We start from the raw sequence: 55,754 nt of genomic DNA, 5'->3' as shown, positions 1-55,754 counted from the left end.
TTCCAGTAGCGCGAGTAGCCGACGATGGTCTGGCCGGGGCTGCACGGGGTCAGGAAGTTGTTGCCGCAGAAGGCGATGGTCTGGTAGTTCGCCGTGGACGGCAGCGTCACGCCGTTGATCTTCGCGATGCGGACGGTGCCGTAGCCGACTTCCACCGTGAGCACGCGCAGCTGGGCGCCGCCATGATCCAGCGTGGTCGAGAACTGGCTGTCGGCGATCGGCTCCCAGCCCTGGTTCGACGAACCGACGTAGCGGATCTGGACGTACGACAGCGGCGGCGCGGGCGCGGCCGCGACGGTGGCGGCGGTCATCATCGCGAGACCGGCCAGGGCCAGCATTGCGTGCTTCTTGATGGCGTGCTTCTTCATGGAAACCCTCCTTGAGTCGTGTGGATACTGCACGGGCAGACGCGTCGAACGAATCGCTCGCACCGCCGGGTCCGGGGGACCAGCGCGCAGCGTCGCAGTCCGCGCCTGCGGAGGTCATCCCGCAGATGGGGGATGCCGCGCCGCTTGCGCGCTCAGCAGATCCAGATGCCGCCCGGCAGCAGGAAAAGCGCGGTCAGCGCGGGCACGTCGAGCAGGCAGGACCACACGTAACCGATCGATGCCCAGCCGAGCGCGCGCTTCCATCGCCATTCGGGCCGTTCGTGGAACCGTTCCAGCAGCAGCAACCACTCGCCGAGCCGGACCGGCAGCAGCAGCACATAGAACCCGATCGACGCGGGGATCACCTGCAACGGCTCCGCCAGCAGCATCACGCCCATGCCCGCCACCAGACCGATGAGGGTCCTGACCAGCCCGACGCGCCAGGACGCGGCCGTCGATCCGGGATAGTGGCGCCGCAGCACGGCCGCCATCGCGGTGTAACCCGCGAACTTGATGACGCCGAAGTACAGCAGGCCCAATGCATCGCCGCCCATCGCCATGGCATGTCTCCTCCGATCGGATCGATGCGCGGAGCGTGCGCACCGGCGATCCTGCGCGACAAGCGCGGATCGCCCCGGTCGCGCGGCAGTGCCTCGCGGGTATCGCCATGGACACCCGCGATGGACGCGGCCCCGGGAATCCGTATACTCCCCCCCACTATGCCCCACAGCCCCGCCGAGAAGAAGAAAGCCCTCGCCCGCCTGCGCCGCATCCAGGGGCAGGCGGAGGCGCTGTCGCGCGCGATCGAGGCCGGCAGCGACTGCGGCGCGGTGCTGCAGCAGCTGGCGGCGATCCGCGGCGCGGTGAACGGGCTGATGGCCGAAGTCCTCGAAGGCCACCTGCGCGAGGAGTTCGGCGACGTCGCCGCCCGCAGCGCGGCGAAAGAACGCAGCGTCCAGCAGACCATCGCGCTGGTCCGTTCCTATCTGAAATGACCCAACCCCAGGAGCCCGCCATGAAATCCCGCGCCGCCGTCGCCTTCGGTCCCGGACAACCGCTCAAGATCGTCGAGATCGACGTCGCCCCGCCGCAGAAGGGCGAAGTGCTGGTGAAGATCACCCATACCGGCGTCTGCCACACCGACGCCTTCACGCTGAGCGGCGACGATCCGGAAGGCTTGTTCCCCTGCGTGCTGGGCCACGAAGGCGCGGGCGTGGTGGTCGAGGTCGGCGAAGGCGTCACCAGCGTGAAGCCCGGCGACCACGTGATCCCGCTGTACACCGCCGAGTGCGGCGAATGCCTGTTCTGCAAGAGCGGCAAGACCAACCTGTGCGTGTCGGTGCGCGCCACGCAAGGCAAGGGCGTGATGCCCGACGGCACCTCGCGCTTCTCGTACGAGGGCCAGCCGGTGTACCACTACATGGGCTGCTCGACCTTCAGCGAGTACACGGTCGTCGCCGAGGTGTCGCTCGCGAAAATCAATCCCGAAGCGAACCACGAGCACGTCTGCCTGCTCGGCTGCGGCGTGACCACCGGCATCGGTGCGGTGCACAACACCGCGAAGGTGCAGGCCGGCGACAGCGTGGCGGTGTTCGGTCTCGGCGGCATCGGGCTGGCGGTGATCCAGGGCGCGCGCCAGGCGCAGGCCGGCCGCATCATCGCCATCGACACCAATCCGTCGAAGTTCCCATTGGCGCAGCAGATGGGCGCCACCGACTGCGTCAACCCGAAGGACCACGACAAGCCGATCCAGCAGGTGATCGTCGAGATGACCGGCTGGGGCGTGGACCACAGCTTCGAGTGCATCGGCAACGTCAACGTGATGCGCGCGGCGCTGGAATGCGCCCATCGCGGCTGGGGCCAGTCGGTGATCATCGGCGTGGCCGGCGCCGGGCAGGAGATCTCGACCCGCCCGTTCCAGCTGGTGACTGGCCGGACCTGGAAGGGAACTGCGTTCGGGGGTGTGAAGGGGCGTTCGCAGTTGCCGGGGATGGTGGAACAGGCGATGCGGGGCGAGATTGACCTCGACCCGTTCGTGACCCACACCCTGCCGCTCGACCGGATCAACGAGGCTTTCGACCTGATGCACGAAGGCAAGTCGATCCGCACGGTGATCCATTACTGACCTTTCGCGGCGGGGGGCCGCGCGGCGCGCGTCCCTCCGTCGCTCCGCACGGCACCACCGGAGAGTCCGCTTGAGTCTGGAACGCATCGAACATCGCGCCTGTTTCAGCGGCTGGCAGGACGTCTACCGCCACCATTCCGACGCGCTGGAGTGCGCGATGCAGGTGGCGGTGTACCTGCCGCCGCAGGCCGAGCAGCGACGCTGCCCGGTGCTGTACTGGCTGTCGGGCCTGACCTGCACGGAACAGAACTTCATCACCAAGGCCGGCGCGCAGCGTTACGCGGCCGACCACGGCGTGATCGTGGTCGCGCCGGACACCAGCCCGCGCGGCGACGACGTGCCCGATGCCGACGGCTACGACCTCGGCAAGGGCGCGGGCTTCTACGTCGACGCCACGCAGTCGCCATGGTCGTCGCACTACCGCATGCAGCACTACATCGCGAACGAGCTGCCGGCATGGGTGGACGCGCATTTCCCGAACAACGGGGCCCGTGCCATCAGTGGGCACTCGATGGGCGGCCATGGCGCGCTGGTCACGGCGCTGCGCAATCCCGGGCGCTACCAGAGCGTGTCGGCGTTCTCGCCGATCGTGGCGCCATCGCAGGTGCCGTGGGGACAGAAGGCCTTCGCTGCGTACCTCGGCGAAGATCGCGAGGCGTGGAAGGCGTGGGATGCGTGCGAACTCGTCGCCACCGCGCAGGAACGCCTGCCGCTGCTGATCGACCAGGGCGGCGACGACGAATTCCTCGACACGCAGTTGCAGCCGCACCGGCTGCTGGAAGCCTGCGACGCGGTCGACCATCCGCTGGACCTGCGCCTGCGCCCGGGCTACGACCACAGCTACTACTTCATCGCCAGCTTCATCGGCGAGCACTTCATCTTCCACATGCGCCAGCTCAGCCGCACGCGCTGAGCTTCGCCCGCATTCGATGCCTCGGTAGAGCGGCCTTCAGGCCGCTGCTTTCCGATCGTCCGTCAAAGGCAAAAGCAGCGGCCTGAAGGCCGCTCTACCGGGCCGTGTCGGCCGGCAGGAAATCGGTGTAGGCGAAGCGGTCCTCGCGCACGATGCTTTCGCCGCGCACGACGTCGATCGGTGCGGCGAACATCGGCCCGGCATGGACCAGCGTGTGGAATTCGCCGCGCTCGCCGCAGGGATCGCAGGTCGCCGGCAGCGCGCGCAGCAGCGCGGCATCGAAATCGCGACCGCTGAACTCGCCGTCGAGCTGCGTGGTGTCGACGCAGGTCAGCGACGCGCGCAGGCCGGCGTCGAGCATCGCCTGCGCCACGCGCGCGGTGTGCCCGGGCGCGGCGTCGAAGATCGGGAAATGCGGCGTCCAGCCCAGCTCGCTGCACAGCGCTTCGCGATAGCCGCGAATGTCGGCGAGGAACAGATCGCCGAACGCGATGTCGCGCACTCCGGGCCAGCGCACCTGCGCGCGCACGAGCGCATCGGCGAACGTGGCACGGTAGATCTCGTTGCTCGCGCGCTGCGGCATCCACGCTTCGATCACCGGCAGGCCGCAGGCCTCGGCCTGCGCCTGCAGCAGCGCGCGGCGGATGCCCTGCATCGCGATGCGGTCGTAGCCTTCGGTGAGCGTGGTGACGAGACCGACCACGGTCACGTCGTCGCGCTGCCGCAGCACGTGCAGCGCCCACGCCGCGTCCTTGCCTCCGCTCCAGGACAGCAGCAGCGGGCGGGTCATGCCGAAGTGACGTCCCGCAGCTGCCAGCCGAATCCGGCGAGCAGGCGCAACCGGTGCTTCAGCACGCTGCCGGGCAGATCGGTGGTCGCGACCAGATCGAGATGCAGATCCTTCTGCGCGCCAGTGACGACGGCGTCGGGATCGGTGACGCCGAGCCCGGCATCGACATCATCCGGATCGCCCAACGTCGCGGCCCAGCGCCGGAACAGATCGTCGCCGCGCAGCGCGGCCTGCAACTCGGCGGCGATGCCCTCGGCGCCACGCGCGCGGAACGCGAACTCACCGGCGGACGCGAGCGCGCCGACATCGGGAATGCTCAGGTAGTAACGATTGCGCATGCGGGCCCGCTCCCGTGAGAGAGGGCCAGCATAACGCAGCGATCGCGACGACCGCCGTGAGGATCGCCGCGACCGTGCATCACGCAGTGAAGACGTGCGGCTCCGATGCGAAACCCACGACCAGCGAACCCTTGCCGACGTTCACCATGCCGGTGAGGCTCATCACGCTCTCGTAGACTTCCACGCCCGCATCGCGGCAGGCGTCGATCAGCGAGGCGTAACCGGGCAGCACGCGCATCTCCTCGAGATCGCCGCCGTAGCTCAGGCAGACCGTCGGCGCCATCAGCCCCGCGCGCACGCGCTCGACCGTGAACCCGAACAGCCGCCGCACCGCCGCGTCCCAACTGCGGATCTTCGCGACCGGTTCGGTCTCGCCACGGTTGCAATGCAGCACCGGCTTGATGTCGAGCGCGGACCCCAGCGTGGCACTGAACAGGCTGACGCTCTTGTCGCCCTTGGCGCGGGTGCGCGAGCGCAGGTACATCAGGTCGCGCGGCACCATGTACGCGTGCGTGTGGATGGCGAGATGATCCAGGCGCGCGCGGATCTTCGCCACGCCCTCGCCTTCGCGGATCATCCGCATCGCCTCCACCGCGGTCACGCCCTGGCCGGCGAACAGCGACTGCGTGTCGATCACGCGCAGCGCGAACGGCGACGTGTGCCCGGCGGCGGTCCGCATCGGCTTGTAGTCGTTGAGGATGACGAAACTCGCCTGCACCGCGTTGTCGTGGATCGGACTGCGGTTGCGGGTGACGGTGAGGCAGAAGACGTAGTCGTAATCGATGACCAGTTTCTGCAGGAACACGTCGCGGATCTGCTCCACCGAGAACGGCATGGTCTCGGCTTCCGCGCCGCGCTCGGCGACGTGGGAATGCAGGAACTCGAGCGTGGCTTGCTCATTGCGGTGGTCGGCGAGCACCGCGTCCCCGATCTTGACCGTGATCGGGAGGATTTCGACGTGATTCCGTTCGATGAAGCTCCGTGGCAGGTCACATGCCGAATCAACGACAAGACCGATGCGCATGATGGCGGCTTCCGGAGGGGGCGCGACGATAACAGCGAGGCAGGCAGGCATCGTGCGATCCCCGTCATGGAACGGAATCGCGACGACGCTCTTCCCCACAACGCACTCGGCGATGCCGAGCGGCCGCCCCTGTTCAGCCGCGCTGCACCCCGACGGGCAGTCCGGCGACCCTGCGCATTTCGGCCTCGTCCAGCAGGGCCGGCTCATGCAGGACCGCGACTGCGAACGCATGGGCATCATTGCCCCAGAACAGGGCGTTGCCAAGTGCCAGCGTGGGCACACCGAAGACGCCGGACGTGACGGCGATCTCGGTACAGTGGCGCAGCATCGCCTTGACCTCCGCCGCGTCGGCGATGCCGGCGGGCAGGCCCAGCGCCTCGCGCACGGGCTCCAGCGCTTCGGCGCTGTCGGCCGCGTTGCCCTGCACCCAGATCCAGTCGAACAGCGCATCGATCGATGCCGTCGATGCGCCTGCTGCGATGCACAACCGCAGCGCGGGCAGCGGGTTGAACGGATGCCGCGGCGGGAAGCGCAGCGGCACGCCGGCCTCGCGCGCCTGCCACAGCACGTGGCGATAGGTGAATTCGCGCTTGGTCGGGATCTCCGCGGGTCCCTTCTGACCGCGCGCGTCGAGCACCGCCGCCAGCAGGATCGGCACCGGCACAATCGCATGCTCGGCCATCAGTGCGCGCACCTTCGGCCACTGCAGGTACGCGAACGGCGAGATGAAATCGAAGTACCAGCGATTGGCGTCGGTCATGGCGTTTTCCGAATTGGGAGGCAAGCCGGCTCAGCAGCCGGTGGTGCGCTGCGCGGCGACGGCATGCACCAGTTCGCCGTCACCGGCGGCGCCGGAGAGGAACAGCGTCGGCGCCGAGACGTTGTAATGATCGATGACGTCGTACAGCAGGTCGAGCGCGCCGTCGCCGTCGAGATCGCCGGCGAACAGCAGCGACGGCGAGGCCTCGTCGCCGAGCAGGAGGCTGCCGTCCTGCTCGCGCGTGCCGGCCATCCCGGCGAGCGTCTGGCGGCGGTCACCTTGCGCAAGCTCGATCGTGCAGCGATAGCCGTCGGTGATCGCCGCGGCGGGCGTGCACCGGGTCGTCAGCGTGTACTCGCGGTCGCCGAGCCGCAGCCGCGACCCGCCCAGGCCGTCCACGACGGGCAGTTCGGTCGCGATCGCCCGGGCCACCGCGCGCGCGCGCAGGCCCGGGCCGCGGACGTAGGCGACGACCGCACCCGGCCCCGCGACGCTCTCGACGATCCGACCGGTGGCTGGACCGTCGTCGGCGTCGAGCACGGCATCGTGCGTCGGCTTCACCCGAACGCGCACGGCGCGCAGGTGGGCGCCGCCGCCGTCCGCGACCAGCGCCAGCCAGCGCTCGCCGTCGCGGGCGACGGTTTCGTCGCCGTGGAACTGCCCCGGCAATTGCAGCGCAGGGGCGGCGGCGAGCGCGGCGGCGAGCGCGAGGCCCAGCACGGTCGTCACTCCGCGCCGGCCGGATAGGCGCGCGGCAGGTCGCCGGGCGCGTGCAGGTAGCGGTCGCGCAGTTCGGTCTGGCGGCTGGTCATCGGGATGGCGCGGCCGTCGAACCACGTCTGCACCGCGGTGGTGCTGACTTCCAGCGGATCGCCGGTCCACAGCACCAAGTCGGCGCGCTTGCCGACCGCGATCGTGCCCAGGCGGTCGCCCACGCCGAAGGTCTCGGCCGGGATGCGGGTCAGGCCTTCCAGCGCGGCTTCCCACGGCAGGCCGTTGGCGACGGCGTTGCCGGCTGCCTGGCGGATCTTGCGGGCGTAGTGCGACGGGTCGTCGAAGCGGCTGAAGCTCACCGGCACGCCGGCAGCCTGCAGGCGCGCGGCGTTCTCCAGCGTGGCGCCGATCTGGTCGAAGTCGGCCGGCAGGTCCGCCAGCGGATCGAGGAACACCGGCACCTTCGCCGACGCCAGCAGCGGCGCGACCTTCCACGCCTCGACGCCGCCGAGCACGGCGATGCGCACGTTCTGGCGCTGCGACCAGCGCACCAGCTGGCGGATGTCGGCGGCGCGATGCACCGCCACCACCACGCGGCCGCCGCCGTCGAGATAGCGCGCCAGCGTGCGCCGGCCGGCCGGCGTGAGCAGCGCACTGTTGGCATCGGGCCCGATGCGGCCGCGGGCCTCGTCGACCAGCTGGTCGAGGATCATCCACTGCGCCGCGCGCGAGTTGCCGGTCAGTCCGGCGCCCTCGCTGCCCAATTGCAGGAACAGCGCACGCGGACCGATCGGGTCCGGGCTGCCATCCAGGCGGACCATGCCGCCCTGGCCACCGACGATCGACCCGCCGCGCACGCTGTCGGCGCGCAGCATCGTGAAGCCGATGCCTTCCACCCGCGCGACCGGGACGAGGATCGAGTCCGGGTTGTAGGCCAGGGTCACGTCGAACTCCGGCCGCACCGTCATGTCCTTGCCACCCAGCGCGAGCGCGTGGTCGTTGGTGTCGTCGCCGAGCGAGATTTCCTCCAGCCCCATCGCGGAGATGCCGCCGAACAGCGCCGGCGTCAGCGGACGGCCGCCGGCTTCGACCACCGGCACGCCGGGCGCGGACAGGTCCTTGCCGATCGCGGCGATGTTGCCATTGCGCACCAGTACGTCGGCGTGGTCGAGCGTGCCTTGCGCGCCGGCGGTGTAGACCTTGGCGTCGTGGATCAGGAAAGCCTGCCCCGGACTTGATCCGGGGTTTTGCGCGAACGTCGGCGCCACCAGCAGCGACAGGCCCAGCGCCAGCAGAGAGCGGCGCAGCGAAGAGTGCGTGGCGTGACGGCGGCTCATCGCACACCTCCCTGCACGCTCTGGCCCAGCATGAAGTCGGACTTCGGCTGCCGCGACGGGTCGTGGCGGTCGTACACGCGGGCGCCGTCGACATAGACCTGCTCGGCCTTGGCATACACGCTGAACGGCGTGCCGTTCCACACCACCACGTCGGCCATCTTGCCCGGCTCCAGCGTGCCGGTCCGGTCGAGGATGCCCAGCGCCTTCGCCGGGTTCGCGGTGATCCAGCGCACTGCGCGTTCGGGTGGAATCGGGATGCCGATGCGCGCGCCCTGCGCCATCACCTTCGCGGCTTCCTGATTGAGGCGCTGGATACCTTCCTCCGAATCCGAATGCACGATCGCGCAGCCGTTCTTCACCCGGTCGACCATGAGGATGTTCTCCTGGATGCCGTCGAACGATTCCATCTTGAAGCCCCACCAGTCGGCCCACAGCGCGCCGCAGATGTTCTCGGCGGCGAGGCGGTCGGCGATCTTGTAGGCCTCGGCGCCGTGGTGGAACGCGCTGATCCTGAAGCCGAATTCCTTCGCGAGGTCGATCATCGTCGCCATTTCGTCGGCGCGGTAGCAGTGGATGTGCACCAGGATGTCGCCGTTGATCGCGCCGGCCAGCGTGTCCATCTTCAGGTCGCGCTTGCCGCCGCTGTCATTGCTGCTGTCGCGGCCGTCGGTCGACGCCGTGCGGCCCTGCCACCAGTGCCGCTTCTGCGGCTGCGGTGCCGGCGCGGATTTCGGCCGGTTCTTGCGCAGGTATTCGCTGGCGTCGATGAACGCCGCACGGTAGCCGGCCACGTTGGCCATGCGCGTGGACGGACCGCCGCGCTCGCCGTAGACGCGCTTGGGGTTCTCGCCGCAGGCCATCTTCAGGCCCCACGGCGCGCCGGGGAACTTCATGCCCTGGTAGGTCGTGGACGGCACGTTCTTGAGCGTGACGCCGCGGCCGCCGATCAGGTTCGCCGAGCCCGGCAGGACCTGCATCGCGGTCACGCCGCCGGCCATCGCGGTGAGGAAGCCCGGGTCCTGCGGCCAGATCGAATGCTCGGCCCACACGTTCGGCGTGGTCGGCGACGTCGCCTCGTTGCCGTCGGAATGCGCCTTCACCCCGGGGCTGGGATACACGCCCAGGTGCGAGTGGACGTCGATCAGGCCCGGCGTCACCCACTTGCCGCGACCGTCGACGCGGATGGCGTCGGCCGGGGCCTCCAGCTGCGGCCCGACGGCGACGATCCTGCCGTCCTGCATCAGCACGTCGGCGCCGTCCAGGCGCGTGCCCGTGCCGGTGAGCACGGTCGCGCCCTGGATCAGCACCGGCGGCGACGGCAGCCGATGGTAGGTACTCGGATACGGGTCCTGCACGAAGCGGGACACCGGCCTGACGGCAGCACCGTCGGCGGCATGAGCCGGCGCCAGCGCGAGCGCCGGCAGCACGGTCGCCGCGAGCGCGGCGAGGAAGGTTCGGAACTGCATGCGGAAGCGCCCCCGGGCGTGCGGACTGACGGACCGGCCCACCCTAGCCGGCACGCCCCGGGCTGCCAACCATGACCAAGGTCATGGTGCGTGACACAATGGGGTCCGCCCTTCCCGACCGACGCCCGTGCCCGCCTCCCGCGGTGCGCGCGGATGGCGGGCAGGCGCATTCGCACGACGCATCGCATCACCGGAGAAGAACAAGAATGAAGACCAAGCAAGACATCGTCGAGAACTGGCTGCCACGCTACACCGGCGTTCCGCTGGACGGCTTCGGCCAGCACATCCTGCTCACCAATTTCGGCGGCTACCTCGACCTGTTCGCACGCATGACCGGCGCCGAAGTCGTCGGCCGCGACCGCCCGATGCCCAGCGCCACCGCCGACGGCATCACCATGATCAACTTCGGCATGGGCAGCCCCAACGCCGCCACCCTGATGGACCTCCTGTCCGCCGTGTCGCCCGACGCCGTGCTGTTCCTCGGCAAGTGCGGCGGCCTCAAGCGCAAGAACCAGCTGGGCGACCTGATCCTGCCCATCGCCGCGATCCGCGGCGACGGCACCAGCAACGACTACCTGCCGCCGGAAGTGCCCGCGCTGCCCGCGTTCGCCCTGCAGCGCGCGGTGTCGACCATGATCCGCGACCTCGACCACGACTACTGGACCGGCACCGTCTACACCACCAACCGCCGCGTCTGGGAACACGACGACGCCTTCAAGGACCGCCTGCGCGCGATGCGCTGCATGGCGATCGACATGGAGACCGCCACCGTCTTCGCCGCCGGCTTCGCCAACCGCATCCCCTGCGGCGCGCTGCTGCTGGTCAGCGACCAGCCGATGATCCCCGAAGGCGTGAAGACCGAAGCCAGCGACGCCAAGGTCAGCGCCGAATACGTCGAACGCCACATCACCATCGGCATCGAAGCGCTGAAGCTGATCCGCCGGCACGGCAAGTCGGTGCGGCATCTGCGGTTCGACGAGTGAGTAGGGCGGGCCCTGGCCCGCCATTGCGACGCGACCGTCCCGTCGCACAATGATCGAAGCCGCTTCGATCATCGTTCCGGTATCGGAAAGGTCGAAATGGTGGGCCAGGGCCCACCCTACGACGTCATCTCGGGAGGCACGGCATGATCGACATCGTGGAATTCTGGCGAAACGCCGGCCCGTCGAAATGGTTCGCGAAGGACGCCTCGTTCGACGACGCATTGCGCGACCGGTTCCTCGACGCGCATTTCGCCGCCGCGCGTCGCGAGCACGAGGCGCTGCTCGACGACGCCGACGGCGCACTTGTGCTGGTGCTGCTGCTCGACCAGGTGCCGCGCAACGTGTTCCGCGACAGCGGACACGCGTTCGCCACCGACCCGCTGGCTCGCGCGTACGCGACGCATGCGATCGACGCGGGCCACGACCATCGCGTCGATCCCGCGCTGCGCGTGTTCTTCTACCTGCCGTTCGAGCATGCCGAAGACCTCGCCGACCAGGATCGCTGCGTCGCGCTGTGCGAAGCGATGGGCGACGCGAACTACCTCAAGTACGCCGAAGCCCACCGCGACGTGATCCGCCGCTTCGGCCGCTTCCCGCACCGCAACCGCGCGCTGGGCCGCATCAGCACACTGGAGGAACAGGCGTGGCTGGACGCGGGCGGCGGGTTCTGAGCGTTTCTGTCATCCCGGGCGCAGCGAGGGATGACCGCGGAACGACGTCGATCAGCGGGCAGAACGCAGGAGCACCGAGGGCAGCCGATGGCTGCCCTCGGTGCTCCTGATCGATGCACGTCGCGATGCAATACGGCACGACTTCGATCTTCTTCAGCGATCGCGCGGACGCGCCGCGATCAGAACTGGTGCGGATGATGCGGTGTCTGGCCCTGGGTCTGCCCTTGCGTCTGGCCCTGCGACATCGTCGGCGACGGCTGCAGCGCCATCGCGAGCGACTGGGTGTTGCGCTCGACGGTCTGCGACACGCCTTCGCCGTTGCCCAGCCACGCGAACTTGCCGTGGATCGGATCGCCGCTGCCGACGAAGACCGACGTGCCGTCCTTGCTCCAGCTCACGGTGTCGACCGCGGGCAGTTTGTGATGCGCCGCCATGACCATGAGCGCGGACGCCATGCGCTCGCGTTCGTCCGGCGTCTTGAAGATCTGGTTGTTCGGGTCGAGCTTGCCGATCTCGCCGACCATCCACTTGAAGGCCTGGTTGTGCGGGTGGCCCGATTCGTTGAGCAGCGGCGCGCGGGTGGACGGGTCCTGCGGCGGCGGCGTGCTGGTCTGCGGCTGCGGATTGCGCTCCTTCAGCCAGTACTGCTCCATCTGGAAGCGCTGGATGTCGCGCAGTTCGCCCATCACCTCGCTGACCCGCTGCTTGGTGTTCTTGTCCAGCCCGCCGTCCTCGACGATGAACTTCTTGAATTCGCCGGGGATCTCCTTGTCGACCTTGTCGCGGTAGAAGCCGTCCGGCATCAGCTCCCATTCGTGCGAACTGTTGGCGCTGCGGCTGACCAGGCGCAGGTTGCTGGTGTCGTTGTAGGCATCAAGCGCATCGGCCTTGCTGAACCCGTTCGGCGAGATCTCGTGCATCTTCTTGAGGACCTGCTCGAACGGGATGGCATGGTCGATGTCGAGCGCGTCGCGGGTCACCAGCTGGCCGGTGGCCGCACACTTGAAGAGCGGCACGGTGGACACGCCACTGCCATCCGGGTTCTTCAGCTGCACCGTGGTGGCGAAGTTCTTTTCCAGTTCGGAGTTGTACCACTTCTCCATCACGCGCTTGTCGAAGGACAGGTCGGAGCGGGTGTGCTCATCCGTCCACGACTGTCCGGTCGTGGTCTTGGTACGTCGCGCGTTGTCCTTTTCCGGATCGAACGACTCGTGCTGCACGGTGTGGTCGAAGTTGAAACGACTGTTGACCCACTGCTGCCATTTCTCCGACTGCGGCCCGTCCGTCGAGAGGATCTTGTCGGCGCTGTCGCGCGACCGGTTGTAGACCGACGGCAGCATGCGCAGGTTGGACACGTCGTTGTAGCCCTTCATCGCATCGGCCATGTTGTCGACGCCGAGCGATTGCAGGTGCGGCTTCCACTGCGTGGCGTGGTCGATGTCCAGCGCGTCGTTGGTGTGCCAGGTCTTGGTGACGCCGCTGTAGTACAGCATGCCGTGCCAGCCCTTGCCGTCGCTGACATGCTCCGGGGACATGTGCTTCGCCGCCCAGTCGTTGCGCATGTACTGGATGGTCGATTCGTAGAAGCTCAGGTCGCCGCGTCCCTTGTGCTGGTTCCACGACGTGTCCTGCAGGCGGCTGCCGTGTTCGGTCGGCCGCTCGTGCTCCCAGTAGGCGAGCTTGACCTTCTTGCCGCTGCCGAGCTCTTCCTCGACGAGGCGGTTGCCGGACTGCGTGCTCTGGCTGGTGTCCTGTTTCATGGGGTTCCCTCCTTCCGTCGGTGGCGGTCATGGCCCGGCAGCGTCCCGGCCATGCGGCGCAATCCTCCGCGCCGGGTCGTTCATGCCTGGCGCGGGGCGGCCCGTGGCCGCCCCGGCGTTGTCGTTCGATGTACATCGCAACGTGAAATGCGGCGACGTCGGGCCAGGACGGGCCCGGGCGCCCGCCTTACTTCTTCAACTGCTGCCAGAGGAAGGTGTAGGCCAGCGCGCGCATGTGCGCTTCCTGGGCATTGTTCGCCGCGCCGCCATGGCCGCCTTCGATGTTCTCGTAGTAGCGGACGTTGGCGCCCATCGCTTCCATCTTCGCCATCATCTTGCGGGCGTGGCCGGGGTGGACGCGGTCGTCGCGGGTGGAGGTGGTGAACAGCACCGGCGGGTACTTCACGCCATCCTTCAGCAGGTGGTACGGCGAGAAGGTCTGGATGAACGTCCAGTCCTTGGTGTCGGGATCGCCGTACTCGGCCATCCACGAAGCGCCGGCCAGCAGGTGGCTGTAACGCTTCATGTCGAGCAGCGGCACCTGGCAGACCACCGCACCGAACAGCTGCGGGTACTGGGTGATCATGTTGCCCATCAGCAGGCCGCCGTTGCTGCCGCCCTGCGCGCCGAGGTGCTCGGGCGAGGTGATCTTGCGGTCGAACAGATCCTGCGCGACCGCGGCGAAGTCTTCATAGGCCTTGTGGCGATCGGCCTTCATCGCGGCCTGGTGCCAGCGCGGGCCGTATTCGCCGCCACCGCGGATGTTGGCGAGCACGTACACGCCGCCCTGCTGCAGCCAGCCGCGGCCGGCCATCGGGTTGTACGACGCGGTGTACGACACCTCGAAGCCGCCGTAGCCCCACAGCAGCGTCGGCGTGGTGCCGTTCATTGGCATGTCCTTCGGACGCACGATGAAGTACGGGACCTTGGTGCCGTCCTTCGAGGTCGCGAAGTGCTGCTCGGTCATCAGGCCGTCGGACTCGAAGAAACGCGGCATCGCCTTCAGCTTCTCCGGCGCCTGGCCGATCTCCACCAGCGACAGCGTGGTCGGGGTGAGGAAGTCGCTGCTGGTCATCCACAGCGCGTCGCTTTCATCGGGATCGACCGCGCTCACGCTGACCGTGCCCACCGACGGCGCACCGCTCAGCACGGCCTGGCGCCAGCCGCCTTCGCCGAGCGGGGTCATGACGCGGATCTTGCTCTTCACGTCGTCGAGCAGGGTCAGCACGAGATGGCGCTTGGTCCAGGTGAAGCCCGACAGCGAGGTGTGGTCGTCCGGGGTGAAGGCGACGTCGAAGTCGCGGTTGCCGGCCATGAACTTGTCGAAGTCGATGACCAGCAGCGAGCCGGCCTCGTAGGTGCGGCCGTTGAGCGTCCACGGCTCGCGCAGCTCGACGCTCAGCCACTGGTTGCTCACCGCCTTGCTGGCGGAGTTCGGCAGGTCGATCTTGACCAGCTTGCCGTCCTTGCCGCGCAGGTACAGCTCGTCGTTGTAGAAGGCGATGGTGCGCGAGACGAAATCGCGCTGGAAGCCGGGCGTCTGGTCGTGGAAGGCGGCGATGTACATGTCCTCGGGCTTGCCCTCGTACACGACCTTCGCGGATTCCATCGGTGTGCCGCGCTTCCACTCCTTGACCACGCGCGGGTAACCGGATTTCGTCATCGAGCCGTCGCCGAAATCGGTGTAGACGTAGACGGTGTCCTGGTCGATCCACTGCAGGCCGCCCTTGGCCTCGGGGCGCATGAAGCCACCTTCGACCCAGGTCTTGGTGGTGAGGTCGAACTCGCGGGTGACGTCGGCGTCGGCGCCGCCGCGCGAGAGCGAGATCAGGCAGCGCTCGAACTGCGGCCGCAGGCATTCGACGCCGTGCCAGACCCAGCTTTCCTTCTCGGCCGCGCCCAGTGCGTCGAGATCGAGCACGGTCTCCCACTGTGGCGCTTCCTTGCGGTATTCGATCAGCGTGGTGCGCCGCCACAGGCCGCGCGGGTGGTCCTTGTCGCGCCAGAAGTTGTAGTAGTACGTGCCGTGCTTCTCGACCGTCGGGATGCGCGCGTTCGAGTCGAGGATGGCGCGCAGGTCGTTCTCCAGCGGCTGGAACGCGGCCGCCGCGGTGATCTCCACCTCGGCCTTCGCGTTGTGCTCGCGCACCCAGTCCAGCGCCTTGGCGTCCTCGACGCCTTCGAGCCAGAGGTAGGGATCGGCGGGAGCGGGTTCGGACATGGCGGCGGACCTGGCGGTGGCGGACCTGGCGGTGGCGGGCTTGGCGGCGGCGGGCCTGGCGGACGCCGGTTTCGGGGAGGCGGGCTTGGCGGACGGCAGCTTGGCGGCGGCAGGTGTCGCGGCGGCGGCGCGGGCATCGATGGCCGGCGCGGCAGCGATCAGGACGGCGGCGCAGCCCAGCGCGAGGCCGGCGGCGAAACGGACGGGCGGAGACGAGGACATGGGGAAAGTCCGTGGCAACGTGCGGCGGGGCCGTCACGCTAGCACAGAGCACCGCCGCCTCCGCCGTGCCGGACGTCCGGTTTGCGGAACGCCCGGAAACGGGCATCGAAGGTGTCGTCGATCGACGTTCCGGTCGATGGCGCCGACCGGACCCTGCGACCGCCCGGGCGTGGCAGCTCAGGCCGCGCGACGCAGCGCCGTTGCCGTGCGGGGCGGCACTCGCCGCGCCGCGAACGCATGCACGGAGGCCAGCGGACGCGCCGCCCATACGATCGCCTCGCGGCGGCGCAGCCAGCGCGCGGTGAACCAGCCGCTGGCCGGCAGCGCGACCAGCCAGAACGGCAGCCAGCCGACGGTGCCGTCGGCCGAGCGGGCAGCCGGGAAGGACAGCATCGCCACCAGCCCCAGCGCCAGCGCGCCGGCCAGGGTCTGTTCGAGCGAGGACAACGTCCGGGCAGGGGCGGGTTCGTGGCGATGCGACATGACGGCGCTCCGGGGCTGCGGGAAAGGTCCGGAACCAGTCTTGGCCGCAGGGGTCTCAGGGGCTGCGACGGCCCGCCCGCCGCTTCGTGCGATCATCGCCCCGCCCCGCCCCGCGTCCGAACGGAGATCCCGCATGTTGCTCGCCCTGCTGCTGGCCGCCCAGGTGTCGGCGCTGGACCTGTCCTTCGACGAAGCCAAGGCCGCGGCCGACCGCTACGAGGACGTGCTCGCCCCGCGCGACGCGAGCGCGCTCGTCGACGCGCAGCGGCAGGCACTTGAAACCGCGATGGCGACCTGCGGCCCCGCCCGCCGCGAGTACCCGGCGTTCATCGTGGTGGTTCACGTCGCCGCCGACGGCACCACCGATCGCACCTGGCGCAACAACGAAACGCCCTACGCCGTGTGCATGGACCGCGAACTGTCCGTCGCCCGCCTCCCGGTCGCGACCGGCAAGCCGTTCCATGCGTCGTACGAGCTGAGTTTCGCGCCTTGAGCGAAGCCGCAGGCGCGCCGTGGACGTTCCGCGAGAGCGCGCTGCCGAACGGTCGCGGACTGCATGTCACGCTGTCGACACCCGCGGGACCGCTACGCAATTCCGATGTGCTGTCGCTGCTCGCCAGCGACGGCGGTTTCCGCATTTGGCTGACACAACGGCTCGCAGCCGCGCCATTCCAGGCCTTCCGCTGGGAAACGCCGGCACTGTCGACCGCCACGATCGATCGCCCGTTCGAGTACGTGCTGATCGATGACCCGCCTCTCGTGCGCAACCCCGATCCGCGCGCGTTCGCCGCGCATTTCGCTGCGGCCGATCCCGACACGCGCGTCGCCGAAATCCCGAACCTGACCGGCACGTCGACGCTGATCGTGCCGCGCGGCATTACCGACGACACGGTGTACCCGCATTTCGCGGCCTTCCTTCGCGGCGCACCGGCGAAGCAGATCGATGCACTGTGGCGTTGCGTCGCGGACGCCGTCACGCAACGGCTGTCATCGCGGCCGCTCTGGCTGAGCACCGCCGGCGCCGGCGTGCCCTGGCTGCACGTGCGGATCGATCCGACGCCGAAATACTATCGCCACCGCGCCTACGCGACCGTGTCGCCGCAGTCGCCCTGACCCTTCGAGGAACCCCGCCCATGTCCTTCGCCTGGCTCACGATGTTCGCGATCGCCGTCGGCAGCTGGATCCAGGTGCCCGGCGGCGACTGGCAGCCGTCGCCCGAGGTCATGCGCGAGGTGGGCGGCGGGCTGCGCGCCGCGGCGGAAGCCGAATCCGCGCGCACGCAGCACCCGATGCAGCCCTGGGCCCAATACAGCTTCCAGTTCCAGGGCGTGGTCGAGCAGGGGCGCAGGCAGGTACTCGTCGCGGCGTCCTGCCACCCGCTGCCGGATGACGCATCGAGGCAGTGGTGGGTCGCCTCCGATGGCGGCACCTGCATCTTCGTCGCCGTCTACGATCCGGCGACGCGACGCTTCGTCCGCGTGAGGTTCCACGGCGTCGGCTGACGCCGACGCCGCGCCTCACTTCTCGTAGTTGCTCACCGCCAGCTGCAGCATCGACTTCATCTGCTCGCGCAGCACCGGCGGTTCGACGATCTCGGCATCCGGGCCGTAGTGCAGGATGTCCATCAGCAGTTCGCGCGGGGCGCTGTAGGGCACCTTGCGCTCGAAGCGGCCATCGGACAGGACGCGGTCCTGCTGCTGCGAGTGCCAGTGCTCGTCGGCCACCCAGCGCGCGATCTTCTGATTGAAGACGATCGTCGCCCAGCCCTTGGGCGCGCCGGAGAAGATGCCGTAGCTGCCGGCGAGGTGGGCGTTGAGCTCGTCCTCGGGCACGTCGCGTGCGGGCGTGTCCTGGATGCGCGCGCCCATGATGCGATCCACCGAGAAGCTGCGCTGTGCGTCGCGGTCGTGGTCGAACGCGTCGAGGTACCAGTTGCCGCGGTAATGGGTGACGCGCTGCGGCGACACCGTGCGGCGGGTCTTCTCGTCGGTGGAACGGGCGCGGTATTCGAAGCTCAGCTGCTTGCGCTCCAGCACCGCGGAACAGACGATGCGGAACACCTGCTCGTCCATGTTGCGGGTGCGGTGCGGGATGACGCGCACGCGCTCGACCGGCCAGCGCTTGCCGGGCGCGTGTTCCTCCAGCAGCTTCTCGATGCGCTGCTGCAGCGGCGCCAGCGCCGACGACAGCACGCCGCCGCCGGTGCGGCCGAGCAACTGCTGCGCGGCGAGCAGCGCGTGCAGCTCCTCGGAGTTCAGCCACAGGCCCGGCAGCTCGAAGCGCTCGCCTTCCTTGGGGTCGTAGCGAAAGCCGGCCTCGCCGTCGCCCACGATCGGCGCCATCAGCGCGTCACGGAGGAAGGCCAGGTCGCGGTAGGCGGTGGCGCGCGAGCATTCCAGCTCGTCCTGCAGCCGCTTGACCGTCACCGGGTAGCGCGCGCTCTTGAGGATGCGGTGCAGCGAGAGAATGCGTTCGTAACGGTCCATGCGACGAATTATCTCCGATGAGGGGACGCCGGGCCATGCGGCCGGCGATGGCCGCACAGCGTACCGGGCCGGCGTCGCGCAGGCTGCGACGGTGGCGGCGGGCAGTTGCAGCGGACCACCGCGGTGGACAGCCGCGGCCGGGGTATGGTGCGCTATCGTCCCTGCCCCTGCCCGACCCCGGACGCCCACGGATGCCCCGGTTCCTCCGCCTGCCCCGCCCCCGCCCTGCCGCGGCCCTGCTGCTGTGCGCCGCGGCGACGCTCGCGACCGCCCAGTCGCTCGGTCCCACGCCGTTCTCCGCCGGCCCGCTGGCCGGCACCGCGCCGCCGGGCTGGATCGTGGAACGCCCGACCGACACCGAGCACGCGACCTTCTACGACCTGGTCCTCGACGGCGCCATGCACGTGGTCCAGCCCGCCGCGGGCAAGCGCGGCCGGCCACGGGTGGTCGCCGATCCGGGCACGATCGTGCTGCGCGGCCGTGCCGACGGCGCCACCGCGACCCTGCGCCACGGCCTGTTCGCGGACCCGAAGCAGACCCCGATCCTGCGCTGGCGCTGGCGCACCACGCATGCGCTCGACCGGCCCGACCCGCCGCCGCGCAAGCCCGTCGACGACGCGGCCGCGAAGCTCTGCGTCTTCTTCGCCCGCAAGGAGGAGACGATGTCGCTGAAGGAACGCGGCCTGCGCAAGCTCGAGCTCGCGCGCAACGGCCGCAACGGCCCGACCGCGACGCTGTGTTACGTCTGGGACGGCAGCGCGCCCGCGGACAGCGTGCGCGAGGACCTGTCGGGGCCGTTCCTGATGACCATCGTCGCCACCGCCGGCCACGCCGACGAGAACCGCTGGGTGTCGCCGCAGCGCGACATCGCGGTGGACTACCAGCGTGCGTTCGGCGAACCGGCGCCACGGGTCACCGGCGTCTCGGTGACGGTCGACACCGACGTCACCGGCGAGAACGTCACCACCTGGTTCGGCGACATCCACTTCGACGCCCGCGCGATGCACTGATCGCCGGTCGCCGGCAGCCCACCGCCGGCCGCACTGGCCGCTCCGCGCCGCGTTTTACGCTTCCGCAGGCAACGCCTTCCCTTTCCCGGACCGATCCCGATGACGACCGTCGCACGCCGCCTCGCCCTCGCCGCCCTGCCCCTGTCCCTGCTCGCCGCCACCGCCGCGTGGGCCGGCGCGAAGGAGGACATGAAGGCGCTCAGCGTGAAGTTCCTCGCCCTGCGCACCTACCACGTGCACATGGAAAGCAGCGACAAGCGCGTGCCGGCCAGCGACATGGATTTCGCCGCGCCCGACCGCTATCGCGTGCAGACGCCGCAGGGCGCGCAATACATCATCGGCGACACGATGTACATGAACTTCGGCGGCCACACCATGAAGGTGCCGATGCCCAAGGGCGCCATGACCCAGTGGCGCCAGAGCGACTACGCCTTCCGCGAAGTCGACAGGATGCAGGTCGAAGCGCTTGGCAGCGAGGTCGCCGACGGCAAGCCGGCGAAAAAGTACCGGATGACGATCGCCGGCAAGGTGCCGACGACGGCGCTGCTGTGGGTCGGCACCGCCGACGGCCTGCCGATCCGCCAGGAAGTCACCGGCAGCGCGGGCGGCCGCACCACCACGACGACCATCCGCTACTCGCGTTACAACGACCCGTCGATCCGCATCGACGCCCCGCGCTGACGAAACCCTGCGCTGACGGCATCGCGACGCGGTCATCGCGCACGATGCCGGCCGCCCCTCGCCCGCCGCGGGCACGGCAGGCACAATGGCGGCATGTCCGCATCGCGCCCGCATGACAGGCCGGACGAGCTGTCGTCCACGCCCGCCGACGAGATCAGGCGCACCACGTGCTACATGTGCGCGTGCCGATGCGGCATCCGCGTCCGCCTGCGCGACGGCGCGGTCCGCGCGATCGAGGGCGATCCCGACCATCCGGTGAACCGCGGCGTGCTCTGCGCGAAGGGTTCGGCCGGGCTGATGCAGCACCGCTCGCCCGCGCGCCTGCGCAAGCCGCTGCTGCGCACCGGCGAACGCGGTCGCGGCGAGTTCCGAGAGATCGAATGGGACGAAGCGCTCGCCATCGCGACGGACTGGCTGAAGCCGATCCGCGAACGCGATCCCGACCGGCTCGCGTTCTTCACCGGCCGCGACCAGTCGCAGGCGCTCACCGGCTGGTGGGCGCAGCAGTTCGGCACCGTCAACTACGCCGCGCACGGCGGCTTCTGCTCGGTGAACATGGCCGCGGGCGGGCTGTACACCGTCGGCGGCAGCTTCTGGGAATTCGGCGAACCCGACTGGGAACACGCGCGCTACCTGATGCTGTGGGGCGTGGCCGAGGACCACGATTCCAATCCGATCAAGCGCGGCCTCGGCCAGCTGAAGGCGCGCGGCGCGAAGATCGTCGCGATCAATCCGGTGCGCAGCGGCTACGGCGCCATTGCCGACGAGTGGATCGGCATCCGTCCCGGCACCGACGGCCTGCTCGCGTTCGCGCTGGTGCACGAACTGCTGCGCAGCGACCGCATCGACCTCGACTTCCTCGTCCGCCACACCAACGCGCACTGGCTGGTGTTGCGTGATCCCGGCGGCGCGGAAGACGGCCTGTTCGCGCGCGACGCCGACGGCGCACCGCTGTGCCGCGACCGCAACACCGGCACGTTCCGCGATGCGCGTGCGACCGGCCTGTCGCCGATCGTCGTCGGCGAAGTCGTGCTGACCGACGGCCGCAGTGCGGTGCCGGCGTTCCAGCTGCTCGCCAAACGCTATCTCGATCCGCAACATTCGCCCGACGCGGTCAGCGCGCGCTGCGGCGTGCCGGCCGACACCATCCGCCGGCTCGCGCGCGAGCTGGCCGACGCCGCGTTCGACAGCGGCCTCGAACTGCCGGTGCCGTGGACCGATGTCTGGGGCCGCACGCATCCGACGATGGTCGGTCGCCCGGTCGCGATGCACGCGATGCGCGGCATCAGCGCGCACGCCAACGGCTTCCACACCTGCCGCGCGCTGCACGTGCTGCAACTGCTGCTGGGCGCGGTCGACGCACCGGGCAGCTTCCGCTACCAGCCGCCGTTCCCGAAGCCGTCGCCGCCGGCGAACCGACCCGGCCGCACGCGCCGCGCCGACGGCACGCTCGACGCCGCGCCGCTGGGCTTCGTGCACGGCCCGGAAGACCTGCTCGTCGATGCCGAAGGCAGACCGCGACGCATCGACCATGCGTTCTCGTGGGCGTATCCGCTGGCCTCGCACGGCATGCTGCACACGGTGATCCGCAACGCGTGGGCGGGCGATCCGTATCCCATCGACACGCTGTTCCTGTTCATGGCGAACATGAGCTGGAACTCGGCGATGAGCACGCGCGAGACGATGCAGTGGCTGACCGATCGCGACGCCGACGGCGCGTACCGCATCCCGCACGTGATCTACAGCGATGCGTATTCCAGCGAGATGGTCGCCTACGCCGACCTCGTGTTGCCGGACACGACCTATCTCGAACGCTTCGACGCGATCAGCCTGCTCGACCGGCCGATCTCCGACGCCGACGCCGCGATCGACGCGCTGCGCATGCCGGTGTTCGATCCCGCGACGCAGCCCGATGCCGAAGGTCGCGCGCGCGACGTGCGCGGCTTCCAGTCGGTGCTGCTCGACCTCGGCGCGCGGCTCGGCCTGCCGGGCATGGCGAACGAGGACGGCACGCCGAAATACCGCGACTACGCCGACTATCTCGTCCGCCACGAACGCGCGCCGGGCATGGGCCTGCTCGCCGGCTGGCGCGGCGAGGACGGCCATTTGCACGGCAAGGGCCCGCCGAACCCCGAGCAGCTCGCGCGCTACGCCGAACACGGCGGCGTGTGGCACGCGGCGGTTCCGGAATCGGCGCGCTACTTCAAGATGGCGAACCGCGACTACCTGCAGTGGGCGCACCGGCTCGGCTTCCTCGCCAGTGCCGATCCGATCGTGCTGCCGCTGTATTCGGAGACGCTGCAGCGCTTCCGCCTGGCCGCGCAGGGCCACGGCGCGCACGTGCCGCCACCGGAGCATCGCGAGCGCGTCGCGACCTACTTCGATCCGCTGCCGCAGTGGTACGAACCGTTCGCGATGGCGCAGGTCGACGGCGACGCGTTCCCGCTCAGCGCGATCACGCAGCGGCCGATGTTCATGTACCACGCGTGGGGCTCGCAGAACGCGTGGCTGCGGCAGATCGCCACGCACAACCGGCTGTACCTGCATCCGGACACCGCGGCGAAGCACGGCATCGCCGACGACGACTGGATCGAAGTGTCCTCGCATCACGGCACGATCACCGTGCAGGCCGCGCTCGCGTCGAACGTGCAGCCCGACACCGTGTGGACGTGGAACGCGATCGGCAAGCGCCGCGGCGCGTGGGCGCTGTCGAAGGACGCGCCCGAAGGCACGCAGGGCTTCCTGCTCAACCACCTGATCTCCGACCGCACACCACGCGGCGACTACGCCAACGCCGACCCCGTCACCGGCCAGGCCGCGTGGTTCGACCTGCGCGTGGCGATCCGCAAGGCCGACACCGCGGGCATGAGCGCACCGCAGTTCGTGCCGTTGGCGTCGCCGGCCTCCGCGGGGCACCGCTGATGCGCACGTCGTCGCAACGCATCGCCGGCTGGAGTTGCATCGCCGTCGCGAAGGCATGCAGCCTCGCGCTGCTGTGGCAGGCCGTGATCGCGGTCGAACCGGGCGGCTTCGTCGGCGCGCACCTCGTGCCGCTCGCCGCGGCGACGGTCGCGATGATCGCGGCCGGCCTGTGGCTGCTGTGGAAGAGCGAACGCGCATGACCATGCTGCCGCCACCATCGAAGAAGAAGCTCGGGCTCGTCATCGATCTCGACACCTGCGTCGGCTGCCACGCCTGCGCGGTGAGCTGCAAGCAGTGGAACGCCGAAGCGGCCGGCCCCGACGTCGATCCCTACGGCGACGCGCCGTCGGGCGTGTGGTTCAACCGCGTGCACAGCTACGAGGTTGCGGCCGATGTCCTTCTCCCCCCGGGAGAAGGTGCCCGCAGGGCGGATGAGGGCACGGTGTCCGGTTGCGCTGGAGGCGCGAGAGGGGAGGCACAACCCGCGATGACCCTGCACTTCCCGCGCAGCTGTCTGCACTGCGAGACGCCGGCCTGCGTCACCGTCTGCCCGTCCGGCGCCAGCTTCAAGCGCGCGGAGGACGGCATCGTGCTGGTCGACGACGCCAAATGCATCGGCTGCAAGCTGTGCAGCTGGGCCTGCCCGTACGGCGCCCGCGAATACAGCGAAACCACGGGCACGATGAAGAAGTGCACGCTCTGCGTCGACCGCATCCACGACACGCGCCTGCCCGAAGCCGACCGCAAGCCGGCCTGCGTGCAGGCCTGCCCGACCGGCGCCCGGCATTTCGGCGATCTCGGCGATCCGGACTCCGCGGTGTCGAAGCTCGTCGCCGAACGCGGTGGCGTCGCGCTGATGCCCGAGCTCGGCTACGCCCCGGTCAATCGCTACCTGCCGCCGCGGCCGCGGCGCGCGGGTGAGGCATCGGACACGCCGGCATCGATGCAGGAAGAACCGCTCGACACCGCGCAGCTCCCCCCGCTGCTGCGCTGGCTGGACCGGGTGCTGTCGCGATGAACCCGGCGTTCTCCGTCATCTTCTTCACCACGCTCTCGGGCACCGGTTTCGGCCTGTGGTGGTGGCTCGGGCTGCGCATCGTCGCGCACCCGCCGCTCTCGCCCTACGAAGGGATCGGCTGGGCGATCGGGCTGATCGTCGGCGCGGTGCTGGTCGGCATCGGCGTGCTCGCATCGCTGTGGCACCTGGGCAAGCCGCTCCGCGTATGGCGCGCGTTCTCGCAGTGGCGCAGCGCATGGATGTCGCGCGAAGGCGTGCTGTCGGTGGCGGCGCTGGCGGCGGCCGTGGCGACGTTCGCGCTGCTGGCATTCCACGGCCATCCGGTCGCGTTGCGCACGGCCGCCGCACTGCTGTCGATGCTCTCCCTCGCGGCGGTCGCCTGCACCGCGATGATCTACGCCTCGCTCAAGCCGATCCCCGCATGGCGGCACCGGCTCGTGGTGCCGGGCTACCTCGGCTTCGCGCTCGTCGGCGGGCTGTTCCCGTTCCGGCTGTGCGTGCTGCTGGCGCCGACGTGGTCGCAGGCGGTGGCGGCACTGCTGGTGTTCGTGCCGCTGGCCCTCGCCGCGCTGAAGCTGCGCTACTGGCGCGACCTCGATCGCGCGCCGCTGCCCTTCACGCCCGGCGATGCGGTGGGCCTGCCCGGGCGCGAAGTGTCGGTGTTCGAGCGCCCGACGACCGAAACGACCTACGTGATGCGCGAGATGGGTTTCGTGCTGGCGCGCAGGCATGCCGCGAAACTGCGCCGCATCGCGCTCGCCCTGTTCGCGCTGCTGCCCGCGTCGTGCGCGAGCGTCGTGTGGCTCGCGCCGGCGACGACATTGCCGGTCCTCGTGGCGGCGGTGATCGCGTTCCAGATCGGCGCGCTGGTGGAACGCTGGCTGTTCTTCGCCGAAGCGAAGCACCTGGTGGCGCTCTACCACTGACGGTGGTCGGCGAACCGGACCGGCAGTGGCGCGGGCCGCCGTTCCTGCCCGAGAATGCCCCGGCGTCGCCGGGGCGACGCCCGTCCCCTCCGTTTCCGCAGGACCTGCCGATGCGCCAGCTCGCTCTCGTTGCCGCCCTCATGCTCGTCTCCACCACCACGCTCGCCGCCGACAACGACTGGAGCGGCACCGGCGAACTGGGCCTGGCCGTCGCCAAGGGCAACGCCGACAACCAGACATTCAACGCCAAGCTCAACCTCGCCAGCGAAAGCGGCGCCTGGAAGCACAGCGCGGGCGCGGCGTTCCTGTACGGCAAGAGCAACGGCAACGAGAGCGCGCGCCGCTACGAGCTCTACGGCGGCACCGGCTATCGCATGCGCGAGCACCACTACCTGTTCGGATCGGTGCGCAACGAGCGCGACCATTTCGCCGCCAACGAATACCAGTGGGCCGCCTCGGGCGGCTACGGCTACGAGGCGATCAAGAACGACGCGACGAAGCTCACGGTCGAAGTCGGCGCCGGCTACCGGTGGGCCAAACTGCAGGACGAACGCCGCCACCTCGACCAGGCGATCGGCCGCGGCTTCCTGAACTTCGACCACAAGTTCAATGCCAACACCTCGGTGCGCGATACGCTGCTGATCGAGTACGGCAGCGACAACACCTTCGCGCGCAACGATTTCGGCGTGCTGGTGAAGATGAGCGAAGCACTGGCGCTGAAAGCGGCGCTGGAAGTGCGCCACAACACCGACGTGCCGGTGGGCGTGAAGAACACCGATACGCTGTCGACGCTCAATCTCGTCTACGGCTTCTGAGATCGAACGATGCGGCCCGCACGGCGCGGGCCCCGGCTCACGCTTGCGGATGCAGCATCGCGCCGGCGCCCTGGTCGAGCAACAGCTGCGCGACGTGACGGCCCAGCGCATCGGGATCGTCGCCGGTCGCTTCCGCGCGCACCGCGCGACCATCGGCCACCGCGGCGACGAGGCCGACCAGATGCAGGCCGCCTTCGACATGCCGGGCGAACGCGGCCACCGGCACCTGGCAGCTGCCGTGCAGCGCGCGGTTCATCGCGCGCTCGGCCTCGACGCAGGCGCGGGTCGGCGCGTGGTTGAGCGCGGCGCACAGCGCACGCGTGCCGGCGTCGTCCTCGCGGCACTCGATCGCGATCGCGCCCTGCGCGGGCGCGGGCAGCCACGTCGGGGCATCCAGCCGCGCGCGGATGCGGGCGTCGAAGCCGAGCCGTTGCAGGCCGGCGCAGGCGAGCAGGATGGCGTCGTAGTCGCCGGCATCGAGCTTCGCCAGCCGCGTGTTGACGTTGCCGCGCAGGTCGACGAGATCGAGATCCGGCCGCAGCGCACGCAACTGCGCCTGCCGGCGCAGCGACGAACTGCCGACGCGCGCGCCCTGCGGCAGGGCGTCGATGCCGTCGAAGCGGTTGCTGACGAAGGCATCGGCGTGGTCCGCGCGTTCGAGGATGGCAGGCAGCACGAACGGGCCTTCCAGCTCCATCGGTACGTCCTTCAGCGAATGCACCGCACAGTCCGCCTCGCCGCGCAGCATCGCCAGCTCCAGCTCCTTGAGGAACAGGCCCTTGCCGCCGACGGCGGCCAACGAGCGGTCCAGCACCTCGTCACCGCGGGTGGACATCGGCACGAGTTCGATGGTGAGGTCGGGATGCAGTGCACGCAGCCGGTCGGCCACGTGCTCGGTCTGCCAGAGCGCCAGCGGGCTCTTGCGGGTCGCGATGCGGAGAGTCTTCATTGCGGGATTATCGCATGGCCCTGCCCGCCCCCTTGTCTGTAGGAGCGGCGGCTTTCAACCGCCGCATGGCGGGTCAAGCCGCGACAAACTACAGACAGCCATTCCTCGCAGCGTTGCGACTTCCATCGCTCCCACAGGAAAGACTTCGGGTCATGCGGAACGGCATGCCTTCGCCTGTCGCGGCTTGACCCGCCATGCGGCGGTTGAAAGCCGCCGCTCCTACAGGGAAGGCGTTCGCGAAGGCGGTTACAACGCCCGCACCAACTCCCGCAGGTGCGGCACGCAGCGGCGGCTGACTTCCAGCGGTTTCTCGCCGTGGCGGAGCATCGCTTCGATGCGGCCGTCGGCGGCGCGGCGCAGTTCGACCAGTTCGTCGCGGGCGACGAGGCAGTTGCGGTGGATGCGGACGAAGCGTTCGGCGAATTCGGTTTCCAGCGACTTCAGCGATTCCTCGATGAGGTCCTCGCCGCGGGCGTGGTGCACGACCACGTATTTCTCTTCGGCGTGCAGGTAGCGGATGTCCTCGATCGCGATCAGGCGCAGGCTGCCGCGCAGGCGGGCGCACAGGTGCGTGCGGCGTTTGCCGGGGGCGGCGGTTGCCGCAGGCGCGGCGTCGGTGCGCGGGGCGCGGCCGGCGACGAAGGTGCGGGCGCGGTCCAGCGCGGCGGCGAGGCGTTCGCGGCGCACGGGCTTGACCACGTAGTCGACCGCGGCAGCGTCGAACGCCGACAGCGCGTGCTCGTCGTAGGCCGTGCAGAACACGACCGCGGGCCGCGGCTCGAAGCCGGCGAGGTGACGCGCGGCCTCCAGGCCGTCCAGACCCGGCATCGCGATGTCGAGCAGCACGATGTCCGGCGTGTGTTCGGCGCAGGCATCGAGCGCGGTGCTGCCGTCGGCGGCCTCGGCCACCAGCCGCAGATCGGCGTGCTCCGCGAGCAGCGCACGCAGGCGCTCGCGGGCCATCGGTTCGTCGTCGGCGATGAGGACTTTCACGTCACTGTGCGGCCTGATCCCATTGGGTTCGATGGTAGCGCTCCCTCGCGCCCCGGTCATCCGGCCGCGGAGGCCGCCTTGAAACGCGCCTGGAACCAGGTGCCGAGGTCGCGGATCTCCTGGGGGAAGACGTGGTGGGCGATGGGATACGGGTGCCACTCCGGGGTGAACCCGAGCTGGCGCAGCACCGCGATGCTGCGTTCGCCGATGAGGTACGGCACCACCGGATCGGCGACGCCGTGGGCCATGAACATCGGCTGGCGTTCGGCGCCGGGCACGAAGGCGTCGACCGCGCGTTCGCCCGCGGGCAGGTAGGTCGACAACGCAACCAGCCCGGCCAGCGGCTCGGTGCGACGCAGGCCGGCGGCGAGGGTAACGGCGCCGCCCTGCGAGAAGCCGGCGAGAATGATTCGCGATGCCGGGATGCCGCGCGCGGCCTCGCGGGCGATCAGGGCCTCGACCTGCGCGACCGCAGCGTTCACGCCGTCGATGTCGCCGCGATTGGCGAAGCCGAAATCGGCGATGTCGTACCAGGCGCGCACCTGCTGGCCGCCGAAGACGGTGACCGGCCGCACCGGCGCATGCGGGAAGACGAAGCGCAGCGCAGGCCAGTCGGGGCGCACCAGATCGTGGACGATCGACACGAAGTCGTTGCCGTCGGCACCGAGGCCGTGCAGCCAGAGCACGGTCCAGGCGGGCGCACCGCTGCCGGTGTGCAGTTCGACGCAATCGAGGAGGGGCGCGGCGGTGTCGGGGGAGACGGAATCGGATGAGGTCATCGGCCTATTCTGGCCGCGGTCGCCGCCGGGACGCCACCGAACGATGGTCTAGCGTCCGGCGGCGACCGATCGTCGGCCGCAGGCGGCCGATCAGTGGGCGCGGAACAGGTCGCCGATCGCGCCTTCGACGGCACCGCCCACGGCCGATCCCACCGCACCGCCGACCGCCGTGCCCACCGCGCCACCGATTGCGCCACCAATCGGCCCGGTGACCGCAGCGGGCACGCCGCCGGCCGCACCGCCGATCGCCCCGCCGATGGCCGTCCCGGCCGCCGTGCCCGCCGCCCCGCCGACCGCAGCCCCGACCTGACTGCCGACGGTGGCGCCGGTGCCGGCGGCCGCAGGCGCGGGGGCCGGCGCAGGCGATGCGCCCGGAGCAGGTGCAGGCGCAGCCGGCGCCGGGGCGGGCGCAGACATCGCGGGTGCGGGCGCAGCTGCGGGCGACGGGGCTCGGGCAGGGGCGGGCGCGGGTGAAACCGCCGGTGCGGGCGATGGCGCAGGCGCCGATCGGGCAGCCGGAGCCGGGGCAGGACCCGGTGCCGGTGCAGGCGCCGGTGCAGGGCCGGATGCCGGGGCCGGTGTGCGCGTGGCCGCGGGTGCGGGCGCCGGGGCACGCGTGGTCGCAGGCGCAGGCGCGGGAGCCGTTCCCGGCGCAGGCGCGGGCCCGGGAGCCGGTGCGGGCGACGGTCCGGCGGCCGGCGGACGTGCCGGGGCCGGCGCGGGTGTTGGTGGACTCGGCGGCAGCGGCTTCGCGCCTTCGGCGACGACGTTGTCGATGCCGGTGCGGCGTTCGCGCTCGGAGGTCAGCTGCGCCTGCAGGCGAGCGTTCCGCGCCGCGGACGGATCGGGAATATCGGCGGTCGGGTTGAGCGTGGCGTTGCGGATGCGGTCGGCCTGCGCCTGCGCCGCCATCTGGTTGAGCGGCAAATAGTCGGTGTGGAAGTTCAATTCGACCGACGAATTGAGTTCGAGATCGGTGTTGATCTCCTCGGTGCGCTGGCTGCGCTCGGTGGAGACGTAGCTGATCGTGTTCTCGACCTCGGCGCTGGCGCCCCACGGTCCCACGCCGAAGCTGCCGCCGGCCTTCACCCGGTTCTTCACGCCGAACTCGCTGCCCTTGTCCTCGCTGGCGGCGCTGCGGGTGTCGATGTGGAAGCGCATCGCTGCGTTGATCTTGCCGCTGTCGATGACGATGCGCTGCATGCCCAGCATCACCATCGTCGCCAGCTGCTGCTGGCGCTGGCGGGCCAGGTAGCGGCGCGCCAGCGGCACCAGCTGTTCGGGGCCGGAGACGTCGACCGGTTCTTCCTGCGGGATGCCCAGCGTCGCGCGCACTTCCTCGACGCCCGGCATCGACGCGCCGACCTTCAGTCGCAGCTTCACGTTCTCCAGTTCGCGTTGCAGGTCCGCGCGCTCCTCGGCGTCCATGCGGTCGCCCGGCTGCGGCAGGTCCTCGGGATCGGGGCTGTCGTATTCGATCGCCTCGGGAAAGTGATCGGCCACCCACTGCCGCACCTGCACCAGCCCGAACTGGCTGCGCTCGAAGCCCTCGGCCGAGGCCGACACCGCGTTGAGCAGCTGCACGTACTGGTTCATCTGCTGCTGGTTGGCGTCGATCATCGCCTTGAACACGCCGTTGATGAGATCGGTGACGAAGCGCGGGAACGACACCGCGTTGAGCACGTTGCGGGTGATGCCGGCGATGCGGTCGGCGGCCGTGCCGAATTCCGGCTGCGCCGACTGCGCGGTCGCCAGCGGCGGTGCGGGGCGCGACGGCGCGCGGCGCTCGATCTCGCCCGCGGCCTGGCCTTCCTCGGCGATGAGTTCAGCGGCCAGCGTCGACACCTTCACCATCGCCTGCGCCAGCGCCTGGCGATCGGGCGGCGGCAGCGTGGCGTAGTGCGGCGTGCGTTCGAGCACGTCGCGCACCGCGAGCCGGATCCACGGCGGTGGCGGCGGCGGTGATGGCGGCGCGGAGGCGGCGCGCACGGCGACCACTCAGGCCACCTGCGGCAGCGGGAACCGCGCGGTCGACGGTGTACCGGCGTCCGCCGCGGCGGTGGGCGCGGACGCCAGCCAGCGCTGCGCGGCCACCAGCAGCTCGACGTCGGCCGGCGCCGCAGGATCGAGCACGATCGCCTGCTCGGCGTAGTGCTTCGACAGCCACAGCAGCACGGTCTGGCCGCTGCGACCGCGATCGACGTGCCGCTGCGCGTCGCCGGCGACGCCGCCGTGCTGGCTACCGACGATCTCCACCAGCCGCCACAGGTCGCGCACGCCGAAGGCGAGCTGCAGTTGCCGATCGCGCAGGAACGCCAGCGCGGTGTTGATCGTCTCGACGATGTCGCGCGCGGCGATGGCGGCCATCGGATCGACGCGCTGGGCGAGGAACGCGCCCAGGCTCTGCGCCTGCGTCGCCAGCGCGACCTGCGCGTGCAGGCCAGGCCCGCCAGAACCCGGCCCGCCGGGCATGGACGGATCGGCATGCGCGGCGATGGCTTCGCACAGCCCGCGCATCAGCCGGTCGAAATACGGCGTCTCGATCACCCGCGCGAATACCGCCTCGCGTTCCTCCGCGGTCATGCGCTCGCGGCGGCCACGCCAGAAGTCGTGCAGCAGCTTCGCCACCGGGCCCAGCGGCTGCACGATCGCGCCGCTGGCGAACAGCCCGGCGATGAGTTCGGCGGTCGGCAGCAACGCGGTGCGTTCGAGTTCGCTGGCGAAGTACAGCGGGCCCGCGGCTTCCAACTGGACGCGGTCCTCGGCGGTCGGCGCGCCTTCGGGCAGGTCGAAATCGATGCCCGCCAGCGCCTGCGCGACGGCCGGGCGGCTACCGCAGACCGACAGCGCCAGCGACACCGCACCGAGCAGATCGGCGTAACGATGCCGCGGCTCGACGCAGACCGGCGGCGGAGGCGGCGCCAGACGCAGCATGGCCGCGCCCTCAGCCCGCCGTGGCGGGCGCGGGCGCCGGCGCGGGTGCGCCCTTGCCGCCGGCGACGGTGCGGTTGGTATCCAGCGGCGTGGCGTTGCCCTGGATGCTGGCGATCATCGCCGGCGAGGCCAGCTTGTCCATCGGGAAGTAGTCGGACTTGAAGTTCACCCGCACCTCGCCGGTGAGCTTGGCCTTCATCTCCTGGCTGGAGGTGGAATTCTCGTCGACCGACGACGACACCGTGGTCATGTGGCTCTGCACGTTGGTGTTGGCGCTGGCCGCGCCACCCCAGCCGAAATGCGCGCCGGCCACCGAGGTGTTCTTGTTGTAGCTGCTGTCGCGGTCGTACAGCGAGGCTCGGGCGTTGCGCGTGGCCTCGTCGCTGGCGCGGAAGTTGAAGACGACCTTGGCGTTGATCAGGCCGTCGGTGACGACGATGCGGTTGATGCCGAGGATCACCATCGACGACAGCATCTGCTGGCGGCTGCGCGCCATCTGCATGCGTGCGGCCATCACCAGCCGCGCTTCCTGCGCCTGGTCGGACAGATCGCTGACCGGCTCGGCCAGTTGCAGTTCCTGGTTGATGCGGGCCAGCGCGCCTTCGGCGTCGTCCTCGTTCTTCACCGCCAGCTGCGGTGCGCCGCTCTCGCCGTCGTTGCCGAGGGTGAGGTCGCCGGCGAAGCGCTCGGACAGCCAGTCGCGGGCGTTGTTCATGGTGATGTTGTCGGCGGCGAACTGGTCCACCGTCTGCGCGACCGCCTTCAGCAGGCTGGCGTAGGCCTCCATCTGCTGGATCGAGGCGTCGACGATCGCCTGGAACACGTTCTGGATCAGCCCGCCGACGAATTTCGGGAAGTCGACCGCGCCGACGAACGCCTTGAAGTTGTCCGCGCCCTGCTTCACCGAGCCGGCCTCGAAATCGCTGCCGGCGAAAGTGCCGATCTTGTCCGAAGCCTTGCTCTTGGCCTGGTCGACCGGGTTGGCCAGCGCCTGCGCGGGCGCGCCGTCGGCCGCCTGCGATTTCGCTAGCACGCCGCGGCCGGGCGTGAGTTCCTGCTTCGCCAAGCCATCGGGATTGGCCATGTACGAGGCCACCCGCACCATCGTGCGCGCGATGTCCTGCTGCTGGTCTGCCGACAGCGCGCGGAAGCCGGGCGAGGATTCGAGCAGTTGCCGCACCTGCGGACGCACCGCGCGCAGGGTTTCGTCGTCGAGCCAGGCCGGCGCGCTCGACGCGGACGGACTGCGGGTGGGCGCACTGGCGGCAGGCAGGACGGACTGGGCGGACATGGCGGGCTCCGTGCGGCGTCAGGCGGTCGGGACGGGCGTCGTGCCGGGCGCGGCGGGCGCGGCGGGCGACGCGGACGCGGCTGGCGTGCCCGGCGCGGCCGCGGTCTGCGGCCGGTTCGTCGCCAGCGTCTTCACCATGCCTGGCTGCGCGTTCATCTGGATCGCGGCGATGGATTCGGGATTCGCCAGTTTCTCCAGCGGCATGTAGTCGCTCTTGAAGTTCACCTCCACCTGCCCGGCCAGGCTGGCCTTGGCCTGCAGCGAACTGTCGTTCTGCAGCTGCGAGGTGCTCATCATCTTGATGATCGGCTGCTCGTTGTACTTGTAGTCGCCCTTCGCGTACGACTTGCCGCCCTCGTAGGCCGCGCCACCGTAGCGGCCATAGCCGCTGCCGTAGACCGACGGACCACTGACCACGTTGCCGTTCTGGTCGCGCACGGCGGTGCCACGCTCGTTGCTGTTCTCGTACGAGCCTTCATTGCTGCGGGTCATCTGGACGTTGCCGTACGCGTCCTTCTCGTGGTCGAACTGGCTGGCGCTGTAGCGGTAGCGGCTGTTGTCGCGGGCCTGGAAGTCGTACATCACCTTGGCCGAGATCTTGCCGTCGGTCACCACGATGCGGTTGATGCCCAGCATCACCATCGTCGCCAGCAGCTGCTGCCGGCTGGTCGCCAGCTGGGTGCGCGCGGCAGGCACCAGCAGCGCCTCGACGAGGTCGTCGTCGATGCGGGTCAGCGGCTTGTCCAGCGGCAGCGACTGGTTGAGCCGGTCCACCGCCCTGCGCTCGTCGACATCCTGGCGCAGCACCACGCGCGGCTCCGCGGGTTTCGACCCGCCGGTGCCGTCGTCGCCGAAGCTGCCGAAATCGTCCCAGCCGCCACCGCCGCCCATCTGCAGCTGGAACAGGTCGGGGAACTGCTCGACGAGGTGGTCGCGCCCCTGGTTCTGCGTGGTGTTGTCGTCGCGGAATTGGTTGAGGCTCTTGGACACGTCGGCGACGAGCTTGGCGTAGGCCTCCATCTGCTCGATCGACGAGGTCACGATCGAATGGAACACACCGTCGATCAGGCCACTGACGAAGGTCGGGAAATTCACCGCGTTCATCAGCGCGCCGGCCTGCTCGACGCCGGTGCGCAGCGCCTGGCCGAATTCCGGCTGTGGCTGCTGCGGCAGCGGCTGGCCCTCTTCGCCGGCCAGCGCGCGCACCTGCGGGCTCTGCTGCCCGGGCTTCAGGCGCATGCCGTCGGGCTCGGCCAGGTAGGTCGCGATCTGCACCATGCCGCGCGCCAGCGCCTCGCGCTTGTCGGAGGGCATGTGCGCGAACGCGTCGTTGCTCTCCAGCAGCGCGCGCACCTTGCGTCGCGCGGTATCGACGGTCTCGCGGCTGGCGACCGGCGCCGCGGCGGCGCGCGCCGCGGGCTGGCTTCTCGGGGGAAAGATGGCGGACATGACCGGTCGCTCCGGAGGGAAGGCCGCGCACTGCGGCCGGGGAAACGGTGTCGTCGATGGCGGCGCGCTGGGCGCGCCACCGCCGTCATTGCAGGGCGTGCGCGTCCTCGATCGCGTCGCGCATCTCGAACTCGATCGGCCGCACGTACAGACTGATCCGCGCCTGCGTCGTCGGCGTCACGCGCAGGCTGAGCACCGAGAAGTGCCCCTGCTCCGACGCATCCTCCACGCCGAACGCTTCCAGCCAGCGGCTGAGCGCGATCAGCTGGCGCGGGCGTTCCGCAAGTCCCAGCTTGATCAGGTCGAGGAAGCGCGCCGGCAGGTCGGGGATCGCCGCGAGCAGGATCTCGAGCTTCATCTCGATGCCGTCCGGCGCCTCGCGCAGGCCGACCAGCACGCCGCCCGGCGGCAGTTCGAAGCGGCCGCCGAGGGCCACGCCGACGATGCGCATCAGGCTGGGCAACTGATGACCGATGCCGAGCCGGTTCATCAGCGGCCCGAGCGCGGCGATGGTCAGCGGCCCGCGATGCAGGAAGGTCACGCGCTGGCTGCCGGTGTCGCGCTTGCAGCCGATCGAGGTGAAGATCGGCATCAGCGTCGGCATCTCAGCCATCACCTGGCGCGTGAGCCGCGACAGCGACGGCGGCAGCGCCTCGATCTGGGTCGGCAGCAGTTCGTAGTAGATCTTGGCCGCGTACAGCCCGTCCTCGTCGAACGCGCTGCCGAACCAGGCACCGAAGTTCATCCAGCTCAGGCCGCCGAAGCCGCGCCACTCCTCGCTGCGCCCGTCGAACCAGCGCAGCGCATCGCGGCCGAACACCGGCTGGATCAGCCGGCGCATCTCGCGCGTCGCCTCGTCGCGGCGCGACACCGGCGAGGCCTCGGGGCCGAGCGGTTCGATCGTGAAGCGCAGCAGGTTGGGTTCCGCCTCGGAGAACGAGGGCTCGTACGGCACCGCGCCGGGCGTGAGCGCGTTGCGGGCGTACGAGACGTCGTCGTCGGGCAGGTAGAACGTGCGTTCGATCAGGTCGCCGACGTAGGGCATCGGGTCGCGCGTGCCCAGCGCCTGCGCCGCCGAATGCAGCGAGCGTTCCACCAGCCGTTTCATCGGCTGCGCACGAGGGGAAGGAGTGGCCATGGTCGTTCTCCGTGGACGGAAGCCGTCCGGTCAGAAGCTGGGCAGGCTGATGCCGGCCGAATCCAGCACGTCGCGCGCCATCTGCGGCATCTCGATCGGCTTGCTGGTGATCGTCGGCGACTCGACCGGCTGGGCGTATTCCTCGACCCGCTGGTCCTGCACGCCGCCCACCGCCAGCCACTGCTCGCATGCCTGCAGCAGGTCCCAGTCGGTGGGGTTTTCCATCGGCTTGTCGCTGCCGCGCAGCTGCGGATTGGTCAGCGCGCTGGTGGAGATGACTTCGTCGAAGCGATTGGTCAGGCGCTGGTTGTTGCGGCTGAGCCAGGCGATGATCACCGCGCCGGCGCGGGCCTGGGTGCGATACCGATGACTGTTCCGCGCGCCGCCGAGGTAGTTCGAGTTGACCTGGTCGATCACCTGCCACATGTCGCGCGCGCCGAACGCGCCGCGGATCTCCTGGTCGCTCAGCAGGTCGCGGTATTCGATGATCAGCGTCTTCAGTTCCTTCGAGAACTGGTAGGCGATGCCGTAGCAGTTGCGCGACAGGCTGGCAGCGAGGTCGCGCGCGGCCTTGCGCACCTGCTCCTGCGAGACCGCCAGCGGGATCTGGCTGCGGAACATGCGGTCGACGTTGAGCTGGCGCCCGAACGACGACACGCCGGAGACGAAGCGCAGCCACAGTTCGTTGAACTCGCGGTTGGGCTGGTTGAGCGAGGGATCGCCGCCCGGCGCACCGAGCGCGCGCATGTAGAGGTCGCGACGCTCGCCCTCGGTGATGCGTTCCGACGCCTTCTTGTAGTAGCTGTAGAGGTAGTCGCCGGTCTTGCCGTAGCTCAGCGGCAGCAGGCCGCCGCGGAACAGGTCGACGATCTTCTCGACCACCTGCGGCATGCGCGCCTCCTCCAGCTGGTAGGCGAAGTAGATCGCCTGCGCGGCGTCGAGGTTCTCGCGCACGATCTCGACGTCGGTCGCTTCCTCCAGGTCGGGCAGCGAGATCTCCAGCGACGACGGCGGCGCGCCGGAGACGGCACCGCTCTGCATCTCGTACGCGTTCTCGATGCGGCTGGCCAGCCACGGATCGTTGGCGCTGACGCCGTCGGCGGCCAGCTTGCGCACCACCGCGGCGACGTTGCGGCCGCTGAGCGCGCAGACCTTGGCGCCGAGGTCCGGGGTCAGGCCCTCGTCGGTGAGCTTGCGCTTGCGCGGGTCGCCGCCGGGCTCGACGCAGCCGTACACGCCCAGGTCGACCAGCTTGGCCTCGACCTGCGAGCGCAGCGTGACCACGTACTGGCGGCTGAGGTGGTCGAACGCGGCGTCGAACAGCGGCCGGTACTCGCGGTATTCGCCCTGCGCGGCGCTGACCTTCTGCACGAAGCCGCGGCGGTTGGCGTCGGTGGTGCCGTCCAGCTGCAGCAGGCCGCAGATGCCGACCACCTCGCGCTCGCCGCGCTGCAGGTGGTCGAGGAAATTCTCCGGCGTGCGCTGGCTGCCGATCAGGCCGTACTTGTGCACGAAGTCGGTGTCGCGCGCCGCGGCCTTCGCCTGCTTCTTCGCCGGCGCGGCCTCGGCCTCGGCGATGCTGCCGTCGCCGCCGGAGAGATCGTCCCAGCTGCGCTGGGCGTAGGTCTCGGCCACCTTCCGGTAGAACGGATCGGCGACGACGTCGCTGCCGAGCTTGCGGTCGATCTCGGCCAGTTCGGTGAGCTGGTCGATGCTGGCGCCGCCGCTGGTCGGGGCGTTCTCGATGATGGTCTTCAGGACCTGCCGGCGCGCGCGCAGAGTCTGCCGCTCTTTCAGCTCGCGCTCGCCGAGGTCGACCAGGAGGATGCGGTTCATGGTGGTCTCTGCTCTGTGGTTGGCCGGAAGGCCGGAAGATGTGGCGGCGGACCGGCGGGTGCCGGTCGTCTTGCCGGTGTCGTTCGCCGCTGCACGCGCAGCGCGAGGCTTGGAGGCCGCGGCGCCCGACGTCTTGCGGGGCTTGCTGGAACGGGGTCGGGTCGCCATGGGAGGCCTCCTTTCTTGCGGTGGGTCGCGTCCGTCGCCGGTCAGGCGGCGAGCGCGGGTGGCACATCGTCGGATGCGTCTTCGTCGCGGATGCGGCGGTCGATCGCCGCGTCCAGCGCCTGCAGCGCGCCCAGTGCGTCGAGCACGCCCGCGCCGCAGCCGGTGACGCCGGCTTCGGAAAACGGTCGCGCGGTCGAGACGAGCAGGTCGCGGACGTCGTCGCCGTCCAGCGGCCAGGCGCGGCGCTGCGCGCGCGCGGCGAGCAGCGCGCAGATCGCGGCCACGTGCGGCGCGGCGAAACTGGTGCCGCTGGCCTGCTGGTAGCCGTCGAGTCCGCAGGTGAGGATGTCGCGGCCCGGCGCGCACAGCGCGACGTGGTCGCCGCGGGTGCTGAACGATGCCGGGCGCTGGTCCGCGCCGATGGCGCCGATCGCGATGACGCCTTCGTGCGCGGCCGGGAAATAGCGTTCGGTGAGCCCGGAATTGCCGCTGGCGGCGACCAGGATCGTGCCGCGCGCCAGCGCGTAGCGCACGACTTCCTCGTGCGGTCGCGGCGCGTCGGGCGTGAGCATCGACTCGGGCGTGCCGAAGCTCATGTTGATGACCTTCACGCCGAGATCGATCAGCCGCTTCATGCCGGCATCGATGTTGTCCAGCGCACCGATGCCCACGCGCTTGTCGCCCGGACCCAGCGCCGCGCCGAGCACGCGCACCGGCGTGAGGCCGCAGGCGCCGGCCGCGCCCGGCGGCATGCCGTCGCCGCGCGCGACGAGGATGCCGGCGCAGCCGCTGCCATGGCCAACCTCGTCCTGCGGACGTTCGCCGGCGCGACGGAAATCGCCGACCAGGGTGACGCCGCCGACGGTCGCCGGATCCAGATCCACGCTGTCGAAGCCGGCGCGCACGCGTTCGCGCAACTCGGGATGCGCCAGCGCGACGCCGGTGTCGGCCAGGCCGACCAGCACCGCGGGGTCGCCGCTTTCCAGACGCAACGCTTCGTCGATGCGCGTGCAGCGCCGCACCCAGGCGGCCTCGATCGCGTGCGCCGGTGCGGCCGCGAGCGCATGCGCGGACGGCGTGTGGCACACGCGCACCGGCGCGACGCGCTCGACGATCGGCAGTTCCGCCAGCGCCTGCAACAATGCGGGCACGCCTTCGGCCTCGCTGACCCGCACGCGCAGCACGCGGGCGACACCGCTGAGCTGTTCGACGTCGTCGAAACGATAGGCGCCGGCGACGTCGCGGTCGCGCCGCGGCGTGCGCGCGCTGTGCAGGCGCACCGCACGCAGCGCGCCACCGTGATGGCGCAGCAGGCGATCCAGCGCGCCACCGTCGATGCGGTCGGCCATCGTCGCGCCGTGGCGCGTGCAGGCGCGCCAGCCGGGGATGTGCGCCGGCATCTCGCCGAGCTTCAGCGTGATCAGCAGGCCGCCGCGGACGGCATCGGACAGCAGGGCGCGCGCGACGGTCATGGCGTGCTCCACTGGCCGAGCCGGCCTTCGCTGAGTTCCACCCGCGCCACGCGGCCGTCGCCGAAATCGACCTCGGCCTCGTGGCCGAGCTGCATCGCCATCGGCGCCAGCACGATGCCGCCGTCCTGCGCCGCCACCACCGGCACGCTCTGGCCGGCGGCGCGCACCAGCGGCAGGCGGCCCGGGCGCAGCCCGGGCGCAGCCAGGTGCACGCGACGCTGCGCGTCGGCGCCTTCGCCGTGGTCGACCTTCGTCACCCGCGGCGCGGCGGCGCGCATCAGCGCCTGCTGCAGGCGGTTCACCGGCATCCGCGACAGCCGCGCGATCACGTCGGTGCCCGCCTTTTCCTTGAGTTCGTTGAGCTGCTGCACGGTGCGCACGCCGATGCGTTCCAGCCGGCGCTGGTCGTCGTCGCTGATCTGGTCGCCCAGCGCTTCCTTCAGCGAGAACTTCGGGTCCTCGGTGGCGTAGTCCACCGCGTTCTCGTCGATCATCGGCTTGGTGATCGTGGTCAGCTGCAGCTTGATGCTGCTGGCCTCGCTCTCGCCGGGGCCGGCCGGACGCAGGTAGACGTCGTCGTCGATCAGCTGCACGAACGCGCGCAGGTCCAGCGACACTTCCTTCACCGCGAAGGTCAGCGGCAGCTTGCCCAGCCGCGCCTTGATCGCCATCGACGCCTGCGCCTTGTCCAGCTGCTCGGTGAGCGACTGGATGAACAGGTCGAACGGGATGCCCGCGTCCTGGACCAGCGGCGGCAGCTGCGCGCTCATGCGGCGGTCTCCGCGGCAAGGTCGCCGTCCAGCGCCCAGCCCAGGCGCAGCCGCGACGGCGTCGGCGTCCACGTGTCGGCGCCGAGGCCGCGGGTGAATTCCGCCAGCAGCACGCAGCCGCCGTCGCGGAACACCGGGCGCAGTTCGATCGGCAGGGTCATGTCGACCTGCGACAGGCGCAGGCCGTCGCGGGCCTCGATCGCCAGCAGGCCGTCGTGCAGCTCATCCAGCAGTTGCGAGAGTTCGCGGCGCATCACGCCCTGCCTTCGCCGCCGGCGGGCGGCGTCGCGGGCTGCGCGGGCGCGGCGGCAGGCGCATTGGAGACAGGCGCGGCCGCGCGCATCGTCGGCGAGTGCTGCTGCACCAGCGCGATCTTGGCCGCGTCGGCCAGACGGTCGAGCGGCAGCGTCTCGCTGACGAAATTCAGTTTCACCTCACCGAACAGGTCGGCGCGCACGCTCGATTCGTTCTGCGCGTTGACCGCCAGCGTCGACACCATCGTGGTGCCCTGCCCGGCCTGGCTGAGGCTGCCGCGCTCGCCCCAGTTCGCGATCGCCTGCGGATCGGTGCTGGTGGCGTACTGCACGGCCGCGGCATCGCGTGCGGCGGCGCGGAACATCACCTTCGCACTGATGCTGCCGTCGCGCACGGCGACACGGTTGAGGCCGAGCATCACCATCGTCGCCAGCAACTGCTGCCGCTCGGCGCCGACCTTGTTGCGCACCTGCGGCAGGATCTGCTGTTCCAGCAGTTCGGTGCTCAGCGTCTGCCCGTCGAGGCCGTAGTCGGCCAGCCACACCGGACTGAGGTCGTCGCTGCGCGGCACCAGTTGCGGTTCGGTCTCGTTCGCCTCGGGCAGCTTCACCGCGACATCGCCGGGATAGCGCGAGGCCAGCCAGTCGCGCGCCTGGTTGAAGGTGACGTTTTCCTCGGTGAACTGGTCGACGGTCTTCGCGACGGCAGACACGAGGCTGGAATAGCTTTCCATCTGGCGGATGGACGCATCGACGATCGCATCGAACGTGCCGTGCACCAGCTGCGAGACGAAGCCGGGGAAGTCGATCTCGTTGACCATCGCACCGGCGCGCCGCGCGATGGTCTCGGTGGCGGGCGGCTTGGACGAGGTCGCGGGCGTGGCCGCGCCCGTGGCCGGCGCGTCGGCCTGCGCGCGCGACAGCGCCGTCCCGGGTCGGGACGGGAAAATCCTGCCGCTGTTGCGCGTGTGCTCGCTCACGTTCGTCTCCTTGGCCGATGCGGTCGCCGTGCGGTCAGGCCGCCGGACTCAGCGCGTCAGCGTTGCGCCAGCCGTTCTCGCGTTCGTAGCGACCGTCTCCGCGCAGGGTGAGGTCGACGGTGGCGTCGGGATTGCCCTGCGCCAGGCCGCGGAAGCGGTAGTCCACGCGCACCCGCAGCCGGGCGACGCCATCGGCATCGGCGCAGTCCTCGATCTTCGCCACCACCTCGACGCCGTACGCCAGATTGGCCGGCATGCCCGCGGTGATGCGCACGTCGCCGAGGCTGCCGTTGGACGTGCGGAAGCTGACCGTGATCGGCAGCGGCGTGGGTGCGCCTTCGATCGCCGGCCAGTCGTCGAGCGCGATGCGCACGTCGCCGGTATTGGCGGAACTCACCGTCATCGACGGCGACACAGGCGACTTCAGACCTTCGAGCTGGTCCAGCGACCAGCGGCAGGCGCCGGCTTCACCGATGACGCGGCGCATGCGGGTGCCGGCGACGCGGCTGGGATCGATCGCCTCGTCGCGCTCGCCGGACGCGTCGAGCGCGCGGACCGGCGGCGGCGGCGACGCCAGCCGCACCACGCGTCCGCCGTTGCCCAGCGACTGCGACTGCGCGGCGGACACCGGCAGGTGCAGGATGCGCCAGTTGCCGTAGTCGGGCTCGGCCATGTCGCCGAACGCGCCGGCGAAATCCATGAACGGCAGCCAGTCCTCGTAGCCGTTGTTGGCGGGATGGAAGGCGACCGGATCGTTGTCGAACGCGACCCGCGTGTCCCAGGGATTGAGGATCTTCACCCGCGCGCCGTTCGGATCGTCGAGATTGCCGCGGATGCCGGCGACGACCACCGCGTGCGGCGCGCCGACGATCACCACCCACAGCGGGCCGTAGGTGTTCAGCCACTCCGCCCACTGCCGCGGCGTGTGGAAGATGCTGGCGTTGGACGGCTGCTCGATCGCCTGGAATCCGTAGTGGTCGCGCGCGGCGTTGAGCAACGCCCAGTCGTAGCTCGTGGCGAGGCTGCCGCCGATTTCGTTGATGATCGATTCCGGCGAACGCGACTGCTGGCGGCGGTGCGCGATCAGCATCGCCATCGCCGCCGCCCAGCAGGCGTTCTTGTCCGGCTGCGGGATCAGGTGGACCGGGTAGTCGGCGGGACCGTCGTTCGACAGCGGGCGCGCCACGCGCGGTGCGGCACGAGCCGTCGTCGTTCCGAGCGAGAAGGCCGATGCCGACGCCGGCCGGCGACTGCCGACGCCACCGGCATGCATGATCTGGAACTGGAGATAGCCGCCTGTGCTCGCGGTGCGGCCTTCGTACAGGCGCAGGAATTCGGCGAACGACAGCTTGATCTGGCCGCGGTCCGGATCGTGCATGTACATCGTGGTGTCCGATCCGTCGTCGGCGCCGCCGCTGCTCATGCCCACCAGCACGCGCACATGGCCGGCGTCGTTGCTGCCGCTGACGACCTGGTCGATGTACAGCGGGCCGTTGTTCGCCAGCATGTCGCGCCAGGCTTCGATGGTGTACGAGGCCGGCGCTTCGGCGTAGAGATTCCACGCCGCGGCGACGAAGCCGCGCTCGCGGCCGTACAGGCCCTGGTTGAAGGCGTCGAACACCGGCACCTTGTCGGCGATCACGCTGTCGGGGATCGACTGCTGGTCGCGCCAGCCCACCACCATCGACGCCGCGGCCGCCCAGCACGACATCGGGCTGCTCTGGTAGGTCATCGGCACGTCGGTCCAGTGGATCGAGAACGCATCGCCCAACGGACGCGAGACGCCCCGCGTCGTCGCGCCCAGCGAGAAGCTGGTGGCGCGGCCTTCGATCCAGTCCAGCTTGGCCGGGGTGAGGAAGCAGGCGCGGTTGACGCTGGCACCGCCGGTGCCCGGATCGATCGGCCCGCGGGTGACGTGCACGCCGCAAACGAACGCCTGCAGACCGCTGCCTTCGTCGCGCACGGTGTAGACCGGCGAACCGCTGGCGCCGGCGATGGCCAGGATGTCGTAGTCGATGGTCTCGGGCGTGGCCTGCCCCTGCGCGTGGCCGCCGTGCAGATGCTGCTTGTTGCGGTCGGTCAGCGAGCCGAGCTCGGGATGCAGGTGCGATCCGGCCGAATATCCGCACACGGCGAGCGGCATGGTGGTGGCCGGTGTCGCCTGCATGAACTGGAACCACGCGCCGTTGGGCGCAGCGATCGGCGCGTTGTCGATCACCGCCAGATCGTTGTCCCAGTTGCCGCTGCCGGTGTAGCGCGGCGCCACGCGCCACTGGGTGGAATCGATGGTGGCCTCGCCGAACGGCGCGGTGCCCGCACCATTGCGGCCGGGCACGATCTGCACCGTGCTCATGCCATTGAGGTTGTGCGCGCAGGTCAGGATGCGGTTGCGGCCGACGTAGAACCCGGTGCCGGTGTAGGTCTTCCCGTCCGGCGCGGTCATGCGCAGTAAGCAGATCGCCGAATGCGGGAACGACGAGGTGTCCTCCACGCCGACGTACCACTCCTCGCGCTGCTGGCTGAAGGCGTCGTTGGTGCAGGTCAGCGCACTGTACGGATTCGACGGGTCGTAGTACGGCGTCAGCAATTCCTGCGCGCGCGAGATGCCGCGGTACGCCAATCCCTGCGCCGCCGTCGCGGGCGCCGACGCGCGGGCGAGCGCGGCGACCGACGCGCCCACGTACGTCATGTAATGGTCCCAGTCCCAGTAGTCGGTCGGGCAGTCGTGGTTGTCGCCCGGCGAGATCTCGTGGTGGCCGCGGATATGCTCGCGGTCGGCGGGAATGCCGTACTGCGCGCACAGCCAGGCGACGAGGTTCGCCGATTCTTCGTACTGGCGCTCGGTCGGTGGCAGGTCGCGGCGGTTGCGCCGGCTCGGCTTGTTGCCGTTGTGCTCGATGCCGATGCTGCGCGAGTTCGCACTGCTGGCGTGGTAGGCGGTGTCGGCGTTGCGCACCATCTGCACCACTTCGCCGTCGCGACCGACGATGTAGTGCGAACTGACCTTCGCGTCTGGATTCCGGAACCACGACACCGTGCCGTCGATGTTCGGCCCGCCGGCGGTGATGTGGATCACGATGCGGTCCACGGTCGAGCCGCGGCGACGGCCACGGCGGAAGTTGCCCGTCGCCGCCGCCACGAAACGGCTGGCGCCGGGATAGTCCGGCTGTTCGGTCGCCAGGCCGCGGGCGTAGCGCAGTCCCTGCGCCATCGTCTCGGCTTCTACCGGTTCGTCCATGCCGATGCCGTAGGCGTCGGGATCGTCGCCGTCGTCGTCGGCCAGCATGCGCGCAGGCGCGCGCAGGCCCAGCGACTGCGCACCCGTGTTCGGGCTCATGCTCGCCGGCACGTAGCACGTGCGCGTGGTGATCATGTCCATGTAGTACGTCCAGTCCCACACCGCGTTCGGGCACGCCGTATGCGTGGTGCGGCGGTCGGCCTCGCTGTGGCCGAGGATGTGCTGGCGATCGGCCGGGATGCCGTAGGTGTCGCACAGCCACGTGACCAGCGCCGCGGATGCGCACATTTGCGCCGGCGTCGGGTTGAGGCCGCGCGTGTTCGCCACGTGCTCGATGCCGATGCTGGTGCCGTTGGCGGACCCCGCATGCCAGGCCACGTCGTTGTGCGCGACCATCTGCACGATGGTGCCGTCCTGGCCGATCACGTAGTGCGCGCTGACCTTCGCCCGCGGATCCTTGAACCAGTTGATCGGGCTGCTGATGTTCGCGCCGCTGTCGGTGATGTGGATGACGACCTTGTCGATCGTGCGGGTGCCGGTGACGGCGCGGTAGTTGCCGGGATTCGCCGGCTCGAAGCGATCGGCCTGCGGGTATTCCGGCGCGGTGAGCGTCAGCCCGCGCGCGCCGGCCCAGCCCTGCGCCGCGCTGGCCGGCGCGTCGGGAATGGCGGCGCCGATGTCGTGGCCGGCGTCGTCGTCCTCGACCGACAGCGCACGCACGCCGCGCGCACCCAGCGAGAACGAGACCGTCTGGCCCCAGCCCGACGCGATCTGGCGGATCCACGCCAGCTTCTGCGCGGTGATGCGGCAACCGAGGTTGGTGGTGGCGTCGTGCGCGGCCACGTGCACGCCGACCATGTGCGCGCGCGGACCGGTCGCGGCGTCCTCGATCCAGTACACCGGCGAACCGCTGGTGCCGCCGAGGGTCTGGATGTTGTAGCTGAAGGTCTCGTCGGTGGGCAGGTCGCGGATGTAGCCGCCCATCATGTGCTGCCTGTTCGGATCGATCGTGTCGTTGACGAAGTGCTCGATCGCGTCGTTGGCGTACCAGCGCGCGGCGTAGCCGCTCACGACGACGCCTTCCGGACGACTCTGGGTGAGTTCCTCGACCAGGTCGAAGTACTGGCCCGCGCCCACCGCGTTCGCGGCCGGCACGCAGATCAGGCCCATGTCGAAATCGCTGCCGTTGACGCCGTAACTGTCGTGCTTGCGGAACTGGGTGACGCGGAAGCGGCCGAACGGCTCGGTGGCGCCGCCGATCCCGCCGCCGTTCTTGCCCGGCACCACGATCAGTTCGCTCTGGCCGTCGACGACGTGCGCGGCAGTGAGGATCAGGCGCGGGCCGATGAAGAAGCCGGAGCCGTGCAGCGCGCCTTCCTCACTGCCGTCGGGGCGGCGGATCTGGCAGATCGCCGCGTGCGGCATCACCGTGGTGTCGGCGACGCCGAGATACCACATCGCGCTGTCGACGAAGAAGCCGACCTGGGCGCGCAGCGCGTCCCAGAAATTGCTCGGGTGGTAATCGGAGGAGATCAGCAGCGAGCGAGCGGTCGGGCGGCCGTTGCCGCGGTACATCAGCCCCTGCGCGGTCGGCGCGGGCGATGCCGCGACCGGCGGCGCTTCGGCGACCGGCGCGGGCGCGACCGGCGGCTGCTTCCACAGGTCGTCGGAATAGCCGTCGCTGTACGGCGCCGGTGCACCGCCGGTGGCGGGCGCGACCGCGCGCGCGCCATTCGTGGCGGCGGGCGCACGATCCTCGTCGCGCGACGGCGCCGCCGGCTGCGACGCGCTGTCGCCACCCCAGCCCAGCTCGGGCGTGACGCTGCCGTAGGTCGACGAAGGCGCACCGCGCAGGCTGCGCCGGAAGCCGCGCTCGGTCAGCCCGGTCAGGCCGACGTACATCGTGCCGCGGTCCGGCAGGCGCAGCGACACCGGCACGCTGCGGTCGCTCTCGCGGTACGTCGCCAGGCCGAAGTACAGCCGCGACTGGCCGATGAAGCGCGCCACCGCGTCGGGCGGCAGCAGGTACACCGATTCGCCGCGCTGCGAGGCCATCACCCGCTGCAGGCGGCTGGTGAAGAAGTTGCGCGCGTTGCGGCGCGCGCGTTGGTCCGGACGCAGCAGTTCCGGCTCGGTCGCGACCGCGATCTCGTACAGCGGCAGTTCGGAGCGGACGGTGAATCCCAGCACGCTGAAACGATCGTCGATCGACTCGCGGTTGGCACGGATGACGGCCATGACGGACTCCTAGCGGGATTTGCGTGCGGGGTCGGTGGCATCGCGTGCCACGACCGACCCGAGATCGAAACGGATTTCCGCGGGACGCGACCCGGCGGCGTGCGGCAGCGCGGGATCGTCCTCGCGCTCGTCGTCCATCACCGAGGAAATGCGTTCCCAGAAGCGCTGCTGGGCATCGATGCCGAGCGTCTCCAGGTGCGGCCTCATGAACTCCTGCACCGCATCCAGGTGACGGAAGAACACCCGCCGGCCGCTCTGCACGTGCTCGACCGACCCGCGCCATTCCGGCGCCGGCGCGGAGTCGTCCCCGCGCTCGCACCAGATGCGAACGATGAAGACGGCGGTGCGGTCCTCGAGCAAGGCCATGGGGCACCCGGTGGATTCGATGCGTGGCCCGACTCTGCGCCGGCGGCGTCACCGGCCGCTCACGCGGACATCACGCGAACATCACATCGGGGGCGGCGGACGAGTGATGTCGGGTGAGGGGCGCGTGATGTCCGGTCGCCGGGGCGGTTGCCATTTGGGCCGGCCCGCACTGCGGGGGCGCGTCCCGTGGGCAGCCGCTGCGTATCCCGTTGTCATCCCGAGCCGCAGGCGAGGGACCTGCTGTCTGCCGTCACGGCGAGCGACCGTCCACGCTTCTTCCGTCATCCCGGCGCACGCCGGGATCCCGCTTCGACGCTTTGCCGTTGTTCTCTTGCTTTGCTCACTGCGCGAAGTCCCCGCTGGCCGCACGAATGCGCACCGGCCACCTCGCCGATGGCCAGTGCACGTCAAGTGCGGCCCGACACGCCGCTCAGGAATCCAGCAACCGCAGGCTCAATTCGAGCTGCGCATCGGCGGCGGCGAGGTGGCGGCGGGCGGCGGCGATGCCGTCGCGGGGATCGGCGGTCATCGCGTGCATGGCCCCGGTGATCGGGAATGCGGCGGTGTCGAGCGCGTGCGGCGGCGGCGCAGGTGGCGCTGCGGGCGGCAGTTCGATGCGCAGCGGCGCCTGCATCGGTGGCGGTTCGGTGAAAGCGCTGTCGGCGATCTGCCGGTATAGCGACAACGTCTCGCGCATCGGCGGGATCGCCAGTTCGCGGCGCAGCAGGTCGCGGCAGGTCTCGAACTGGCGCAGCGCCTGGGCGCGCTGGCCGCTGAGCACGAACAGCTGCATCAGTTCGCGATGCACGTCCTCGCGCAACGCATCGCAGTCGAGGATCGCCTGTGCGTGGCGGATGCCTTCGGCCCATTCGCGGCGGATCGTCGCCACCTGCATCAGCCGCCACAGCCCATTCAGATGGTGGCGGCGGTGCTTCTCGCGCTCGCGCAGCGCCCAGTCGTCGCTGAACTCCATCAGGATGTCGGACTTGTACAGCGACACGCCGGCGCGCAGGTCGGCGACGTCGGCGTCGACGATCTGTTCGATCGGCTTGGCCAGCGCCGGCGCGATGCGGCGCTCGAATTCCTCGATGTCCAGCCACACGTCGCCATCGCCGCACAGGCCGATCGCGCCGCGGCGATCGCTGGCGATGTACTGGCCGTGCCGGTGCGGCGGGCACTCGACCATCCGTCGCAGCCGCCACAGCGCGGTGTTGAACGAGCCGGCAGTCATCGCCGCCATGCGCTCGGGCCAGAGGATGCCCAGCAGCTCGGCGCGGCTGAAATAGTGGCCGCGGCCCAGCGCCAGGTACGCCAGCAGACTGCCGCAGCGGCCAGTGATGGGGGTGAGCCGTTCGCCGGCGGTCTCGTCGGCGACGCTGAGGGAGCCGAACAACCAGATGCGCAACATCCTGTTCGTCCTTGCATGGGCCGCACGGCGGCGGCGTGGTCGCGACGCGGCCGCCCCCTGCGCGGCCATCGTCGATCGGGCCTGAATGCAGACGCGGGAAGCCCGTGCGACAGGCCGCGCATGGCGGCGCGTCCGTGGTCAGCCGCGCTTTCCGTTGGACACGGTGCGCCGCCGACAGCGCAGCGACCACGGGAGCGCCCACGCCATGGACAGTGGAACCGTACAAGCGACGGCACGGCCACGCGGACGCAGTCCGCTGGTCGGGAACACGCCCGGGAGGACCACGATGAACCCGCTTCCCACCCGCATCCGCCTGGCGCGCACGGCGGCGAAGCTCAGCCAGGCCGAACTGGCGCGGCGCGTCGGCGTGAAGCGCAGCGCCGTCACGCAGTGGGAACATCCGGCCGGCACCGTGCCGAGCATGCCGCACCTGCTGCAGATCGCGATCGAGACCGGCACCTGCACCGAATGGCTGGCCACTGCGCGCGGACCGATGCACGGCGAGGCCGCGGCACCGGCGCCGGCTGACGACGTCGACCCGGACGAGCGCGAGGCGCTGGCGCGCTTCCGCCGCCTGCCGCCGCACAAGCGCCGCATCGCGCTGCAGATCCTGGATGTTCTGGCAGGGTGAACGCATGGAACACGCTTTTTCGCGGCCGGTGGGCAGGCGCACATGGCACACTGTGCACATGCCTCCCCGTTCGATCCTGACCGCCGCCTGCCTGCTGGGCGCGTCGCTGGTCGGCGCGCCGCTGTCGGCCGCCCCGCCGGCGACCGCCGCCGCGCCGGCACCCCGTCCCGCGACCGCAGCGCCGCCGGCCGTCCGCCCCGTTGCGAAGCCGGTGGCCGCGCCCGCCGCCAAACCCGCAACGCCCGCCGCGACCGCCCCGAAACCCGTCGCCGCCGCCACGCCGAAGCCGACCGCCGCGAAGCCCGCGTCGCCGAAACCGGCCGCACGCCCGGCGAAGCCGAAGCCACCGGCCTACGGCGTGCTGGCGCTGAAACCCGGCGAGTTCCGCTGGACACCGGACATCGTGCCCGCCGGGCCGGTGGTCGTGGTGGTCAGCCTGCCGCAGCAGCTCGTGCACGTGTACCGCAACGGCGTGCGCATCGCGGTGTCGACGATCAGCAGCGGCCGCCCCGGCTACGAGACGCCGGCGGGCGTGTTCCCGATCATCGAGCGTCAGGCGGTCCACTTCTCGAACAAGTACGACAACGCGCCGATGCCGTTCATGCTGCGGCTGTCGTACGACGGCACCGCGCTGCACGCCGGCCACCTGCCCGGCAAGCCGGCCTCGCACGGCTGCGTGCGGCTGCCGCTGGCGTTCGCCGAGCAACTGTTCGGTACCGTGCGCCGCGGCACCGTCGTGGTGGTGGCCAACGCGAAGACCTCGCCGGCCGAGATCGCCGCACCGGGCTGGCTGTCGCCGGTGGTGGTCACGACCGGCGCCGCGCGCGACCCCGCGGACGATGCGCTGACCACGCTGTGGGCACCCGAGCGCGCGCCGGAAGGCCCGCTGACCGCCGTCGTCGGTGCCCGCGACGGCCGCATGGTCGTGATGCGCGGCGGCATCGAGATCGGCCATGCGCCGGTGCAGATCGTCGGCGAGCCGTGGGTCGGCACCCGCGCCTACGCGCTGCGCGCCGATCCGGCGACCACGCCCGCCACGCCCGCGGCCCCGGCAGCGCCGGTTCCCGCGACGCCCGCGGCCGTCCCGGCGACGACCGCCGTCGCGACGACCGGCGCGCCGAGCCCGCTGCCGATCGCACCGCTGCCCGTCCCGCCGCCGCCGGTCCTGCGCTGGCAGCCGATCCCGATGGTCACCGCAGCGGTGCCCTCGGTCGCCGCGACCAAGCCACCGGTGCCGGCCATCAAGCCGCCGCCGGCGATCGACGAACCGGTCGAACCGGTCGAACCGGTCGATCCGATCAGCGCCGGCCGGCTGCGGATCGACCCGGCGTTCGCCCTGCTGCTGCACCAGACGCTGGTCGCGGGGACCACGGTGATCGTCACCGACGACCCGCTGCGCCGCACGGCACCCGAGCCGGTGCCGGTCCCCGCGATGCCGGCAACGCCGGCCACCCCGAAGGCGCCCCCGGGCGTGACGCCGGTCACGCCGCCGATCACGGGCACCCCGAAATCGGCGTGAAACCTTCGCGGTTTCACGTTTTTCTCACTTCCTTCAGCGGGCGTTTGGGCATGCTCGACCCATGCGCCCCGTCTCCCTCCTCGTTTCCGCCGCCCTCGTCCTCGCTGCCGTCGCCGCCCCCGTGCGGGCCGACAACGCCGGCGGACGCGGCACTCCCCTGCTCGCCCAGCTCCAGCGACTGGCCCCCGAGGCCGACCCGCAGGTGCTCGCGCTGGCGCTGGAATCGGCCGAATGCGCGTCCGCATCGGGCACGATTCCCGCCCCGCGCCGGCTGGCGGTGATCGACTACTCGCGCCCGTCCACCGAACGCCGGCTGTGGGTGTTCGACCTGGCCTCCCCGCGCGTGCTCTACAACGAATACGTCGCCCACGGCCGCGCCAGCGGCGAGAACCTGCCGACGGCGTTCTCCAACCTCGACAGCAGCCACCAGTCCAGCCTCGGCCTGTTCGCCACCGCCGAGGTCTACACCGGCCACAACGGCGTCTCGATGCGGATGGACGGACTGGAGCCCGGCTTCAACGACCGCGCCCGCGACCGCGCCATCGTCATGCACGGCGCGACCTACGTGGATCCGCAGATGGCGCAGCGCCAGGGTCGGCTCGGTCGCAGCTACGGTTGCCCGGCCGTCCGCCCGGCGGTGGTCGAAGGCATGATCGACGCGCTCAAGGGCGGCCAGGTGGTGTTCGCGTACTACCCCGACCAGCAGTGGCTGACCCAGTCGAAGTTCTTCCGCTGCCGCGCCAAGTACGCCGCCGGCGGCACCGCGACCCCGGCGACCAGCGGCAGCGGTCGCGGCGGCAGCCGCTAACGGCGGCGCTCAGCCCGACAGCCACGCCCCGGCCGCGAACGCGGCGACGATCAGCGCCACGCCCGGCAGCACCCGCAGCAGGAACCCGCGGCCGCCGCGCAGCCACGCCATCAGCAGCTTGCTGCACGAATTGGTCGCCAGCGCGACGAACACCGCCCCGCCGGTGGCGTCCGCCGGCAGGCTGCCACCCGCGACCATCTGCGCCACCGACGCCGCCGCCGCATGCAGGTCGGCGAAACCCGACAGCCCCGCGGCCACGGTGACGCCAGCGTCGCCCAGCCACCGGTGGATGATCGCGGAGAACAGCAGGATCACGCTGACGATCGCGGCGAACGCCAGCGCCTGGCGCGGCTCGAACGGCCGCCCGGCGGCAACCGGCTGGTCGTCCACCGCCTCGAACGACGACCGGCTGCGCGCGATGCCCGCCGCCAGCAGCGCCGCCACGCCGGCGAACGCCAGCGGCCACGCCAGCCGGGCCAGCATCGGCGGCGACAGCGCGCCGATCACCGCGGCCAGCACGACGACGGTCGCGACATTCGAGAACAGCGCCCCGGCGACGCACTGCGCCTGCAATGCCGGCGCGGCGCGGGCACGGTCGCCCATCGCGGCGATGGTGGCCGTGCTGGACACGAAGCCGCCGACGAAGCCCGCCAGCGCCAGCCCCGCACTCGGCCCCAGCGCGCGCAGCGCGACGTAGCCGGCGGCATTGATGGCCATGATCAGCACCACCAGCGTCCACAGCTTGTGCGGATTGAGCGCGTCCCACGGGTCGATGGTGCGATCGGGCAGCAGCGGCAGGACCACGGTCGCCGCCGCGACCAGCATCAGCGCGTCGTGCAGTTCCTGTTCGGTCAGCACCTCGCGCACGAAGCGGTGCAGCGCCGACTTGCCGGCCAGCACCATCGCGACCACGACGCCCAGGCCCGCCGCCAGCGCCAGTTCGACCATCGCCAGCGCGCCCAGCAGGAACGTCACCAGCATCGCGACTTCGGTGGTGAGCCCCGGGTCGGTGTCGCGGCTGCCGCGGTAGCTCGCCAGCGCCGCCAGCGCCACGAACGCGCCCGCCACCGCCAACCCGGTGCCGCCCAGCCGCTGCGCGATCGCGCCGGCCAGCGCCACCAGCAGGAACGTGCGCACGCCGGCCGCGCCGCGGCCGCTGCCCTCGCCCTTGCGGCGCTCGCGATCGACGCCGATCAGCAGCCCGACCGCGAAGGCGACGCAATATCCCAGCAGTTCGTCGGTCTCGGGCGTGCGCATCGATGCAGGATAGAGCGCGGCGGCGGCGATTGCATGCCGCCGTCGCGCGTCCGCCGCGACGATCCGGGATCAGTGCGAGAACAGCACCGGCAGGTGCGCGGTCTGCAGCAGCTCGCGCGTGGTGCCGCCGAGCACCGCCTCGCGCAGCCGCGAATGGCCGTAGCCGCCGGCCACCAGCAGGTCCGCGCCGACGGTGCGCGCATGCTCCAGCAGCGCATAGGCCGCGGAGAAATTCATGCTCGGCCGCACCGACACCTCGACCCGCAGCTCATGCCGGGCCAGGTGCGCGGCGATGTCGGCACCCGGCTCGCCGCCGTAGGCGCCCTCGCCGACCGCCGGATCGATCACCACCACGTCCACCACGTCCGCGCACCGCAGCAGCGGCATGGCGTCGGCGACGGCGCGTGCGGCCTCGCGCGTGGGCTTCCACGCGACCACCGCACGCTTCGGCGGCAGCGGCGCGGTCGAGCCGGCCGGCACCATCAGCACCGGACGCCCCGACTGGCGCAGCACGTCGTGGAAATGGTCGTGCAACGCGAGATCGTCGCCGTCGCGACGCAGGCCCGGCAGCACGGTCAGGTCGGCATGGCGCGCGTGCATTGTCGCGGTGTTCTGCGGATACAGCGACACCGCCTCGGCGATCCGTACTTCGATCGCCGGCTCCGCATGCGCGAAGCGCGTGCGCACCGTCTCCGCACGCTCGGCCGCACGGCGCTTCGCTTCCTCGTGCAGGCGGGCATAGACGTCGTAGGCCATCGCGCCGAAATCGCTGGGCATGGGCGTGGGCACGTCCACCGTCACCAGCACCGCCAGCCGCGCATCGAATTCGCAGGCCAGCGCGGAAGCGGCGACCAGCGGCGCGCCCAGGCAATCTTCGTTCACGTAAGGAATCAGGATGTCCTTGTACATGACGCACCTCGCGAGGGTTACGGTCTTGGTATTGGGGCACATGCGGGGGGCTTGCGGGTTGACCGGGGTCAAACTCCAAGAGCATCCATGAGAATCAAGCGCTTCCGCGCTTTGCGCGGGTGACTTTCTTTACAAAAGAAAGTCACCAAAGAAACTTTTCAGGGCCACTTCAAATCTGCCACCGGCGCCGTGATCGGAATTTTTCGACGAGGCGTCCTGCCTCGTCGAAAAACGGTGCACTTCCTGTGCGCCGCCCTACGGGTTTCCTGTTCAGGAAGCGATGATCGTGCGGAAAGCACTTCAGGACGATACCCGATGTCATTCGATGCGCGCCGATTGATTGAAGGAATCGATTTATTGCCCTGCATCAATGACCCTCAACCCGCGATGTGCTGTCATGCGGGAACGATCATTCAACGGAGGTCGCCATGTCCCGCACGCATGACAAGGTCTGCATCATCACCGGCGCCGCGCTGGGCATCGGCCGCGCCTGCGCCGAGCGGTTGGGCGAGCAGGGGGCGAAGGTCGCGTTGTTCGACGTGCTGGATGCCGAGGGCGAGGCGCTCGCCGCGGAGCTGAACGCGCGCGGGATTCCGGCGCGCTACTGGCATGTCGACGTGGCGTCGGAAACCAACGTGCACGAGGCGATCGACGCGGTCGCCGCGCATTTCGGCGGCGTGCATGCGCTGGTGAACAACGCCGGGATCTCCGGTTCGACCAAGCTCACGCACGAACTCACCGAGGAAGAATGGGACCGAGTGCAGGCGGTCAACGTGAAGGGCGTGTTCTTCTGCACCAAGCACGCGATCCCGCACCTCAAGGCCGCGGGCGGCGGCAGCATCGTCAACCTGTCGTCGATCTACGGCCTCGTCGGCGCGCCCGACGTGCCTGCGTACCACGCCTCCAAGGGCGCGGTGCGGCTGATGAGCAAGACCGACGCGATGATTTACGCCGCCGATCGAATCCGGGTGAATTCGATTCACCCCGGCTATATCTGGACGCCGATGGTCGAACACCACCTCCGCGCCAGCGGCGCCACCGACATCGACGCGGCCCGCAACGACGTCGGCCGACTCCACCCGCTCGGCCACATGGGCGAACCCGACGACATCGCCTGGGGCGTGGTCTATCTTGTCTCCGACGAATCGAAGTTCGTCACGGGGAGCGAGCTGGTGATCGATGGGGGGTATACGGGGAGGTGAGGGGCGTGGTGCTCGCCTCGTCGAATACGCCGGGGACAAATCCGATTTGCTTCGGATATCACGGCGAAGCTCGTCGAATTTCCCGACACATCAGCAGCATGGACGCTCCAGTTCACGCACGCAACCAATTCTGTTGCCGGGGCCTGCGCACCTCGATATCAAATATCGGGGTGGGTTCGCCGCGTATCGGGCAAGGCAAAGCACGAACACACCTTCCGCCCCATGCCCATTCCGTTGATTGAAACCGAATTTTTTCGATTGACCGTCGCGAAATGCCATGTCAGCCTCTGCGATACACCCCACGCCGGGGTCTACTTATAGTTACACGTCAGGAAAGGATTTCGCGCGTGGCCAAGAAGCCGATACACCCCACAATCAAGGAAGCCCTCGGATACGAGAAAGAAATTTCAGACCGTTCCTTGCTTAAAGATTGGAATAAGCGTTTGGAGGAGATTTGCAAGCCGTGCTGGGAGCTGAAGTACTGCCCTTATGGGCCTTTGGTTGAACAGTTCCCTCTTCTGCCGGTTCTTCGTGATCAATCCTTGGAACATCACAATTATCTGAAGACCTGCTTAGAGACGGGAGTTTTAGGTGACGGCCGCCCGCTCGACGAAAAACGAAGGCAGATGTTTCTTGAAATGACTGCCGACTTCAATGCAGACGACTATCCTACCGAGATTCCTCAGATTATTAATGACGCCGCCTGTCGTGTCTTCGGTCATATTTGCCCAGTGTTTCTTGTGGCAGAGCCACTTACTGAAACAAAGAATCGCAGATCACATAGCCGCTATATCACAAACGAAGTGATGCTCAAAGTTGTCCGGCGTGATGGGCAAATATGCCAAATATGTCATACGCCTGTCCCAGACAATGAGGTCGAGTTTGATCACATCATTCCTTTCTCACGAGGCGGCTCAACAACCGCAGACAACCTTAGGCTCGTCCATGCAAATTGCAACAATGAGAAGAGTGATGCGCTTGAAGAGATTCTCCATCCTCGACCGATAGACCATCTATACCATATTCAAAGTGAAAAACGGCCGCGCAAAAGTAAGGGTAATTCCTAACCTTTCCGGACCAAAGTGGGCCTTAGTTCCTGTATCGAAGTCTGCTTCAACAGCCTGAAAATCAG

Annotated in this window: 51 protein-coding genes (1 of these 51 running past the window's edge); 20 read left to right on the top strand and 31 right to left on the bottom strand. The window is 69.9% G+C overall.

The window, feature by feature from the left end; genetic code table 11:
- Both ACT53R_RS13520 and ACT53R_RS13515 read right to left on the bottom strand, forming a co-directional pair.
- Positions 1 to 368: the 5' portion of a DUF4879 domain-containing protein gene (locus ACT53R_RS13520; RefSeq protein ID WP_476172415.1), read on the bottom strand. Its footprint begins 94 nt before the window's first position; 368 of the gene's 462 nt are visible here — the first part of the coding sequence; its start codon is at positions 366 to 368; its stop codon lies off the left edge, out of view.
- Positions 369 to 520: 152 nt separating this feature from the next.
- On the bottom strand, positions 521 to 928 hold the full coding sequence (locus ACT53R_RS13515) for a hypothetical protein (protein ID WP_476172414.1): 408 nt from the start codon (positions 926 to 928) through the stop codon (positions 521 to 523).
- 159 nt (positions 929 to 1,087) lie between these two features.
- On the opposite strand from ACT53R_RS13515, the gene frmR reads away from it, so the two are divergent.
- From frmR to fghA, 3 genes are all read left to right on the top strand, one after another.
- Entirely contained in the window at positions 1,088 to 1,363 is a 276-nt protein-coding gene (frmR, locus tag ACT53R_RS13510) for a formaldehyde-responsive transcriptional repressor FrmR (RefSeq protein ID WP_476172413.1), read from the top strand.
- Between the two features lie 20 nt (positions 1,364 to 1,383).
- A complete protein-coding gene (locus tag ACT53R_RS13505; protein WP_476172412.1) occupies positions 1,384 to 2,493 on the top strand; it encodes an S-(hydroxymethyl)glutathione dehydrogenase/class III alcohol dehydrogenase in 1,110 nt (369 codons plus the stop codon).
- A 76-nt stretch (positions 2,494 to 2,569) separates the two neighbouring features.
- Positions 2,570 to 3,406: an S-formylglutathione hydrolase gene (fghA, locus tag ACT53R_RS13500; protein ID WP_476172544.1), complete on the top strand. Its 837-nt coding sequence runs from the start codon at positions 2,570 to 2,572 to the stop codon at positions 3,404 to 3,406.
- Between the two features lie 94 nt (positions 3,407 to 3,500).
- Here fghA and ACT53R_RS13495 read toward each other — a convergent pair whose 3' ends face one another.
- The 7 genes from ACT53R_RS13495 to ACT53R_RS13465 all read right to left on the bottom strand — a co-directional run bounded on the left by ACT53R_RS13495 (position 3,501) and on the right by ACT53R_RS13465 (position 9,835).
- A complete protein-coding gene (locus ACT53R_RS13495; protein ID WP_476172411.1) occupies positions 3,501 to 4,196 on the bottom strand; it encodes a Dph6-related ATP pyrophosphatase in 696 nt (231 codons plus the stop codon).
- Entirely contained in the window at positions 4,193 to 4,534 is a 342-nt protein-coding gene (locus ACT53R_RS13490) for a hypothetical protein (RefSeq protein ID WP_476172410.1), read from the bottom strand. The genes ACT53R_RS13495 and ACT53R_RS13490 overlap by 4 nt, the downstream gene beginning before the upstream one ends.
- Positions 4,535 to 4,613: 79 nt before the next feature.
- Positions 4,614 to 5,558: a DegV family protein gene (locus ACT53R_RS13485; protein ID WP_476172409.1), complete on the bottom strand. Its 945-nt coding sequence runs from the start codon at positions 5,556 to 5,558 to the stop codon at positions 4,614 to 4,616.
- Between the two features lie 133 nt (positions 5,559 to 5,691).
- Entirely contained in the window at positions 5,692 to 6,318 is a 627-nt protein-coding gene (locus tag ACT53R_RS13480) for a DsbA family protein (protein WP_476172408.1), read from the bottom strand.
- A 30-nt stretch (positions 6,319 to 6,348) separates the two neighbouring features.
- Positions 6,349 to 7,038 (bottom strand): hypothetical protein, encoded by a 690-nt coding sequence (locus ACT53R_RS13475; protein WP_476172407.1) that lies wholly within the window; start codon positions 7,036 to 7,038, stop codon positions 6,349 to 6,351.
- A 5-nt stretch (positions 7,039 to 7,043) separates the two neighbouring features.
- The gene (locus ACT53R_RS13470) at positions 7,044 to 8,369 is read right to left on the bottom strand and encodes an amidohydrolase family protein (protein ID WP_476172406.1); all 1,326 of its coding nucleotides are present in this window, start codon (positions 8,367 to 8,369) and stop codon (positions 7,044 to 7,046) included.
- Positions 8,366 to 9,835, bottom strand: a complete 1,470-nt coding sequence (locus ACT53R_RS13465; protein ID WP_476172405.1) for an amidohydrolase — start codon at positions 9,833 to 9,835, stop codon at positions 8,366 to 8,368. Before ACT53R_RS13465 ends, ACT53R_RS13470 begins: the two co-directional genes overlap by 4 nt.
- A 206-nt stretch (positions 9,836 to 10,041) precedes the next feature.
- Here ACT53R_RS13465 and ACT53R_RS13460 point away from each other — a divergent pair, with 206 nt between their 5' ends.
- Both ACT53R_RS13460 and ACT53R_RS13455 read left to right on the top strand, forming a co-directional pair.
- The gene (locus ACT53R_RS13460; RefSeq protein ID WP_476172404.1) at positions 10,042 to 10,818 is read left to right on the top strand and encodes an AMP nucleosidase; all 777 of its coding nucleotides are present in this window, start codon (positions 10,042 to 10,044) and stop codon (positions 10,816 to 10,818) included.
- 143 nt (positions 10,819 to 10,961) lie between these two features.
- Positions 10,962 to 11,489, top strand: a complete 528-nt coding sequence (locus ACT53R_RS13455) for a DUF924 family protein (protein ID WP_476172403.1) — start codon at positions 10,962 to 10,964, stop codon at positions 11,487 to 11,489.
- Positions 11,490 to 11,668: 179 nt separating this feature from the next.
- Here the strand turns inward: ACT53R_RS13455 and ACT53R_RS13450 are convergent, their stop codons facing one another.
- From ACT53R_RS13450 to ACT53R_RS13440, 3 genes are all read right to left on the bottom strand, one after another.
- Positions 11,669 to 13,249 carry an XVIPCD domain-containing protein gene (locus ACT53R_RS13450; protein ID WP_476172402.1) on the bottom strand — a complete coding sequence of 527 codons (1,581 nt, stop codon included), beginning with the start codon at positions 13,247 to 13,249 and terminating at the stop codon, positions 11,669 to 11,671.
- Between the two features lie 187 nt (positions 13,250 to 13,436).
- On the bottom strand, positions 13,437 to 15,470 hold the full coding sequence (locus tag ACT53R_RS13445) for a prolyl oligopeptidase family serine peptidase (protein WP_476172543.1): 2,034 nt from the start codon (positions 15,468 to 15,470) through the stop codon (positions 13,437 to 13,439).
- 399 nt (positions 15,471 to 15,869) lie between these two features.
- Positions 15,870 to 16,175: a hypothetical protein gene (locus ACT53R_RS13440; RefSeq protein WP_476172401.1), complete on the bottom strand. Its 306-nt coding sequence runs from the start codon at positions 16,173 to 16,175 to the stop codon at positions 15,870 to 15,872.
- A gap of 133 nt (positions 16,176 to 16,308) precedes the next feature.
- On the opposite strand from ACT53R_RS13440, the gene ACT53R_RS13435 reads away from it, so the two are divergent.
- From ACT53R_RS13435 to ACT53R_RS13425, 3 genes are read left to right on the top strand one after another with little or no spacing between them, the layout of a single operon-like run.
- Complete coding sequence (locus tag ACT53R_RS13435; RefSeq protein ID WP_476172400.1) at positions 16,309 to 16,668, top strand: hypothetical protein; 360 nt, start codon at positions 16,309 to 16,311, stop codon at positions 16,666 to 16,668.
- A complete protein-coding gene (locus tag ACT53R_RS13430) occupies positions 16,665 to 17,288 on the top strand; it encodes a DUF6940 family protein (protein ID WP_476172399.1) in 624 nt (207 codons plus the stop codon). Before ACT53R_RS13435 ends, ACT53R_RS13430 begins: the two co-directional genes overlap by 4 nt.
- Before the next feature lie 20 nt (positions 17,289 to 17,308).
- Positions 17,309 to 17,677: a hypothetical protein gene (locus ACT53R_RS13425; RefSeq protein WP_476172398.1), complete on the top strand. Its 369-nt coding sequence runs from the start codon at positions 17,309 to 17,311 to the stop codon at positions 17,675 to 17,677.
- 15 nt (positions 17,678 to 17,692) lie between these two features.
- Here the strand turns inward: ACT53R_RS13425 and ACT53R_RS13420 are convergent, their stop codons facing one another.
- Positions 17,693 to 18,661, bottom strand: coding sequence for a helix-turn-helix transcriptional regulator (locus tag ACT53R_RS13420; RefSeq protein ID WP_476172397.1), 969 nt, complete (start codon positions 18,659 to 18,661; stop codon positions 17,693 to 17,695).
- Between the two features lie 191 nt (positions 18,662 to 18,852).
- Here ACT53R_RS13420 and ACT53R_RS13415 point away from each other — a divergent pair, with 191 nt between their 5' ends.
- The 7 genes from ACT53R_RS13415 to ACT53R_RS13385 all read left to right on the top strand — a co-directional run bounded on the left by ACT53R_RS13415 (position 18,853) and on the right by ACT53R_RS13385 (position 26,033).
- On the top strand, positions 18,853 to 19,671 hold the full coding sequence (locus tag ACT53R_RS13415) for a DUF3047 domain-containing protein (protein WP_476172396.1): 819 nt from the start codon (positions 18,853 to 18,855) through the stop codon (positions 19,669 to 19,671).
- 99 nt (positions 19,672 to 19,770) lie between these two features.
- Positions 19,771 to 20,352, top strand: a complete 582-nt coding sequence (locus ACT53R_RS13410; protein ID WP_476172395.1) for a hypothetical protein — start codon at positions 19,771 to 19,773, stop codon at positions 20,350 to 20,352.
- 93 nt (positions 20,353 to 20,445) lie between these two features.
- Positions 20,446 to 23,274, top strand: coding sequence for a molybdopterin oxidoreductase family protein (locus ACT53R_RS13405; protein ID WP_476172394.1), 2,829 nt, complete (start codon positions 20,446 to 20,448; stop codon positions 23,272 to 23,274).
- Positions 23,274 to 23,474: a hypothetical protein gene (locus tag ACT53R_RS13400; protein WP_476172393.1), complete on the top strand. Its 201-nt coding sequence runs from the start codon at positions 23,274 to 23,276 to the stop codon at positions 23,472 to 23,474. The genes ACT53R_RS13405 and ACT53R_RS13400 overlap by 1 nt, the downstream gene beginning before the upstream one ends.
- A complete protein-coding gene (locus ACT53R_RS13395) occupies positions 23,471 to 24,292 on the top strand; it encodes a 4Fe-4S dicluster domain-containing protein (RefSeq protein ID WP_476172392.1) in 822 nt (273 codons plus the stop codon). Before ACT53R_RS13400 ends, ACT53R_RS13395 begins: the two co-directional genes overlap by 4 nt.
- Positions 24,289 to 25,218: a dimethyl sulfoxide reductase anchor subunit family protein gene (locus ACT53R_RS13390; protein ID WP_476172391.1), complete on the top strand. Its 930-nt coding sequence runs from the start codon at positions 24,289 to 24,291 to the stop codon at positions 25,216 to 25,218. The genes ACT53R_RS13395 and ACT53R_RS13390 overlap by 4 nt, the downstream gene beginning before the upstream one ends.
- Positions 25,219 to 25,328: 110 nt before the next feature.
- Positions 25,329 to 26,033 (top strand): DUF481 domain-containing protein, encoded by a 705-nt coding sequence (locus tag ACT53R_RS13385; RefSeq protein ID WP_476172390.1) that lies wholly within the window; start codon positions 25,329 to 25,331, stop codon positions 26,031 to 26,033.
- A 37-nt stretch (positions 26,034 to 26,070) separates the two neighbouring features.
- Here ACT53R_RS13385 and hemC read toward each other — a convergent pair whose 3' ends face one another.
- The 16 genes from hemC to ACT53R_RS13305 form a co-directional block, all read right to left on the bottom strand.
- The gene (gene hemC / locus ACT53R_RS13380; protein WP_476172389.1) at positions 26,071 to 26,982 is read right to left on the bottom strand and encodes a hydroxymethylbilane synthase; all 912 of its coding nucleotides are present in this window, start codon (positions 26,980 to 26,982) and stop codon (positions 26,071 to 26,073) included.
- A 246-nt stretch (positions 26,983 to 27,228) separates the two neighbouring features.
- On the bottom strand, positions 27,229 to 28,035 hold the full coding sequence (locus ACT53R_RS13375; protein ID WP_476172388.1) for a LytR/AlgR family response regulator transcription factor: 807 nt from the start codon (positions 28,033 to 28,035) through the stop codon (positions 27,229 to 27,231).
- A complete protein-coding gene (locus ACT53R_RS13370; RefSeq protein ID WP_476172387.1) occupies positions 28,032 to 28,754 on the bottom strand; it encodes an alpha/beta hydrolase in 723 nt (240 codons plus the stop codon). Before ACT53R_RS13370 ends, ACT53R_RS13375 begins: the two co-directional genes overlap by 4 nt.
- Positions 28,755 to 28,844: 90 nt before the next feature.
- The gene (locus ACT53R_RS13365) at positions 28,845 to 30,743 is read right to left on the bottom strand and encodes a hypothetical protein (protein ID WP_476172386.1); all 1,899 of its coding nucleotides are present in this window, start codon (positions 30,741 to 30,743) and stop codon (positions 28,845 to 28,847) included.
- 9 nt (positions 30,744 to 30,752) lie between these two features.
- Complete coding sequence (locus ACT53R_RS13360; RefSeq protein ID WP_476172385.1) at positions 30,753 to 31,688, bottom strand: hypothetical protein; 936 nt, start codon at positions 31,686 to 31,688, stop codon at positions 30,753 to 30,755.
- Positions 31,689 to 31,698: 10 nt separating this feature from the next.
- A complete protein-coding gene (locus ACT53R_RS13355) occupies positions 31,699 to 32,979 on the bottom strand; it encodes a hypothetical protein (protein ID WP_476172384.1) in 1,281 nt (426 codons plus the stop codon).
- Between the two features lie 18 nt (positions 32,980 to 32,997).
- Positions 32,998 to 34,428 (bottom strand): hypothetical protein, encoded by a 1,431-nt coding sequence (locus ACT53R_RS13350; RefSeq protein WP_476172383.1) that lies wholly within the window; start codon positions 34,426 to 34,428, stop codon positions 32,998 to 33,000.
- 85 nt (positions 34,429 to 34,513) lie between these two features.
- Entirely contained in the window at positions 34,514 to 35,566 is a 1,053-nt protein-coding gene (locus ACT53R_RS13345) for a hypothetical protein (protein ID WP_476172382.1), read from the bottom strand.
- Between the two features lie 30 nt (positions 35,567 to 35,596).
- Positions 35,597 to 37,402 carry a hypothetical protein gene (locus ACT53R_RS13340; RefSeq protein WP_476172381.1) on the bottom strand — a complete coding sequence of 602 codons (1,806 nt, stop codon included), beginning with the start codon at positions 37,400 to 37,402 and terminating at the stop codon, positions 35,597 to 35,599.
- A gap of 209 nt (positions 37,403 to 37,611) precedes the next feature.
- Complete coding sequence (locus tag ACT53R_RS13335) at positions 37,612 to 39,042, bottom strand: S8 family peptidase (RefSeq protein WP_476172380.1); 1,431 nt, start codon at positions 39,040 to 39,042, stop codon at positions 37,612 to 37,614.
- Complete coding sequence (locus ACT53R_RS13330; protein ID WP_476172379.1) at positions 39,039 to 39,812, bottom strand: hypothetical protein; 774 nt, start codon at positions 39,810 to 39,812, stop codon at positions 39,039 to 39,041. Before ACT53R_RS13330 ends, ACT53R_RS13335 begins: the two co-directional genes overlap by 4 nt.
- Positions 39,809 to 40,066, bottom strand: coding sequence for a hypothetical protein (locus ACT53R_RS13325; protein WP_476172378.1), 258 nt, complete (start codon positions 40,064 to 40,066; stop codon positions 39,809 to 39,811). The genes ACT53R_RS13330 and ACT53R_RS13325 overlap by 4 nt, the downstream gene beginning before the upstream one ends.
- Complete coding sequence (locus tag ACT53R_RS13320; RefSeq protein WP_476172377.1) at positions 40,066 to 41,046, bottom strand: hypothetical protein; 981 nt, start codon at positions 41,044 to 41,046, stop codon at positions 40,066 to 40,068. Before ACT53R_RS13320 ends, ACT53R_RS13325 begins: the two co-directional genes overlap by 1 nt.
- Positions 41,047 to 41,080: 34 nt before the next feature.
- Entirely contained in the window at positions 41,081 to 46,522 is a 5,442-nt protein-coding gene (locus ACT53R_RS13315) for an N-acetylmuramoyl-L-alanine amidase (RefSeq protein ID WP_476172376.1), read from the bottom strand.
- A 9-nt stretch (positions 46,523 to 46,531) separates the two neighbouring features.
- The gene (locus ACT53R_RS13310) at positions 46,532 to 46,888 is read right to left on the bottom strand and encodes a hypothetical protein (RefSeq protein ID WP_476172375.1); all 357 of its coding nucleotides are present in this window, start codon (positions 46,886 to 46,888) and stop codon (positions 46,532 to 46,534) included.
- A gap of 430 nt (positions 46,889 to 47,318) precedes the next feature.
- The gene (locus ACT53R_RS13305; RefSeq protein WP_476172374.1) at positions 47,319 to 48,296 is read right to left on the bottom strand and encodes an AfsR/SARP family transcriptional regulator; all 978 of its coding nucleotides are present in this window, start codon (positions 48,294 to 48,296) and stop codon (positions 47,319 to 47,321) included.
- A gap of 286 nt (positions 48,297 to 48,582) precedes the next feature.
- Here ACT53R_RS13305 and ACT53R_RS13300 point away from each other — a divergent pair, with 286 nt between their 5' ends.
- The 3 genes from ACT53R_RS13300 to ACT53R_RS13290 all read left to right on the top strand — a co-directional run bounded on the left by ACT53R_RS13300 (position 48,583) and on the right by ACT53R_RS13290 (position 51,254).
- Positions 48,583 to 48,927 (top strand): helix-turn-helix transcriptional regulator, encoded by a 345-nt coding sequence (locus ACT53R_RS13300; protein WP_476172373.1) that lies wholly within the window; start codon positions 48,583 to 48,585, stop codon positions 48,925 to 48,927.
- A gap of 58 nt (positions 48,928 to 48,985) precedes the next feature.
- The gene (locus ACT53R_RS13295; RefSeq protein WP_476172372.1) at positions 48,986 to 50,446 is read left to right on the top strand and encodes a L,D-transpeptidase family protein; all 1,461 of its coding nucleotides are present in this window, start codon (positions 48,986 to 48,988) and stop codon (positions 50,444 to 50,446) included.
- A 61-nt stretch (positions 50,447 to 50,507) separates the two neighbouring features.
- A complete protein-coding gene (locus tag ACT53R_RS13290; protein ID WP_476172371.1) occupies positions 50,508 to 51,254 on the top strand; it encodes a murein L,D-transpeptidase catalytic domain family protein in 747 nt (248 codons plus the stop codon).
- Between the two features lie 9 nt (positions 51,255 to 51,263).
- Here ACT53R_RS13290 and ACT53R_RS13285 read toward each other — a convergent pair whose 3' ends face one another.
- Together ACT53R_RS13285 and ACT53R_RS13280 are read right to left on the bottom strand one after the other, a co-directional pair.
- Entirely contained in the window at positions 51,264 to 52,511 is a 1,248-nt protein-coding gene (locus ACT53R_RS13285; RefSeq protein ID WP_476172370.1) for an MgtC/SapB family protein, read from the bottom strand.
- Between the two features lie 69 nt (positions 52,512 to 52,580).
- Complete coding sequence (locus ACT53R_RS13280) at positions 52,581 to 53,420, bottom strand: universal stress protein (protein WP_476172369.1); 840 nt, start codon at positions 53,418 to 53,420, stop codon at positions 52,581 to 52,583.
- Positions 53,421 to 53,848: 428 nt separating this feature from the next.
- Here ACT53R_RS13280 and ACT53R_RS13275 point away from each other — a divergent pair, with 428 nt between their 5' ends.
- Complete coding sequence (locus tag ACT53R_RS13275; protein WP_476172368.1) at positions 53,849 to 54,622, top strand: SDR family NAD(P)-dependent oxidoreductase; 774 nt, start codon at positions 53,849 to 53,851, stop codon at positions 54,620 to 54,622.
- Positions 54,623 to 54,969: 347 nt separating this feature from the next.
- Positions 54,970 to 55,689, top strand: a complete 720-nt coding sequence (locus ACT53R_RS13270) for an HNH endonuclease (protein WP_476172367.1) — start codon at positions 54,970 to 54,972, stop codon at positions 55,687 to 55,689.
- Positions 55,690 to 55,754: the final 65 nt, after the last annotated feature.

It is taken from the genome of Lysobacter sp. DMC104 (assembly GCF_056313665.1).
The sequence above is the reverse complement of the archived record's forward strand: the minus strand, read 5'-3'. Positions and strand labels throughout refer to the sequence as shown.

What these genes read in the sequence shown, in the direction of transcription:
- ACT53R_RS13435 (WP_476172400.1), top strand. Translation starts at nt 16,309, where the DNA reads ATGTTGCTCGCCCTGCTGCTGGCCGCCCAGGTGTCGGCGCTGGACCTG.
- ACT53R_RS13345 (WP_476172382.1), bottom strand. Translation starts at nt 35,566, where the DNA reads ATGGCCACTCCTTCCCCTCGTGCGCAGCCGATGAAACGGCTGGTGGAA.
- ACT53R_RS13480 (WP_476172408.1), bottom strand. Translation starts at nt 6,318, where the DNA reads ATGACCGACGCCAATCGCTGGTACTTCGATTTCATCTCGCCGTTCGCG.
- ACT53R_RS13310 (WP_476172375.1), bottom strand. Translation starts at nt 46,888, where the DNA reads ATGGCCTTGCTCGAGGACCGCACCGCCGTCTTCATCGTTCGCATCTGG.
- ACT53R_RS13465 (WP_476172405.1), bottom strand. Translation starts at nt 9,835, where the DNA reads ATGCAGTTCCGAACCTTCCTCGCCGCGCTCGCGGCGACCGTGCTGCCG.
- ACT53R_RS13280 (WP_476172369.1), bottom strand. Translation starts at nt 53,420, where the DNA reads ATGTACAAGGACATCCTGATTCCTTACGTGAACGAAGATTGCCTGGGC.
- ACT53R_RS13385 (WP_476172390.1), top strand. Translation starts at nt 25,329, where the DNA reads ATGCGCCAGCTCGCTCTCGTTGCCGCCCTCATGCTCGTCTCCACCACC.
- ACT53R_RS13410 (WP_476172395.1), top strand. Translation starts at nt 19,771, where the DNA reads ATGACGACCGTCGCACGCCGCCTCGCCCTCGCCGCCCTGCCCCTGTCC.
- ACT53R_RS13275 (WP_476172368.1), top strand. Translation starts at nt 53,849, where the DNA reads ATGTCCCGCACGCATGACAAGGTCTGCATCATCACCGGCGCCGCGCTG.
- ACT53R_RS13330 (WP_476172379.1), bottom strand. Translation starts at nt 39,812, where the DNA reads ATGAGCGCGCAGCTGCCGCCGCTGGTCCAGGACGCGGGCATCCCGTTC.
- ACT53R_RS13340 (WP_476172381.1), bottom strand. Translation starts at nt 37,402, where the DNA reads ATGAACCGCATCCTCCTGGTCGACCTCGGCGAGCGCGAGCTGAAAGAG.
- ACT53R_RS13335 (WP_476172380.1), bottom strand. Translation starts at nt 39,042, where the DNA reads ATGACCGTCGCGCGCGCCCTGCTGTCCGATGCCGTCCGCGGCGGCCTG.
- ACT53R_RS13395 (WP_476172392.1), top strand. Translation starts at nt 23,471, where the DNA reads ATGACCATGCTGCCGCCACCATCGAAGAAGAAGCTCGGGCTCGTCATC.
- ACT53R_RS13370 (WP_476172387.1), bottom strand. Translation starts at nt 28,754, where the DNA reads ATGACCTCATCCGATTCCGTCTCCCCCGACACCGCCGCGCCCCTCCTC.
- ACT53R_RS13515 (WP_476172414.1), bottom strand. Translation starts at nt 928, where the DNA reads ATGGCGATGGGCGGCGATGCATTGGGCCTGCTGTACTTCGGCGTCATC.
- ACT53R_RS13325 (WP_476172378.1), bottom strand. Translation starts at nt 40,066, where the DNA reads ATGCGCCGCGAACTCTCGCAACTGCTGGATGAGCTGCACGACGGCCTG.
- ACT53R_RS13495 (WP_476172411.1), bottom strand. Translation starts at nt 4,196, where the DNA reads ATGACCCGCCCGCTGCTGCTGTCCTGGAGCGGAGGCAAGGACGCGGCG.
- ACT53R_RS13355 (WP_476172384.1), bottom strand. Translation starts at nt 32,979, where the DNA reads ATGTCCGCCCAGTCCGTCCTGCCTGCCGCCAGTGCGCCCACCCGCAGT.
- ACT53R_RS13490 (WP_476172410.1), bottom strand. Translation starts at nt 4,534, where the DNA reads ATGCGCAATCGTTACTACCTGAGCATTCCCGATGTCGGCGCGCTCGCG.
- ACT53R_RS13460 (WP_476172404.1), top strand. Translation starts at nt 10,042, where the DNA reads ATGAAGACCAAGCAAGACATCGTCGAGAACTGGCTGCCACGCTACACC.
- ACT53R_RS13295 (WP_476172372.1), top strand. Translation starts at nt 48,986, where the DNA reads ATGCCTCCCCGTTCGATCCTGACCGCCGCCTGCCTGCTGGGCGCGTCG.
- ACT53R_RS13485 (WP_476172409.1), bottom strand. Translation starts at nt 5,558, where the DNA reads ATGCGCATCGGTCTTGTCGTTGATTCGGCATGTGACCTGCCACGGAGC.
- ACT53R_RS13405 (WP_476172394.1), top strand. Translation starts at nt 20,446, where the DNA reads ATGTCCGCATCGCGCCCGCATGACAGGCCGGACGAGCTGTCGTCCACG.
- ACT53R_RS13470 (WP_476172406.1), bottom strand. Translation starts at nt 8,369, where the DNA reads ATGAGCCGCCGTCACGCCACGCACTCTTCGCTGCGCCGCTCTCTGCTG.
- ACT53R_RS13415 (WP_476172396.1), top strand. Translation starts at nt 18,853, where the DNA reads ATGCCCCGGTTCCTCCGCCTGCCCCGCCCCCGCCCTGCCGCGGCCCTG.
- ACT53R_RS13440 (WP_476172401.1), bottom strand. Translation starts at nt 16,175, where the DNA reads ATGTCGCATCGCCACGAACCCGCCCCTGCCCGGACGTTGTCCTCGCTC.
- ACT53R_RS13300 (WP_476172373.1), top strand. Translation starts at nt 48,583, where the DNA reads ATGAACCCGCTTCCCACCCGCATCCGCCTGGCGCGCACGGCGGCGAAG.
- ACT53R_RS13420 (WP_476172397.1), bottom strand. Translation starts at nt 18,661, where the DNA reads ATGGACCGTTACGAACGCATTCTCTCGCTGCACCGCATCCTCAAGAGC.
- ACT53R_RS13290 (WP_476172371.1), top strand. Translation starts at nt 50,508, where the DNA reads ATGCGCCCCGTCTCCCTCCTCGTTTCCGCCGCCCTCGTCCTCGCTGCC.
- ACT53R_RS13445 (WP_476172543.1), bottom strand. Translation starts at nt 15,470, where the DNA reads ATGTCCGAACCCGCTCCCGCCGATCCCTACCTCTGGCTCGAAGGCGTC.
- ACT53R_RS13375 (WP_476172388.1), bottom strand. Translation starts at nt 28,035, where the DNA reads ATGACCGGGGCGCGAGGGAGCGCTACCATCGAACCCAATGGGATCAGG.
- ACT53R_RS13450 (WP_476172402.1), bottom strand. Translation starts at nt 13,249, where the DNA reads ATGAAACAGGACACCAGCCAGAGCACGCAGTCCGGCAACCGCCTCGTC.
- frmR (WP_476172413.1), top strand. Translation starts at nt 1,088, where the DNA reads ATGCCCCACAGCCCCGCCGAGAAGAAGAAAGCCCTCGCCCGCCTGCGC.
- ACT53R_RS13505 (WP_476172412.1), top strand. Translation starts at nt 1,384, where the DNA reads ATGAAATCCCGCGCCGCCGTCGCCTTCGGTCCCGGACAACCGCTCAAG.
- ACT53R_RS13455 (WP_476172403.1), top strand. Translation starts at nt 10,962, where the DNA reads ATGATCGACATCGTGGAATTCTGGCGAAACGCCGGCCCGTCGAAATGG.
- ACT53R_RS13350 (WP_476172383.1), bottom strand. Translation starts at nt 34,428, where the DNA reads ATGTCCGCCATCTTTCCCCCGAGAAGCCAGCCCGCGGCGCGCGCCGCC.
- ACT53R_RS13315 (WP_476172376.1), bottom strand. Translation starts at nt 46,522, where the DNA reads ATGGCCGTCATCCGTGCCAACCGCGAGTCGATCGACGATCGTTTCAGC.
- ACT53R_RS13400 (WP_476172393.1), top strand. Translation starts at nt 23,274, where the DNA reads ATGCGCACGTCGTCGCAACGCATCGCCGGCTGGAGTTGCATCGCCGTC.
- ACT53R_RS13305 (WP_476172374.1), bottom strand. Translation starts at nt 48,296, where the DNA reads ATGTTGCGCATCTGGTTGTTCGGCTCCCTCAGCGTCGCCGACGAGACC.
- ACT53R_RS13425 (WP_476172398.1), top strand. Translation starts at nt 17,309, where the DNA reads ATGTCCTTCGCCTGGCTCACGATGTTCGCGATCGCCGTCGGCAGCTGG.
- ACT53R_RS13390 (WP_476172391.1), top strand. Translation starts at nt 24,289, where the DNA reads ATGAACCCGGCGTTCTCCGTCATCTTCTTCACCACGCTCTCGGGCACC.
- ACT53R_RS13285 (WP_476172370.1), bottom strand. Translation starts at nt 52,511, where the DNA reads ATGCGCACGCCCGAGACCGACGAACTGCTGGGATATTGCGTCGCCTTC.
- hemC (WP_476172389.1), bottom strand. Translation starts at nt 26,982, where the DNA reads ATGAAGACTCTCCGCATCGCGACCCGCAAGAGCCCGCTGGCGCTCTGG.
- ACT53R_RS13360 (WP_476172385.1), bottom strand. Translation starts at nt 31,688, where the DNA reads ATGCTGCGTCTGGCGCCGCCTCCGCCGCCGGTCTGCGTCGAGCCGCGG.